Source organism: Nocardioides nematodiphilus (assembly GCF_020216525.1).
GTDB lineage: Bacteria > Actinomycetota > Actinomycetes > Propionibacteriales > Nocardioidaceae > Nocardioides > Nocardioides nematodiphilus.
This window is the reverse complement of record NZ_JAIWOY010000002.1, coordinates 1-55,838: the sequence shown is the minus strand read 5'-3', so window position 1 is coordinate 55,838 and position 55,838 is coordinate 1. Positions and strand designations below refer to the sequence as shown.

Genomic DNA, 55,838 nt, shown 5'->3' with positions numbered 1-55,838 from the left:
AACGCCTACGCCGAGGCGAAGACCGACGTCATCGCGGCGATCAAGGACCGTGCTCGCTTAGAGCGCTGAGGCCGGTCGGTACGCCGGCCTCGCGTAGAGACGGTGCGTGCCGCTCAGCTGCTCCCGGGCGACGTCGGCATGCCCAGGGGATGGCTCAGGCGTCGGTGCCGTGCTTGCTTCTCTCGACGCTGGAGCCGAACGCCTTCGTACGGTTGACGTCGTCGGCCTCGCGAGCCTTGGCATAGGCCGCGGCGAGGGCCTGCTTGCGCGCGTTCTTCTCGCGCTGCCTGGCCTTGCGGGCGTCCGAGGCGGCGGCGCGGACCGCGGCCACCTGCTCCGCAGCCGGAGCAGCGGGCGCCGCGTCGTCCTCGTCTGCTGCGACCGTTGCCGGCGGGTGCAGATACAGCCGGCGCTCGTCGTACATCAGGTAGAAGAACCCTCCGACGGCGAGCAGCCCGAAGAACCACCACTGCAGCGCGTAGAAGAAGTGCGGGCCGCTGCCGAGGTCGGGCAGGTCGTTGGGCGCCAGCGCGGTCGCCGGGGCGGGGGACTCCGACTCCAGCTCCACCCAGCCGCCGAGCAGGTTGCGCCCGATCGCGGGTCCGATCGCGGTGCTCGAGATGGCGCGGGTGCCGAGCCCGCTGACCCGGGTGCTGTCGCCGGTCGCGTCGCTGCGCACCCAGCCGGTCACCGTGACCTCGCCGGCGGGCGGGGGCGGCACCGCAACGGGGTGGTTGTCCTGGTCCTGCGACTTGAGGAAGCCGCGATCGACCAGCACGCCGGTGCCGTCGGCGGTGATCAGCGGGACGACGATGTCGACGCCGGCCTCGCTGTGGTCGTTGGTGCGATAGCGCCACGTGATCGTGTGCGCGGGGTCGTACGTGCCGGTGGCGCTCACGCGGGTCCACTCGGTGTCCTTGCCGACCTCGCCACCGGAGGTCAGCACGTCGGTGACCGGCTCGGGGTCCTGCTTCAGGTGAGCGGTGATGATCGCGTTGCTGTGGTGTTTGCTCTCGAGGCGACCCCACTGCCAGTCGCCGAGCCACCAGGTGCCGTACGCCAGGATCGCGACCGCGACGGTGAACAGCGCCCAGCGGCGGCTGAGCAGGAAGCGGAACGAGCGCACCGCACGAGGCTAACCGCTGATCCTGAGTCCCCGATGATCGGCACCGGGCTCACCGCAGCGCACCGCCCGCCGGCTCGCTGGCCGGGCTCGCACGGGCAGGCTCGGCGGCCTCGCCCCCTACGCCTAGACTGGGGTGGTGGAGACGACACCGCTCACCGATCGCTACGGCCGCGTGGCATCCGACCTGCGGATCTCCCTGACGGACAAGTGCAATCTCCGGTGCAGCTACTGCATGCCGGCCGAGGGCCTGGACTGGCTGCCCAACGAGCGGCTGCTGAGCGACGACGAGATCGTCCGGCTCGCCGCCATCGCGGTGCAGCGGCTGGGCGTCCGCGAGATCCGGTTCACCGGTGGTGAGCCGCTGGTACGACGTGGGCTGGTCGACATCGTCGCCCGGACCCGCGCCGTCGACCCCTCCGTGGAGCTGTCCGTGACCACCAACGGCCTCGGGCTCGCCAAGCTGGCGCGGCCGCTCGCCGACGCCGGCCTGAGCCGGGTCAACGTCTCACTCGACACCGTCCGGCCCGAGACGTTCGCGACCATCACGCGCCGCGACCGGCTGCACGACGTCGTCGAGGGCCTCGAGGCCGCCGCCGAGGCGGGCCTGGGGCCGATCAAGATCAACGCGGTCCTGCTGCGCGACGTCAACGACGACCAGGCCGCCGAGCTGCTCGAGTGGTGCGTCACGCGCGGCTACCAGCTGCGCTTCATCGAGCAGATGCCGCTCGACGCCCAGCACGGCTGGTCGCGCGAGGGCATGGTGACCGCCGACGAGACGTTCGAGCGGCTGGAGAAGGAGTTCACCCTCACCCCGGCCCACGAGCCTCGGGGGAGCGCCCCGGCGGAGCTCTTCCATGTCGACGGCGGCGCCGGCGTGGTCGGCACGGTGGGCGTGATCGCCTCGGTGACCCGCCCGTTCTGCGGCGACTGCGACCGGGTGCGGCTCACCGCCGACGGCCAGGTCCGCAACTGCCTCTTCGCCCGCGAGGAGTCCGACCTCCGTACGGCCTTGCGCAACGGCGCCTCCGACGAGGAGCTCGCGTCGCGCTGGGTCACCGCGATGGCCGGCAAGCTCCCCGGCCACGGCATCGACGATCCGACGTTCCTGCAGCCCGACCGCCCGATGTCGGCGATCGGCGGCTGACGAGCCGTCAGCGGGGCTGCAGCGTCCCGTCGTGCGGGCCGGTCTCCTGCAGGAACCCGCGCGCGCTGAGGAACGCGCTCAGCGAGTCCTTGTGCTCGTCGCAGGCGAGCCAGATCTTGCGGCGGTCCGGCGTGTGGATCTTCGGGTTGTTCCACGACAGCGCCCAGGTGGCGGGCGCGCGGCATCCCTTCGAGGAGCAGACGTCCGGCTCCATCAGTCGAGCTCGTTGTGGTGGTAGTGCGTGTCCAGGAGGTCCATCTCGGTCTGGCCCTTGGTGTTGGCGGCGTTGGCCATCACCACGCCCACGTACGGCAGGAAGATCGCGCCGACCATGAAGAACGGCCAGACCCAGTTCCAGCCCTGTACGCCCGTGAAGACCGCGCCGAGGAAGCAGGCCGTACGGATCGCCATCGCGATCAGGTAGCGCTTCTGCCGCTTCGCGATGTCCACCTCGCGACTCTCCGCCGCCGTGGTGATGCGGATCGGCTGTTCATGCGCCCTTGCCATACCGATGATCCTACGTCCGCCCGCGCCCGCAGACGTGGCCGGCACCGACGCTAGTCTCAGGACATGACCAACCGCACCTACCGCGTCACCGAAGTCGTCGGCACCTCTCCCGAGGGCATCGACGCCGCCATCCGCAACGCCGTCGAGCGTGCCTCCAAGACCCTGCGCCACATCGACTGGTTCGAGATGACCCAGGTCCGTGGCCAGGTCAAGGACGGCGCCGTCGAGCACTTCCAGGTCGGGCTCAAGCTCGGTTTCCGGCTCGAGGACGAGGCCTGAGAGACTCCTCACACGAGCGATTACCCGCAGGTAGGTAGGCGTACCTGCGGGTAATCGTTAGCGTCGCCAGTCGTGAGTGATTCCCCGCAGGTTTCCGTGCCCGCCCCCCGCTCGGTGCTCGTCACCGGCGGCAACCGCGGCATCGGCCGCGCCATCGCCGAGGCGTTCATCGCCCAGGGCGACAAGGTCGCAGTGACCACGCGCAACGGCGGCGCGCCCGACGGCGCGCTCGGCGTGCGCTGCGACATCACCGACCCCGAGCAGGTCGACGCGGCCTTCGCGCAGATCGAGGAGGCCCACGGACCCGTCGAGGTGCTGGTCGCCAATGCCGGCATCACCAACGACACCCTCATCCTGCGGATGGGCGAGGACGACTGGTCCTCGGTCATCGACACCAACCTGACCGGCTCGTACCGCCTCGCGAAGCGCGCCGCCAAGGGCATGCTGCGCCTCAAGCGCGGTCGCCTCATCTTCATCTCCTCGGTCGTCGGTCTGCTCGGCAGCGCGGGCCAGGCCAACTACGCCGCCTCCAAGTCCGGCCTCGTCGGTCTCGCGCGCTCGCTGGCCCGCGAGCTCGGCTCCCGCTCGATCACCGCGAACGTCGTCGCACCCGGCTTCATCAGCACCGACATGACCGACGTGCTCAGCGACGAGCAGAAGGGCGCGATCAAGCAGCAGGTCCCGCTGGGCCGCTACGGCGACGCCGCCGAGATCGCCAACGCGGTCACCTGGCTCGCCAGCCCGAACGCCGGCTACGTCACCGGGGCCGTCATCCCGGTCGACGGCGGCCTCGGCATGGGCCACTGAGCTTCTTCCTCCTCTGAAAGGCACGTGAAATGGGACTTCTCGACGGCAAGACGATCCTGGTCGCCGGCGTCACGATGGACAGCTCGATCGGCTTCGCGGTCGCGAAGGTCGCCCAGGAGCAGGGCGCGACCGTCCTGATCTCCAACTTCGGCCGGGCACTCTCGATCACCAAGCGGATCGCCAAGCGCCTTCCGGTCGAGCCGCCCGTGCTCGACCTCGACGTCACCAACCAGGAGCACCTGGACGGCCTCGCCGACCAGATCCGTGAGCACCTCGGCGCCGAGGCCAAGCTCGACGGCGTCGTGCACTCGATCGCGTACGGCAACCCCGAGACCCTGCTCGGCGGCAAGTTCCTGACCGGTCCGTGGGAGGACGTCGCGCAGGCCGTGCAGGTGTCCGCGTACTCCCTCAAGAGCCTCGCCATCGCGGTCCAGCCGCTGATGACGCAGGGCGCCGGCATCGTCGGCCTCACCTTCGACGCCACGGTCGCCTGGCCCGCGTACGACTGGATGGGCGTGGCCAAGGCCGCGCTCGAGTCCACCAACCGCTACCTGGCCCGCGACCTCGGCCCGCAGGGCATCCGGGTCAACCTGGTCTCCGCCGGTCCGCTCAAGACGCTCGCCGCCAAGGCGATCCCCGGCTTCGAGGAGATCGACGAGGCGTGGGGTACGCGCGCGCCGCTCGGCTGGGACAACACCGACCAGATCCCGACCGCCAAGACCGTCTGCGCGCTGCTGAGCGACTTCTTCCCGGCCACCACGGGCGAGATCGTGCACGTCGACGGCGGCTACCACGCGATGGGTGCCTGACCCGGAGGCCCACAGGCCTTAGGGTCGACCGCATGCGGACCCTCGTCATCATGCGGCACGCCAAGGCCGAGGCCTCGGCGCCCACCGACTTCGAGCGACGGCTCACCGATCGCGGCCACGCCGATGCCCTCGAGGCCGGCGGCTGGCTGGCGGAGCGCGTGGCCGCGCCGGATGACGCGCTCGTCTCCGGCGCGGCCCGCACCTCCGAGACCTGGGAGGACGTCGCGACCGGTGCGGGCTGGGACCTCGACGTCGCCCAGCACGTCGACGCCCTCTACAGCGCGGGCAGTGACGCCACGCTCGACCTGATCCGCGATACCGACGACACGACCCAGACGCTGGTGGTGATCGGGCACAACCCGACGGTCGGCATGCTCGCCCAGCTCCTCGACGACGGCAACGGCGACGAGGAGGCCAGCATCGACCTGGTCAGCGGCTTCCCGACCTCCGCCGTCGCGGTCTTCGAGGTGGACGGCGATTGGGACGAGCTCGAGGAGGCCGGCGGCACGCTGGTCGCCTACCACGTCGGTCGAGGCTGATCCGGGACGCTATCGTTGCGGCCGTAAGGCGAGAGGTGCCCCAACGGCCCACCCATCGGAGACGGTGGCGACGGTGGCTGGGGAGAATCTGGGAAGCCGGTGAGACTCCGGCACAGGCCCGCTGCGGTAATCCCGGCTCTGATCCGTCAGAGACCGGGTGAGTCCGAAGACCGGCCTCCCGCCAGTTCACGCGGTCAGGCCCGTCCGCGTGGCGAATCCGAGCGGGAGCCTCACCGACCTCACAGCGATCCCTCGTCTGCTGTCCGCGGCCGGGTGCCTTCCGCGCCACCCGCACCGAAGGACATCCGCATGACACTCCCGACCTCGATCGCCGCCCCTTCCGCCGCCGTCCGTGCGGAGGCCGCCGAGCGTCTCGCCGGACTCGCCACCCCGCCCGGGGCCCTCGGCCGACTCGGAGAGCTCGGCGTCTGGGTCGCCGCGACCCAGGGCCAGGTCCCGCCGGCACCGGTCGAGGACGTACGGATGGTGATCTTCGCCGGCGACCACGGCGTCGCCGCCCACGGCGTCTCGGCCTTCCCGGCCGAGATCACCGGCGCGATGGTCCGCACCTTCCTCGTCGGCCGCTCCGGCGCGTGCGCGATCGCACGCGCCCACGGCGTGAGCGTACGGGTGCTCGACCTCGGCGTCGACGAGGAGTTCGCCGACCTCGCCGACGACGTACGAGCCGCGCTGCAGGCGCACAAGGTGCGCCGCGGCTCGGGGGCGATCCACCTCGAGGACGCGCTCAGCGCAGAGGAGACGCAGGCGGCGCTGGCGGCCGGCGCGGCGGTCGCGCGTGAGGAGATCGCCGCAGGCGCACAGCTGCTGATCAGCGGCGACATGGGCATCGGCAACACCACGCCGGCAGCGACGATGATCGCCGCCGCGCTCGGCCTGCCCGCCGCGGAGGTCGTCGGTCGCGGGACCGGTGTCGACGACGCCGGTCTGAGCCGCAAGACCGAGATCGTCGACGCGGCGATCCAGCGTGCGGGGGAGCGCCTCGAGGACCCGATCCAGACCCTCCAGGCGGTCAGCAGCGCCGACCTCGCCGCCACCGTCGGCTTCATGCTCGAGGCCGCGAACGCCGGCGTACCCGTGCTCCTCGACGGGCTGATGAGTGTCGCGTGCGCCCTCACCGCCGACCGGATCGCGCCCGGCGCGGCCGCCTGGTTCGCCGCCGGGCATCGCTCCACCGAGCCGGCGCAGTCGCTCGCGCTGTCGACGATGGGTCTGGAGCCGCTGCTCGACCTCGGGCTGCGCCTCGGGGAGGGCTCCGGAGCGGTGGCGGCCGTACCCGTCGTCCGCAGTGCCGCCGCGCTGCTGCGTGACGTCGCGCTGCTCTCGGAGCTGATGCCCTGATCCCCGCCTCGATCGCGCGAGGTGTCCGCCGCTTTCTCTTCTTTACTCGCTGGCTGTAGGTTGTCGCGGTCAACCAATTGGGAAGGCCCTTCATGCAGCACCAGCCGACCGGCGTCAACGACGCCGAGATCGCCTCGCACACCTCGCCGGGTCGCGCCCGGCTCGAGCTCCTCGTCGTCGGCCTGGGTGCCCTCGTCGTCTCGCTCGCCCAGTCGCTGCTGATCCCGGTGCTCGGTGAGCTGCCTGCCGATCTGCACACCAGCTCGAGCAACGTGAGCTGGCTGCTGACCTCGACCCTGCTCGTGGGCGCCGTCTCGGTGCCGGTGATGGGTCGCCTGGGCGACATGTTCGGCAAGCGGCTCCTGCTCCTCGTCGCGATCGGCGCGCTCGTCGCCGGCTCGCTGCTGACCGCGCTGACCTCCAACGTCCCGCTCCTGATCGCCGGCCGCGCCGTCCAGGGCATGTCGTCGGCGGCGATCCCGCTCGGCATCTCGCTGCTCGCAGGCCTGCTGCCCAAGGAGCGCGTCGGCAGCGCCGTCGCGCTGATCAGCGCCATGCTCGGTGTCGGCGGCGCGCTCGGCCTGCCGCTGGCCGGCCTGGTCGCGGAGCACGCCGACTTCCATGCCCTCTTCTGGATCACGTCGGGCGTGGGCCTGCTCGCGTTCATCGGCATCCTCACCATCGTCCCCGAGTCGCCGAACCGCGCCGGCGGCAAGGTCGACATCCTCGGCACCGTGATCCTCGCCGGAGGACTCGTGTGCCTGCTGCTGCCGCTGAGCCAGGGCTCGCAGTGGGGCTGGGGCTCGGGCCGCGTGTGGACGCTGCTGGGCTCGTCCGTCGTACTGCTCGTCGTGTTCGTGTGGTCGCAGACCCGGATCAAGCAGCCGCTGGTCGACCTGGTCGCGCTGCGCCGCAAGCCGATCATCCTGGCGAACCTGGCCTCGATCCTGTTCGGCTTCGCGCTCTTCGCCTCCTTCATCGGCACGGCGGCGTACGTCGAGGCGCCGGAGGCGACCGGCTACGGCTTCGGCTCCTCCCTGGTCGTCGGCGGACTGGCGATGCTGCCCAGTGGTCTGATGATGCTGCTCTTCGCGCCGGTCGCGGCCAAGCTGATCGGCTCGCGAGGCGGGCCGCAGACGCTGTCCCTCGGCGCGATCATCGTCGCGGCGGGCTTCGTCTTCCGGATGACGGTCCACGCCGAGCTGTGGCACATCATCGTCGGCTCGACGATCATCGGCATCGGGACCGGCATCGGCTACGCCGCGCTGCCGTCGATCATCAACGCGAACACCCCCGTCCACGAGCTCGCGGCGGCCAACGGGCTCAACTCGCTGGCGCGGTCCCTCGGCAGCTCGCTGGCCAGCGCCATCGGCAGCAGCATCCTGGCCGGCAGCGTGATCATGGTGGGCGACTTCGCGCTGCCGTCACTCGACGCGTACCGCGAGCTGTTCCTGATGTGCGCGATCGCCGCAGCGCTCGCCGCCGCGGTCGCGGTCGGCATCCCGCACCGTCGTACGGCTTGAGGCTCACCCCCAGCCGCAAAAGGTCACCGTGACCGTTGGCGACGAGAGTGACCGTTCTGAAGGGTCACTCTCGGGCCAAAGGGTCACGGTGACCTTTTGGCGTCCGGGTCTTATCCACAGATCCCGACTCCGGGCTACCGAACCGGCGGGCGATGGCAGAGCCTCGATGCATGACCACCGTGCCCACGCCGCGAGAGCTGCTCGTCTCGAGTCGGGTCCGCCGGCTTGAGGGCGGGGAGCCGCCGCATCTCGACCGCGACCTGAAGCGGGTGCGACGTGGCTACTACCGCCCGGCCGCGATGCCGCTGACGCCTCAGGACGACTACCTGCTGCGCATCCAGGCGGCCGTCGAGGCGCGGACGGAGCCGATGGTGATCTGCGACGAGTCAGCCGCGGCGCTGTGGGGTGCACCCCTTCTCAAGATCGATGGCGCCCTGGTCCATACGAACCGGGCGGGCAAGGCGCGCCGTACGGCTGCCGGTGTGCTCGTCCATCGCCGGGCCCTCGCCGAGGAGGACGTCGCCGAGGTCGCCGGCCTCCGGGTGGTGTCCCGCGAATGGACCGCCATCCACCTGGCCGCGAAGCTGCCACTTCCCCGGGTCCTGCTGCCGCTCGATCACCTGGTTGCCGCGCTGAACCCGGAGCCTGCGAGCGATCCATCGGCCAGAGGCACCGTGGAGCGCCTGGTCGCGATGATCCCGAAGGGGATGCGCGGCGGGGACAAGGCCCGCAAGCATCTGCTGGCTGCCGACGCGCGTTCCGGTTCGGCCGGCGAGAGCCTGAGCCGAGGGCAGATGCATCTGCTCGGCGTCCCACTGCCCGACCTCCAGGTCGCATTCCCGCGCGGCGGGGACGTCGGTGGGTCCGACATCGTCGACTTCGACTGGCCGGAGCTGGGCGTCTTCGGAGAGTTCGACGGCAGGGGCAAGTACTTCCGCAGCGAGATCAACGGCGGTCGCTCGCCAGAGGACGTGCTCTGGGACGAGAAGCAACGTGAGGACCGCGTACGGCACCATCGCCCACGTGCCGTGCGCTGGGGCTGGGACGTCGCGCTGCGTCGAGACCTGCTCGCGACTGTCCTCGGCGAGGCCGGGATCCGCGCGCGGGGCTGACGTGGCTGCGCGCCCTCCAAAAGGTCACGGTGACCTTTTGGGCCGAGGGTGACCGTTGCGAAGGGTCACGTTCGCCTCAAACGGTCACGGTGACCTCTTGGGCCGAGGGTGACCATTGCGAAGGGTCACGTTCGCCTCAAACGGTCACGGTGACCTTTTGGCCGAGGGTGACCGTTGCGAAGGGTCACGTTCGCCTCAAACGGTCACGGTGACCTCTTGGGCCGAGGGTGACCATTGCGAAGGGTCACGTTCGCCTCAAACGGTCACGGTGACCTTTTGGCCGAGGGTGACCGTTGCGAAGGGTCACGTTCGCCTCAAACGGTCACGGTGACCTCTTGGGCCGAGGGTGACCGTTGCGAGGGGTCACGTTCGCCTCAAACGGTCACGGTGACCTCTTGGGCCGAGGGTGACCGTTGCGAAAGGTCACTCCCACCTCAAACAGTCACGGTGACCTTTTGGCGAGGCGCAAGCACCTCAGAGCACAGGTGCCGGAGTGACGATGCCGGCCTCGGCGTCGGCGGCCTCGATCTCCTCGCGGGTGATGCCCAGCAGGTACATGATCGTGTCCAGGTACGGCACGTTGACGGCCGTGTGCGCCGCGGCCCGTACGGCCGGCTTGGCGTTGTAGGCCACGCCCAGGCCGGCGGCGGCCAGCATGTCGAGATCGTTGGCGCCGTCGCCGATGGCGATGGTGGCCGACTGGGGCAGGCCCAGCTCGGTGGCGTACTCGCGCAGCGCCTCGGCCTTGGCGGCGCGGTCGACGACCTTGCCGACGACGTTGCCGGTCAGCACGCCGTCCACGATCTCGAGCTCGTTGGCGCGGGCGTAGTGGATGCCGAGGTCCTCGGCGAGGCGGTCGGTGATCTGCGAGAAGCCGCCGGAGACGATCGCGAAGCGGTAGCCGAGCCGACGCAGCGTCCGGACCATCGTGCGTGCGCCCGGGTTGAGCTGGATCGACTCGTAGACCTGGTCCAGCGCGGAGGCGGGCACGCCCTTCAGCAGCGCCACGCGGGCGCGCAGCGACTCCTCGAAGTCCAGCTCGCCGCGCATGGCGGCCTCGGTGACCCGGGCGACCTCGTCCTCGCAGCCGGCGTGGGCGGCGATCATCTCGATCACCTCGCCGTCGATGAGGGTCGAGTCGACGTCCATCACGATCAGCTTCTGGCCGCGGCGCTGGATGTTCTCCGGTTGGACGGCGATGTCGATGCCCTGCGCGGCGGCCTCGACGGCCAGCTCGGTGCGCAGCACCTCCTGCGAGGCGCCCGAGACGTGCAGGTCGAACGCGGTGACCGGGTAGCGCGCCATCCGGACGATCTGGTCGATGTTGGCGCCAGCGGAGGCGATCCGGCGGGTGACCGCGGCCATCGCGGCGGCCTTGAGCGGCATGCCGAGCACGGTGACGTGGGCACGCTCACGGGAGCGGCGCGGGGTGTCGCCGGTCCCGGGCTCGATCTCGACCGACATCTCGAGCGCGTGGGCGGTCTCCTCGATCGCGGTGCGCAGCGCGTCGGCGGAGGCGGCGTCGGCGGGAGCGGTGACCAGCAGGCCGAGCACGAGCCGCCCGCGGAGCACGATCTGCTCCAGGTCGACCACGTCGACTCCGGCGAGCGCCAGGGTGGCGAGGGTCGAGGACGTCACGCCGGGCCGGTCACGGCCGGTGAGCGTGATCAGCAGGGTGTCGGGTGCTTCAGCCATGGCGCGGCCAAGACTATCGGCAGAACTAGCCAGGCCAGACTTCCGGAGACCCCGAGGCGGTGAGCGCGCGGCGGGCCGCCCGGTCGAGGGGGAGCAGCGCGTCGCGCCGGGCGTTCATCTCGTACGCGGACAGCGCGGCGCCGTCGTCCTCGAGCGCCAGCTCGACGATCTCGGCGGCCTGCAGGCCGCGCTCGGCGAGGTCGACGCAACGCTCGGGCGCGCCGGGCGGGGCGGCGAGATGGGTGCGATGACGCAGGTTCATCAGCCGGTCGGCGACCTCGGGGCGCCACTTGGCCACATCGAGGTCGGCGAGGGTCTGGGTCGTCTCGACGAGCGCGGCCCGCAGACCGCGATCGGCCTCGCCCACGTCCGGCAGCTGCCGGCGCTGAGCCGCGTACGCGTGCCAGGTGAGCACCGCGCCGACCCGCACGGGCACGAGCCCGATGCCCGCATCGGTCACGACCGCCTCGCCGGCCTCGAGGGCGGCGTGGTTGAAGGCGGGCGGACCGCCGAGACCGACCGCGTCGCCTTCGGCCGGATACGCGACGCCCAGCGTGGAGGCGCCCTCCGCGCGCAGTCGCCCGAGCCCGCCGACGAGCGTCTCGGCGGCCTCGGAGTCGGTGAGCCCGAGGGTGGCGAGACCGGCGATGGTGTGGGTCGCGTCGTCGTCGATCACCGCGTCGAGCATCAGGTCGGTGACGACCTGGCCGCGCAGCCAGGCCGTACCCCACCAGGCGAGGCGGAGTGCGGGCGGGGCGGGAGTCACGGCCCGGACCCTAGCGCGCTGCGCGCGCTGGCTCCATCGCTCGCCGGCTCGATCGCTCGCGGCAACCGGGCGCAAGTGCCCGATGCGCTCGCTCCGTCGCCCAGTCGATACCTTTACGCCATGGCCGCTGTCCTCGATCTCGTCGACGTCACCGTCCGCCGCGGGCAGAGCCTGCTGCTCGACACCGTGAGCTGGCGGGTCGAGGAGGACGAGCGCTGGGTCATCCTCGGCCCCAACGGCGCAGGCAAGACCACCCTGATGCAGATCGCGGCCGCGCAGATGCACCCGACCTCCGGCACCGTCGACATCCTCGAGGAGCGCCTGGGCCGCGTCGACCTCAGCGAGATCCGACCGCGCATCGGCGTCACCAGTGCCGCCCTCGCCGGGCGCATCCCCAACGACGAGACCGTGCGCGACGTCATCGTCACCGCGTCGTACGGCATCTACGGCCGCTGGCGCGAGCAGTACGACGAGATCGACCACGAGCGCGCTGAGTCGCTGCTCGTGGAGGTCGGCATCGCGCACCTCGCCGAGCGCCAGTTCGGCACCTTGTCCGAGGGGGAGCGCAAGCGTGTCCAGATCGCCCGCGCGCTGATGGTCGACCCGGAGCTGCTGCTGCTCGACGAGCCTGCCGCGGGCCTCGACCTCGGTGGCCGCGAGGACCTGGTCTCGACGCTCTCGACGCTGGCCTACGACCCCGACTCGCCGGCCACGGTCCTGGTCAGCCATCACGTCGAGGAGATCCCGCCGGGCTTCACCCACGTGCTCATGCTGCGCCGCGGTCAGCTGATCGCCGCCGGCCTGATCGACACCGAGCTCACCGAGGCCAACCTGTCGCGTACGTTCGGCATGCCGCTGGTCCTCGACCGGGCCGACGGACGCTACTCGGCCCGTCGACGAGCACCTCGTCGCGCTGTCTGACCCCACCGCGTGGTCCGCCGGTCTAGTGTCGGATCATGGAGTGGCTGGGCGACAACCAATGGGCGGGGTGGCTCGGGCTCTCGATCATCCTCACGATCTGTGAGCTGGCGAGTCTCGACCTGATCCTGGAGATGTTCGCGGTCGGCGCGCTGGCGGCGATGTTGACCTCGTTCGCCACCGACAGCCTGGCCGTCCAGGTCGTCGTCTTCGCGATCGCCTCGGTCGCCATGCTCGCGGTGGTCCGACCCGGCGTGGTCGCGATGCTGCACGCCGGCCCGGACCTCGTCCTCGGCGCCGCCGGCCTGCTCGGCAAGCAGGTCGTGATCTCCGAGCGTTTGAGTGCCGCCACGCCGGGGCAGATCAAGATCGACGGCTCGTACTGGACGGCGCTCCCGTACGACGACACGCTCGTCATCCCTGCCGGGAGCACCGTCGAAGTGCTGCGGATCAAGGGCGCCACCGCATACGTTCATCCTGTTGCGACGTTGGAGAGCTGAGGAGCAATCGTGGAGATCCTGATCCTGCTCGCACTGATCGTGCTGTTTGCGATGGTGCTGCTGGCCAAGACGGTCAAGATCGTGCCGCAGGCACGTGCCGGGATCGTCGAGCGGTTCGGCAAGTACAAGGCGACGCTCAACCCCGGCCTCAACGTGATCGTGCCGTTCATCGACAACCTTCGCTACAAGGCCGACCTGCGCGAGCAGGTCGTCACCTTCCCGCCGCAGCCGGTCATCACCGAGGACAACCTGACCGTCTCGATCGACACGGTCATCTACTTCCAGATCATCGACCCGGTCGCCGCGACGTACGAGATCGCGAACTACATCACCGCGGTCGAGCAGCTCACCATGACCACCCTGCGCAACATCGCCGGCGGGATGGACCTCGAGCAGACGCTGACCAGCCGTGAGCGCATCAACAGCGGGCTCGCGACCGTCCTCGACGAGGCCACCGGCCGCTGGGGCATCAAGGTCAAGCGCGTCGAGGTGAAGAGCATCGACCCGCCGGCCTCCATCAAGGACGCGATGGAGAAGCAGATGCGCGCTGACCGCGACAAGCGCGCGCTCATCCTCACCGCGGAGGGTCAGCGTCAGTCCGCGATCCTCACCGCAGAGGGCAACAAGCAGTCCGCCATCCTCAACGCCGAGGGTGCGCGCGAGTCGCAGATCCTGTCGGCGCAGGGTGACCGTGAGGCCGCGATCCTGCGTGCCCAGGGTGAGGGTCAGGCCATCCAGACCGTGTTCCAGGCGATCCACGACGGGCAGCCGGACCAGTCGCTGCTGGCCTACCAGTACCTCCAGCTGCTCCCGCAGATCGCCCAGGGCGACGCCAACAAGCTCTGGATCCTGCCCAGCGAGTTCACCAAGACGATCGAGGGTCTCGGGTCGACGCTCAACGCGACGCTCGGCGTGCCTCGCAAGGCCGCCGGTGACTTCAAGCGCGTCGACCTGGGCCCGGGTGCCGGGGAGGCCCAGCTCAGCAGCAGTGGCGAGGCCGACGCCGCCGTCCAGCAGGCGATCGCCGAGGCCTCCGCTGTCGCCCAGCCCGTGGCCCCGCCGGTCGCGCCGGCGGAGCCGGATCAGCCCTCCACGTAGGCCGTCAGCCAGCGGCCGATCTCCTCGTACGCCTTCGCGCGCACCGGGGGCGCCGAGAGCACGACGTCGTGCTTGGCGCCCTCGATGGCCGCGTACGTGACGTGCGGGCCGATCGCGGTCGACCAGCGCCGGATCTGGGCGACGTCGAGGACGATGTCGGAGCCGTGCACGATCTCGTCCACGGTCCCGTCGGGCGCCGGGTGGGCCGAGGTGCCCGAGGAGAGCACCAACACGGGGGCGCGCACGTCGAGGCCGGCATGCACCGCGGCGTGGCCGGCGCGGATCGCGCGCAGCCAGCCGGCGTGCACGGTGAAGGACTCGACCGGCTTCCAGACCAGGTTGAAGTCCCACTCGCCCTCGTGGTCGCGGTGCAACGAGCGGGTGTAGAAGCCCGAGACGGAGCGCGGGATGACCCGCATGGGCTGCAGCTTGCCGAGCCGGTTGATCACGGGGGTGCCGAGCAGCCGGACGGCCGCGGGACCCTGCATGTCGAGCCACGGCGAGTTGAGGAACATGCCGGCCAGGCCGTCGGGCTGGCGGTCGTCGACCCACAGCGGCGTGGTCAGGCCACCGGTGGAGTGGCCGGTGACGATGACGGCGTCGTGGTCGGCACGGATCCGCTGCCAGACCTCGTCGAGAACGGGGTAGTAGTCGCGCAGGTCGGTGGTGAAGTTCGGGGTCTGGTGCGGCAGCATCGAGCGGCCGTACTTCGGCAGGTCGACGGCGTAGAAGTCGTAGCCGTGGTCGGTCCACCACTGGGCGTACTCGGTCTGGAAGAAGTAGTCGGCGAAGCCGTGCACGTGCAGCACGGCCTTGCGCGTCGGGGAGTCCGCGGCGCGGCGTACGAGGGTCGCGACGACCGGGCCCTCGTGATCGTCGGGGAGAGGGATCGTCTCGGCGGTGTAGGGCGCACCCAGTACGTCGATGGTCACGACGGCATCCTCTCAGGCGCCCGGACGTCGAGGGCCCGAGCGGGGTGGTTCGTGGTCACCATCCAGGCCCGGCCGGGCCGCAGCCACCAGCGCAGCAGCCGGGTGTCGTCGACGGTCCACACGAGGAGGTCGAGTCCGCGACGGGCCGCGAGACGGCGCAGGGTGATCGCGGCGAGGACGTGGTGCGCGCACAGCACGTCGGCGCGTGCGGCGGCATAGCGCCGCCACGGGAAGAGCTGGCGGCGCAGCGAGACGAGCGCGCGCAGCGGCGGCAGCCCGCTCAGGGAGGTGCCGGTGGACAGCCCGACGCGGATCGGGTGGCCGTGCAGGTCGGCCCAGTCCCGCAGCCGGCGCGCGCCGATGACCGACCCGGTGGTCACGACGATCCGGTCGGCGGGGATGACGCGCAACGCGCCCTCCGTCGCCTCGATCTCGTAGCCCTCGGCCTTGAGGTCGATGTGCGCGCCGGCCCGCCCGGCCAGGCGCTCGAGGACGCTGGCGTACGGGAGCAGCTCCACCCCGTCGCCGGGCTCGTCGTGGGTGACGACCAGGGTGCCGTCGGTCAGGCGGCGCACATCGAACTCGACGTAGTCGACGCCACCCGCGGCGGATCTCAAGGACAGCGAGTGCTCGAGGGCGTGGAGCCCGTTCTGGCTCGCAGGGTCATCGCCGGCGCCGCACCGGTGTGCGCTGATCAGGACCACATCCGGAACCTAGCAACTGCCTCCGTGCGGACGTGATCGGCGTCACCCGTTTGCGTTAGATCCTTTCGGGCAACTGCACGCCCGGGGAGGTCGGCTTCGACCTTGAGGATGAGAAATGAAGCCGCACTCGGACGGCCCGCGCGAGGCACCCTCGCAACGGCATCCGTCCTTCTTGCAGCAGTGATCGGGGCCGGCAGCGCGACCGCGGCACCGGGCGGGAACAACGGGCGTCACCTCGGGCAGAACCCGACGGCTGCGCCTGCGCCGCACGGCTCCGTCGTACGGAGCCAGCAGGCTACAGCGGCCCAGGACAAGGCCCCGGGGAAGGCCAAGGCCCAGGCCGCGAAGAGCGCGAAGGCCACCGCGCAGGCGGCCAAGAAGAACGACAAGCCCAGCAAGCCCGCAGGGAAGGGCCAGGGCAACACGAACCCGGCGTCGAGCGTCCGCGGGGGCGGGGGAGACCCGCCCGGAAACAACGGGACCGTGAAGATCGCCGCGCTCGGCGATCTCGACCGGATCCCGAACAACACCCCGCACCCGGGCTGCTCGTTCGAGGTCCAGTGGTACGGCTTCGATGGTGGCTCGGACGTGGTCTCGACCGTCTCGTTCACGCCGCAGGCCCCTACCCGCGACGTGACGATCAACGTCGACGGCCCGACGAGCGTGCCGGTGGGCGGGGACGCCGCGAGCGGTGCGGGCACCGCGACCGGCCTGGATGCCGTCCAGGCCTACACGCTGAGCTTCTCCGGCGGCGCGCCGGCCAAGCAGGGCTATCACGTGCGCCTCACCGTCGCGACGCCGCGCTCGCTGGGCAACGACACCAAGACGAAGGTGTTCTGGGTCGAGCCGTGCGATGCCGCCCCGGCTGCACCGCAGGCCACGCCGGCATCCATCGTGGGACCGGGTCCCCGTCCGGACGCGCCCGGCACGCCTGGCGCGACGCCGGCCGCAGCACCGGCCGCGATCGCGGGTCCGCTTGCCGACGTCGGCTCGTCCGCCGACGCCGCCACGCCGGTGCCGGGACGGGTGGGCACGCCTTCCGCGGGTGTGCCGACGGCCATCGACGCCGGGGAGCGACGCAACGCGCTCGCCCGGGCGGTGAGCTCGCCGTGGGGCATCGGACTCATCGCCGGTGGCGGTGTGCTGGTCGCCCTGGGCGCAGTGGTGGCACGGCGCCGTGTCTGAGCGGGCCCCCGGTCGCCACGGCAGGCTGATCCTCAGCCTGGGCCTCGTGGTGGCCGGGGCCCTCGCGGTGATCGCCGGCCTGGTCCTGCACGGACGGGAGCACGAACAGGACCGGTCGGCGTCGCCGTCGAGGAGCATCTCGCCCAGTCCGGAGATCGGGACGAGCGCCACGCCGCACCTGGCGCGCCCGGTGCCCGGTGCGCCGGCCCGGATCCGGATCCCGGCGCTGCACGTCGACGCCCCGGTCCTCCCGGTGCACGCCCCCGACAGCACCCTGATCCCGCCGAGCGACCCGATGAAGCTCGGCTGGTGGGCCGATGGGGCCGAGCCGGGATCGCGCCACGGGGCGGTGCTGGTCGCCGGGCACACGGTCCACAACGGCGACGGCGCCCTCGACCCGCTCGGCACCCTGCGCGCCGGTTCCTCGGTCGTCGTCCGCACCGCGAACGGGGAGCGCCTGCGCTACCGGGCCCGCTCGGTGCGCACGTACTCCAAGGGCAGCATCGCCGACCAGGCGCAGCGGCTCTTCGCCCAGCACGGCCCCGAGCGCCTCGTCCTCGTGACGTGCACGGACTGGGACGGCACCCGGTACCTGAGCAACACGGTCGTGGTCGCCGTGCCCGCCTAACGCACGCCGCTCACCGGGGGGTCTGCGGGAGGTAGGGAATAGCCTGGCATCGCCGTCGGTTCTGGCGGATAGTTCACGATTCAACTAACGTGAGCGTCACCTAGATACGGAGACAGCGATGGGCATGCAGTTCGGCATCTTCACCGTCGGTGATGTCACCACCGACCCCACCACGGGCATCACCCCCACGGAGCACGAGCGGATCAAGGCGACCGTCGCGATCGCGAAGAAGGCCGAGGAGGTCGGGCTCGACGTCTTCGCCACCGGGGAGCACCACAACCCGCCGTTCATCGCCTCCAACCCGACGGCGACGCTCGCCTACATCGGCGCGCAGACCGAGAAGATCATCCTCAGCACCTCCACCACGCTGATCACCACCACCGACCCGGTGCTGATCGCGGAGGACTACGCCAAGATCCAGCATCTTCTCGACGGTCGCGTCGACCTGATGATGGGGCGCGGAAACACCGGCCCGGTCTACCCGTGGTTCGGCAAGGACATCCGCCAGGGCATCAACCTCGCGGTGGAGAACTACGCCCTGCTGCGCCAGCTGTGGACCGAGACCAACGTGGACTGGAAGGGTCGCTTCCGCACCCCGCTGCAGGGCTACACCTCGACCCCGCGTCCGCTGGACGGCGTCGCGCCGTTCGTATGGCACGGCTCGATCCGCAGCCCTGAGATCGCGGAGCAGGCCGCCTATTACGGCGACGGCTTCTTCCACAACCACATCTTCTGGCCGTCCTCGCACGCGGCGCAGATGATCAACCTCTACCGCCAGCGCTTCGAGCACTACGGGCACGGCGCCGCCGACCAGGCGATCGTCGGCCTCGGTGGGCAGTTCTTCATGCGGAAGAACAGCCAGGACGCGATCAACGAGTTCCGGCCGTACTTCGACAACGCGCCGGTCTACGGACACGGCCCCTCGCTCGAGGACTTCATGGAGGCGACCCCGCTGACCGTCGGATCGCCGCAGCAGGTGATCGAGAGGACGCTGCAGTTCCACGAGTACGTGGGTGACTACCAGCGCCAGCTCTTCCTCATCGATCACGCGGGCCTGCCCCTCAAGACGGTGCTCGAGCAGCTCGACCTGTACGGCGAGATCCTGCCGACCCTGCGCGAGGAGTTCGCCAAGCTCCGCAAGCCGGGCGTCCCGGACGCGCCGACCCACGCCGCCCTGGTGGCCAAGGCCGGCGGCCCGACCGACACGGCCCTCTACGGCGCCGGTGACGACGCCACCGGCACCACCGACCGCGACCTCGACGACCCCGAGGTCGCCGAGATCCTGGACGGAGCGCTCTGATGAGCACCAAGCGGATCGTCGTGGTCTCGGCGGGACTCAGCGTCCCGTCGAGCACCCGGCTCCTCGCCGACATGCTGGCCGACGCCGCCTCGCGGGCGGTCAACGCCCGCGGGGTGGAGGTCGAGGTCGAGCACATCGATCTGCGCGGCCTGGCGCACGCGCTGACCGACAACCTCCTCACCGGCTTCCCGTCGGCGGAGTTGAAGAAGGCGATCGACGCGGTCCACCGCGCCGACGGCGTCATCGCGGTGACGCCGGTCTTCTCGGCCTCGTACTCCGGCCTCTTCAAGACGTTCTTCGACGTCCTCGAGACCGGTGTCCTGGACGGCAAGCCGGTGCTCGCGGCGGCGACCGCCGGCACCGCCCGACACAGCCTGGTCATCGAGCACGCCCTGCGTCCGCTCTTCGCCTACCTGCACGCGATCGTGGTCCCGACCGGCGTCTTCGCCGCCACCGAGGACTTCGCCGCGGCGGGCACCGGCGCCGAGGGTGACCTGCAGAAGCGCGTGGAGCGCGCCGCTGCCGAGCTCGCCGCCCTGCTCGGCAGCCCTACCGGCGCGACCGGCGCCGCACCGGCCGTGGCCCAGCGCCGCCTGGTCGAGGACGAGTTCGAGAGCCCGACCGACTTCGCCACGTTGCTCAAGCGCGCCAGCGACGGCCCGCCCGAGTACTGATCGACCACTCGAGCGGAACCGACCCATCACTCCGGCGTGACAGACCCATCGGTCGCGCTGCGGGCGACGAGTGCCACGGAGTAGAGGGGTCGGTCGAGGACCTCGACGTACGTCCGGCCGACGTAGCTGCCGATGACTCCGAGCACGATGAGCTGGACGCCGCCGAGGAAGAACATCGCGACGGCGAGGAAGGCCCAGCCGGGGACGGCGGCGTCGGGGTCGAAGAGCCGGACGCCGACGACGTAGAGGATGCCGAGCACCGCCAGCCCGGAGATGAACGTGCCGAGGTGGCTGATGAAGCGCAGCGGCCGGGTGGAGAAGCCCATGATCCCGTCGGCCGCGAGCTTCAGCATCTTCTTCAACGGGTAGTGCGACTCACCGGCGAAGCGGTCGTCGCGATCGAAGAGATGGGCCTCCTGCCGGTAGCCGACCTGGGCGACGATCCCGCGCAGGAAGCGGTTGTGCTCGCGGTACTTGACGACCTCGTTGAGCACGCGCCGGTCCATCAGCCGGAAGTCCCCGACATTGCGCGGGATCTCCGTCTCGGCCATCTTGTCGAGCACCCAGTAGAAGCCGGCCGCCGTGCCACGCTTGAACCGGGTGTCCTGGCGGGTCCGGCGCTGGGCGTACACCACGTCGACGCCGGCCTCCCAGCGCGCGATGAGCTCGAGGCTGACCGGCGGCGGGTCCTGGAGGTCGGTGTCCATCACGATGACGGCGTCCGCGCCGCTGGCGTGGGCGGCGTCGAGGCCGGCGGTGACGGCGACCTGGTGGCCGAAGTTGCGCGCCAGCGCCAGCACCGTGACGCGCGGATCCGACTCCCGCATCGCGAGGAGCTGCTCGAGCGAGGAGTCGCGCGAGCCGTCGTCGACGTAGACGAACTCGAAGGTCAGGTCGGGGCGCTGGGCAGCGGCGGCCACCAGCGCCTGGTGGAAGGTCGCCAGGCCACGGGCCTCGTCGAAGACGGGCAGGACGTAGGCGATGCGGCGACCGGTGCTCATTTGCTCCGCATGCTAGCCGCAGCAGGTCGCCGCAGCGCGCCACGGCCCAGCAGGGCGAGCAGGTCGGCGCCGCCCATCGCCGCGCCGTACCCGTTGCCCTGGCCGTAGCGAACGCCCAGGTCACGCGCGATCTGCTCCTGCTCGGCGGTCTCGATGCCCTCGAGGAGCGTGTTGCCGAGCTGGTACACGTCGAGGATGCCCATCAGGTGACGCAGCACGATCGGGCCCTGGCCGCGATGGTTCTCCAGCAGCAGGTCGCGATCCAGCTTGACCAGGTCCCAGTGCCGGGCGCCGATCAACGTCAGGCGGGACTCCCCGGAGCCGAGGTCGTCCAGGCCGACCCCGATGCCGTGCGTGGCGAGCTCGTCGGCGAGCCGGTCGCGCTCGCGCGTCCACGGCATCGGCTCGCGCTCGGCGAGCTCGAGCAGGACCGGGACGCCGGTGGCGTCGACGCGTGCGACGAGCCGGTCGAGCAGCTCGCTGGCGTCGTGGAACTGCTCGACCTCCAGGTTGAGGGTGAGCGTGATGGGGCGCCCGCAGACCGTACGGGCCTGCTCGGCGACGGTGATCGCCTGCTGCATCACCTCACCCGTCACCGCGTCGAGGAGGCGAGCCTGCGAGGCGGACTCGACCAGGACCGGCGGCGGGATCAGGCCGAGGGAGGCGGTATGGCCGCGCAGCAGCGCCTCGCACCCCCAGACCTCGCGGTCGGCCAGCGTGATCAGTGGCTGGTAGGCGACCGCGATCTCCCCGGCGGCGAGCATCCGCTGCACGACGTCGCGGTCGGAGTGCTGGGTCAGGATCGCGCCGGGCTTGCGCAGCTTGCGCCGGCGCATGTCGATCTCGGCGCTCTCGACCAGGTCCTCCACGGTGTCGCGCGCGACCCCGGCGCCCGGACGGCGCGCGAGCGCCCGCCCGATGCTCGCGGTGACCGTGACGCTGTGCTGCCCGACAGTGATCGGCTCCGCGAGTACGTCGGCGAGCTCCTCGCAGCGCTTCTCGAAGGCGGCCGCGTCGCCCTCCGCGCGCATCCAGCCGGTGAACTCGTCACCGCCGAATCGGGCGAAGCACCAGCCGATCTCCGCACCGAGCGCGCGCAGCCGGTCGCCGATGGTGGCGAGGATCAGATCGGCCTCGAGGTGGCCGTACCGGTTGTTGATCTGCTTGAAGCCGTCGCAGTCGAGGAAGACGAGCCCGACCTGGTGGGCCTCGTCGGCGCCGCCGGAGGTGGCGGTGAGCAGCATCTCGAGCCAGTGCTGGTAGCTCCACAGGCCGGTGAGCGGGTCGGTCAGCGCCTGGTGTCGCAGCTGACGCTCGCGGTCCGCGTACACGAGCGAGCCGCGCGCCATCGAGGCGAGCCCGGCGATGAGGTGGGCGTCGCTGCGGGTGAACCCGAAGTCGCCGGCCAGCCGCTCGACGACGAGGTACCGCTCGTGGTCGAGCGGCGCCCATAGGCTCCCGTCGGTCGGCGCGTCCAGGATCGCGACCCGGGAGGACCGTACGTGCGCTCCGACCAGGCCGACGAGGGTCTCGAGCACGGCGCCGGAGGGCCACGGCGTGGTGACCGCCGCCTCGGTCAGCGCCCGTGAGGCGCGTCGCAGCGTCACCATCCGCAGGGTCTGCCAGCACGCGGCGCCGGCCAGGATCGGGAGCAGCGCCGCGACCGTGGTCGGGACGGTGTGTGCCTCAGCGTGGGTGAAGGCGAGCAGGCCGACGGCGATGCCGGCGTAGGTCGCGCCCCGCGCCAGCCAGCCCAGGTTGCGCCGCACCACCGCGCCACGGTCGGCCCAGCCGCGGGTCAGCAGCCCGACCGGCAGCGCGAGCACCGAGAGCGTGACGAGGTAGAGCGCGAGCCCGATGAGCATCTGGCCCACGGGGCGCACCCCGAGATCGATGCGGAACTCGGTGATCAGGAGCAGGGAGCCGGCGATGATCGCGGTCGCCGCGGAGGCCAGACCGGCGCGGATGGGCCGCAGGAAGAGCGCGTGCGCGGCGATCACGACCATCGACCACAGCAGGAGCAGCGTCGGATCGGCGGTCGCGTCCCGCGCTGCGGCGTCTGCGAGTGCGACACCTGACAGCACCGAGTAGACACCGGGAACGCGGGGCGCGACCAGGCGGCCCGCGACCGGGGCCGCCACGATCAGCACCAGGGAGAAGACGCCGGGCAGGTCATCGGGGGAGGCATGTGCGCCCGCTCCGATCAGGACGCCGACGGCGACGATGACGAGCAGCAGCCGGTAGCGATCGAGCGTGGTGGGCTGTGCCACCGCGTGCTCGCGCCAGGTCTGCATTGGCTCAGCGTAGGGCGCGACGCGGCCCCGGCGACCCCACTCGCCGGGGTGTGGCCCGGGTCAGTGCCGGGTTCAGTGCCCGGTTCAGTGCCCGGGTCAGTGACGGTAGGTGCCGTGGATGATCGCGCGCGCGGCGGTCTTGAAGGCCAGGTTGAAGCTGACCACGGCCGGGGTGGCGTCGCTGTCGACACCGAGCGCGGGCTCGGTGACGGCATGGACGACGAAGAAGTATCGGTGCACCTGGTCGCCGGACGGGGGAGCGGCGCCGAGGAAGCCCTTCTCACCCATGTCGTTGCGGCACATGAACGCATCGCCGGGCAGGTCGGCGCCGACTGCCCCGGCACCCGTCTCCAGGGAGGTCACCTCGGCGGGCAGGTCGACCAGGACCCAGTGCCAGAAGCCGCTGGGCGTCGGCGCGTCCGGGTCGAAGCAGGTCACGGTGTAGCTCTGCGCACCCTCGACCGCCTCCCAGGCGAGCTGCGGCGAGGTGTTCCCGAACTCCGCGACCTGATCGTCCTTCAGCGGCTGGCCGTCGGTGACGTCCGCGCTGGTGACGGTGAAGCTCGCGGCGGCCGGGAGCAGCGGGTACGGGTCCGGGGTGACCGGGCGGTCGAGCGACATCTGTTCCTCCTGGGGTAGGGCCGGGGACGGGCGCCGGATCGGGTGTCGCCTCCGAACGTAGTCCGTCCCTCGGAACCGCGTCATCGGCCCGGTGACGCGGCACGCGAGAATGTGCCCCGTGGATGAGAACCTCATGCCGTACCCGGTCGGACTGATGCTGCATGGACGGCGTGTGGTCGTCGTCGGAGGCGGTCAGGTCGCCCAGCGCCGCATCCCCACATTGATCGCGGCCGGTGCCCGGGTCCTCGTGGTGGCGCCGGACGTCACCCCTGCGATCGAGGGTCTCGGCGCGGAGATCACCTGGGAGCAGCGCGTGTTCGAGCCCGGTGATCTCGACGGCGCCTGGTATGCGATGGCGGCCACCGACTCCGCGGCCGTCAACGAGGCTGTCGTCGTCGCCGCCGAGGAGCGCCGGATCTTCTGCGTACGCTCCGACGACGCCACCCACGCGTCGGCCTGGACCCCCGCGGTCGGCCGCCACGACGGTGTCACCGTCGCGGTGCTGAGCAACCGCGAGCCGCTGCGCTCCGCCGCCCTGCGCGACGCGGTCGTCGAGGGCATGCGCGAGGGCCGGATCGCCGCCCGCGCCACCCGGGTCCCGAACCCCGGCGTGACCCTCGTCGGCGGTGGCCCGGGCAACCCCGAGCTGATCACGGTCGCGGGTCGCAAGGCGCTGATGGAGGCCGAGGTCGTCGTCGCGGACCGGCTCGCCCCCCGCGAGCTGCTCGCCGAGCTGCCGGCCGACGTCGAGGTCATCGACGTCGCCAAGCTCCCGCGCGGACGGTCGGCCAGCCAGGAGTTCATCAACCAGGTCATCGTCGAGAAGGCGCTCGAGGGCAAGCGGGTCGCGCGCTTCAAGGGCGGCGACAACTTCGTCTTCGGCCGTGGCTACGAGGAGATCATCGCGTGCCGTGAGGCGGGTGTCCCGGTCACCGTCATCCCCGGGCTGACCTCGCCCGTCACGGTGCCCGGCCTGGCCGGCATCCCGGTCACGCACCGCGGGGTCACTCATGAGTTCACGGTCATCTCCGGCCATCTGCCGCCGGGCCACCCGGAGTCGTTGACCGACTGGGCAGCTGCCGCCCGGATGCGCGGGACGCTCGTGCTCATGATGGCCGTCGAGAACGCGCCGGCCATCGCCGCGGCGCTGCTCGAGGGCGGGCGCGAGGCGTCGACGCCGGTGGCCGTCGTGTGCGACGGGTCGATGCCGACCGAGCGCACCGTGCTGGCCACGCTCGGCACCGTGGCCTCGGTGCTCGAGGCCGAGGCCGTACGGCCGCCGGCGATCATCGTGATCGGCGAGGTCGTCCGGGTCGCGCACCCGGACAGGTTCTGATCAGCGGCGGGCGGTGACGTAGCAGGCGACGGCGGTGGCCGCGGCGACGTTGAGGGAGTCGACCCCGGCGGACATCGGGATGATGGCGCGGCGGTCGGCGGCCTTCTCCCAGCGGGGGGAGAGGCCGTGCCCCTCGGAGCCGAGGACGAGGGCGACCTTGCCCAGACCGGCGACGGCCTCCTCGATCGGCACCGAGTCGTCGGCGAGGGTGAGGGCGACGGTGGTGAAGCCGGCCGCGGAGAGCTGCGGCAGCGCGTCGTACCAGTCCGTGATCCGGGTCCACGGGACCGCGAAGACCGTCCCCATGGAGACCTTGATCGCGCGGCGATAGAGCGGATCGGCGCATCGTGGCGCGAGCAGGACGGCGTCGAAGCCGAGCGCTGCGCCGTTGCGGAAGATGCTGCCCACGTTGGCGTGGTCCATCAGGTCCTCGAGGACGAGCACGGACCGCGCGCCCTGCAGGACGTCGCCGACCGTCCGCAGCGGCCGGCGCTCCATCGAGGCGAGAGCGCCGCGGTGCACGTGGAAGCCGGTGACCTCCTCGATCAGCTGCTCGGAGAGCACGTAGCAGGGTGACTCTGAGGCGTCGAGGACGTCCTTGAGCCCGTCGACCCATCGTGGCGCCAGGAGGAACGAGCGCGCGGTGAAGCGACCGGCGGCGGCCCGTCGTACGACCTTCTCGCCCTCGGCGAGGAAGAGGCCCTCGGTGGCCTCGACCGACTTTCGCAGCTCGACGTCGCGCAGGTCGCGATAGTCGGAGAGCCGCGGGTCGTCGGCCGACGTGATCTCGATCAGCTCAGCCATCGGCGTGGTCGGCGCTCAGAGCGACTCGGCCGGCCACTCCGGCGGGTACTCCCGGCGCAGCTTGTCGTGCTGCTTCTGCAGCTTCTTGCGCGACTTGTCGGCGAGTCGATCCCCGAAGACGGTGCCGACGGTGTGGTCGGTCTCGTGCTGAAGACAGCGTGCCAGCAGGCCGTCCCCCTCGAAGTGCACCGGCTCGCCGTCGAGGCCGACGCCGTCGACCGCGGCCCAGTCGGGCCGGGCCAGGTCGACGAAGGCGCCGGGGAAGGACAGGCAGCCCTCCTGGTCCTCGTCGAGCACCCGCTTGTCGGCCTCCGGCAGGGTCAGCACGGGGTTGCACACGATGCCGACGGTGCGCTCGCCGGACGCGTCGGGGCAGTCGAAGACGAACATCGCGACGTCCTCGCCGATCTGGCAGGCCGCCAGGCCGACGCCGTCCGCGGCGTACATCGTGGCGACCATGTCGGCGGCCAGCGCACGCAGCGCCTCGTCGAAGGCCTCGACCTTCGCCTGCGGGCGGTGCATCACCGGCGTGCCCCAACGCGTCATCGGGCGGACGGTGCCGCCCTCGGGAAGGGGGCCGTACGGGGCGTGGACCTGCTCGGGACTGCTCTCGCTCACAGGGGGCAGCGTACCGGCCCCCGGCGCTGTGACCTGCCGCACCGCAACTTGTGTAGACGTTATTGTAACTCGCAGTTACATTGACACCATGTCCCTCATCAACAACCTCAAGGGCGGCGGCCGGCACGGCATCCCGTCCGCTGAGAGTCGCGACCCCATGGGGTATCTCATCGCCGGGTTGAGCAGGTTCGCCCAAAGCGACCTGCTCGACCGGATCGGACTGCGCAAGCAGACCGAGCAGGCGGTCTTCACCACGACGAGCAACGGCTTCAAGGTGGTGGCCGCTGCCGGCCGCCAGTTCAAGAAGACCGGCAGCAAGGGCAAGCAGGGCAAGCGCGCCCCGGGTGCCTCGAGCGACGGCGTCTTCGACCTGACCCCGACCGAGGACGAGCAGATGCTTGTGGACGTGGTCAGCGAGTACGCCGACGAGGCGCTGCGACCCGCCGCCGCGGAGGCCAACGAGGCCTGCGCCGCGCCGCAGGAGGTCCTTGCCGCGAGCCTCGAGATCGGCATCCCGATCCTGGGCGTCCCCGACGAGCTCGGCGGCATCGCCGAGAGCCGCTCCGCCATCGCCGGCACGTTGGTCGCCGAGGCGCTCGCGCACGGCGACATGGGCCTGGCCGTCGCGGTGCTCTCGCCCGGCGCCGTAGCGACCGCCATCGGCCTGTGGGGGACCGATGAGCAGCAGCAGACCTACCTCCCGGCCTTCACCGAGCCGACCGACGCCGGTGTGCCCGCCGCGGCGCTCGCACTGGCCGAGCCGGCCGTTCTCTTCGACGTCCTCACCCCGGCCACGACCGGCGTCCGTACGGGCGACGAGATCGTCCTCAACGGCACGAAGGCCCTGGTCGCCCGCGGTGCCGACGCCGAGCTCTTCATCGTCGGCGCCTCGCTCGAGGGCAAGCCCGTCCTGTTCCTGGTCGAGTCCTCGACGCCCGGCCTGACCATCGAGGGCGACCCGGCGATGGGCGTGCGGGCCGCCGGCCTGACCACGCTGCGCCTCGAGGACGTGCGCGTCCCGGCCGACGCGATCCTCGGGGACACCGACGGCTCCACCTACACCGAGTGCGTGCGGCTCTCCCGGCTCGCCTGGTGCGCGCTGGCCATCGGCACCGCCCAGGCTGTGCTCGACTACGTGACCCCGTACGTCAAGGAGCGGCAGGCGTTCGGTGAGCCGATCGCCCACCGCCAGTCGGTGGCGTTCATGGTCGCCGACATGGCGATCGAGCTCCAGGCGATGCGCCTGATCACCTACAAGGCCGCCTCGCGCGTCGCGCGCGGCAAGGACGCCACCCGTGAGATCGCGCTGGCCCGCAAGATCTGTGCCGACAAGGGCATGAGGATCGGCAACGACGGCGTGCAGCTGCTCGGCGGCCACGGCTTCGTCAAGGAACACCCCGTCGAGCGCTGGTACCGCGACCTCCGCGCGGTCGGCGTCATGGAAGGAACGGTGCTGGTCTGATGGCCATCAACCTGGATGACCCCAAGAAGTTCCGCCCGCTGCGCGACCAGGTCCACCAGGTCGCGATGAACATGCTGCGGCCGATCTCGCGAAAGTACGACCGGGCCGAGCACGCGTACCCCAAGGAGCTCGACATGCTCGCGGCCATGGCCGACGGGCTCAACGAGTCGGGCACGAGCGAGGGCGCCGGCGCCGCCGGCGTTCGTCGTACGGACGACGGCAACACCGGCAACAAGAACGGCTCCAACATGGCCTCGGTCATGACGGTGGCCGAGATGTGCTGGGGCGACACCGGCCTCCTGCTGTCGATGCCGCGCCAGGGCCTGGGCAACTCGGCGATCGCCTCGGTCGCCAACGACGAGCAGCTCAAGCGCTTCGAGGGCACCTGGGCCTCGATGGCGATCACCGAGCCGTCCTTCGGCTCCGATTCCGCGCAGGTGTCGACCACCGCGGTGCTCGACGGGGACGCGTACGTGCTCAACGGCGAGAAGATCTTCGTCACCTCCGGTGAGCGCTCCGACTCGATCGTCGTGTGGGCCACCCTCGACAAGTCCGCCGGTCGGGCGGCGATCAAGTCCTTCCTGGTGCCGAAGTCGACGCCGGGCGTGAAGGTGGAGCGGCTCGAGCACAAGCTCGGCATCCGCGCCTCCGACACCGCGGTGATCACCTTCACCGACGCGCGGGTCCCGGCCGAGAACCTCCTCGGGAACCCGGAGATCAACACCAAGGAGGGCTTCGCCGGTGCGATGGCGACCTTCGACAACACCCGTCCGCTGGTGGCGTCGATGGCCGTCGGATGCGCCCGGGCCTCGCTCGACCTGACCCGCGACCTGCTGGCGAAGGCCGGTGTCGTCGTGGACTACGACCGCCCGGCCCACCTCCAGCACGCCGCGGCCGCCAAGCTGCTCCAGATGGAGTCGGACTGGGAGGGCGCGTACCTGCTGATGCTCCAGGCCGCCTGGATGGCCGACAACCGCAAGCCCAACTCGCTCGAGGCCTCGATGTCGAAGGCCAAGGCGGGACGCGTCGGCTCCGACATCACGCTCTCGTGCGTGGAGCTGTGCTCGACGGTGGGCTACGAGGAGAACGAGTTGCTCGAGAAGTGGTCGCGCGACTCCAAGATCCTCGACATCTTCGAGGGCACCCAGCAGATCCAGCAGCTCATCGTGGCTCGCCGCGTGCTGGGGCTGTCGTCCGCCGAGCTCAAGTAGTGGCCTAGATAACTGAGCGAGTGGCGGCGCGAGCGAGGGACGAGCTCTGGCGCTGCCGCGAGCGAGGGCGACAGCCGCGGAGCGGCTACCCTCGGGCGTCGTGACGGTTCTCGTTGTCAGCGCGACGCCCGAGGAGGCGGCCCACGTCCCGGACCGGATGAAGGTCCTGATCACCGGCGTGGGCAAGGTCTTCGCAGCGACCGCCGTCGCGCGGGCGCTGGCCGAGGACCCCGCGGTCACCGAGGTCGTCAACGTCGGCTCGGCCGGCGCGCTGCACGACCACCTCGAGGGCCTGCACGAGGTCACCGCGGTCTGGAACCACGACCTGTCCGCTGCGGCGCTGCGCACCTTCGGGTACGAGCCGCACGACTGGCTCGATCTGCCGGGCGCCGGGGCCGGTGTGTCGCCTGTACGGCTGGCGACCGGCGATCTCTTCGTCTCCGACCCCCTCGTGCGCGCCCGGCTCGCGGCGCAGGCCGACCTGGTCGACATGGAGGGCTACGCGATCGCGTGGGCCTGTCGTCAGGCCGGCGTTCCCGTACGCCTCGTCAAGCACGTCTCGGACAAGGCCGACGAGGGGGCCTTGGACTGGCCCACCCTCGTCGACCTCAGCGCTCATGCGCTCGCCGAGTGGCTGGAGATCAATGTGTCCCGGGAGGCTCGTCCCCGTTCCTGAAGCCGGGCAGCTCGTCGCCGTACTCGCGCTCGATCTCGTCGGCGATGTCCTGCGGCATGTGGGGTGCGGGTCCGGTCGGCACGACGGGGAGGTCCGGCGGCGTCTCGACCTCGAAGGCCTCGACCGCCTCGGCCGCGCTCTGCGGCTCGCGGGTCGCCGCGGTGGCCTCGGTCCCATCGGCGTCGGTGCGGCTGTCCCTGGCCGGGCTGTCCGTGGCAGGGCTGCTCTGGCCCCGGTCGGCCTCGGGCTCGCTAGGCCGCGCGATCTTCGCGTCGGTGGGCGGCGGTGCCGGCTCGTCGTCCATCCGCGTCACGCTGCGCACGGTGCGAACGGGGTGGAAGCTCGCACCAAACAGCGTGGTGGCGGCGTGCGCGCCCTTGCGGGCGAGACCCGTCACCTGGCGGGCGGCGGCTGGCAGGTTGGGCAGTTCGGGCACGGGGGCTCCCTTCAGTAGGTGCTCTGCCCGTACCCGCTCCCGTCAGCGCTAAGCCGGGTCAGCCGCGCGAGCTGCGGGCGGTCCGGCCGCGGACGATGCCGATGAAGGTCTGCACCCGCGGGTCCTCGTCGTCGATCCTCCAGGCGATGCCGACCTTGGTGGGCTCGAGCTCCGGTACCGGGACGGCCACCACGTCCTTGCGGTGGAAGAGGCGTGCGATCGACGCGGGCACGATCACCACGCCGCCACCCGAGGCGGCCACCTCGATGGCGTCCTTCTCGCTCATCGCCGGCCACTCGAGCTGCTGGACGCTCGGGGTCCAGCCGGAGGCGTGGGGGAGGACCAGCTGCTCCTCGGCGAGCTCGGCGAGCGTGACCTCGGTGGCCAGGGAGAGGTAGTGCTCCTTGCCGACGACCACGACCTGCTGCTCCTCGTACAACGGTATGCAGTGCAGGCCGTCGCGGTCGATCGGCAGCCGGACAAGCGCCATCGAGTGCGCGCCGGAGCGTAGGCCGTCCAGCTGCTCGTCCTCGCTGACGGGGACGACCTCGAGGCGCTCCTTCTCCCGGTCGCGCCAGGTGCGGGCCCACTTGTCCGGCGTCGCGCCGGTCACGAATGCGATGGAGAAGGTCACGGGGTGAAGTATCGCGGGTTCCGGTGGACTAGACGCGTTCCCGGTGCTCGCGTTCGGTGCCGTAGCCCCGGGCCTGGGGCGTCCGTTAGTCGGGCATGACCACGATGACGGACAGGATCATCCCGCAGGCCACGCTGAGCGAGCAGTGGCGCGTCGCCTCCGTCCAGCAGTTCGCCTGGACGATGGGTCGCCCGGTCGTGCGGTACGCGAAGCTCCAGGACCCCACTCGCCGGGCACACCGCCGCGAGGCGCTGCGTCGCCTGGCGATGGACCCCGCCGCCACCGTCGCCGAGCGCGCGCTGGCCGCCCACCGGCTCCACGACATGGACGCCGTCAGTTTCCGTACGGCCTGCTGACGACCCCGATTCGTGTCCCGGGCGCCCCACTGCTAACGTTCTTCCTGTCAACGCGCGGGTGGCGGAATAGGCAGACGCGCTAGCTTGAGGTGCTAGTCCACGTATAGTGGGTGGGGGTTCAAGTCCCCCCTCGCGCACGCGTTGAATGGTGGCCCTGACCAGGGGAAACTCGGTCAGGGCCACTTCGCATTTCCCGCCATGGCACCTCGACCGATGACGCGCGTACAGCGGCGGGCCACGCGCTTTCAGCGCAAGACCCCCACGAGCAGGAGGACCGTTCCCGCGATCATCGCGGGCGCGAGGGTGACGAGCAGCGCGTCCACCGCCAACTCCTTCGCTCGGGTCGCCTGGTGGCTGCCGGTCGCGCCGGGGGCGAACCGGCGGCCGGCGCCCCAGAGCGCGCCGAGTTGCGTGGCGAGCCAGTTCGCGTAGGCACCGTAGGCGAGCAGGGCGACTGTCGCGGGGCCGTTGGTCACGCCCTCCAGGTGGCTGGCGATGCCCATCCGTGGATTCTTGAACGCGGGCACCGCAAGGCCGGTCAGGAGGCCGAGGAGGAACAAGATCAGACCCAGGCTGACCACGAGATCCTGCATGAACAGACACCAAGTCCTCCCGGGGCGCGTGAACCCGACCGACGACACGCCGATCCCGCGGCCCGCGCCCTTTCGGCACGCTGAAGATGACGCGTCGTCAGCACCGTGCGCCGCCACGGGTACCGCCTTGGCACGTCCACGTCCGTGGCGACAGTCAGGTAGTTACCCGCTTCGTCCCCCGACCATGGGGCCATGGCTGAGATGACGACGACCCGCGGCGCTGCCACCGGCCGCACGATGCTCAACAAGGTCCCCGAGGTCACGATCTGGTTCTGGATCATCAAGATCCTGTGCACGACCGTCGGTGAGAGCTTCGCGGACTACATCAACGAGACCCTCGGCTTCGGCCTGACGAACACGATGCTGCTGTTCACGGCCATCTTCGTCGCAGTGCTCACGTGGCAGATGCGAACGAGGCGCTACGTCCCGTTGCCCTACTGGTTGACCGTGGTGGTCGTCAGTGTCGCGGGCACGCTGTACACCGACATGGGCACCGACCAGATCGGCATTCCCCTGTGGATCAGCAGCACCGTCTTCGCCGCCCTGCTGGCACTCGTGTTCGGCATCTGGTACGTCCGGGAGAGGTCACTGTCGATCCACAGCATCAACACCACGCCTCGCGAGGCCTTCTACTGGCTGACGGTCCTGGTCACCTTCGCTCTCGGTACGGCCACGGGTGACTGGACCCTCGAGCTCACGAACTGGGCGCCCGCGCAGTCGGTGTTCCTGCCGCTGGCGTTGATCGCCTCGATCGGCCTGCTCTGGAGGTTCGGCGCCAATCCCGTGCTCTCCTTCTGGCTGTCCTACATCCTCACCCGTCCGCTCGGCGCGAACATCGGTGACTGGCTCGCCTCGCCGAAGGTCGCGGCGAACGCCGGCGAACCGGTCGGCCTCGGACTGGGGACCCTGGTCACATCGTTGATCTTCCTCGGCGCGATCGCGGCCACCGTCGTCTACCTGACGATCAGCCGCACCGATGTCGTCGAGACCTACGAGGCCACGCACGAGCCGACCGTCACCACCAATCCGCGCCGCGAGCGCCTTGGCCTGGTCGGCTTCGTCATCGTCGCCATCGTCGCGGGTGGGGTGATGATCTGGGGTCACAACCAACCGCACGCCACCTGTGACCCGACCGGCGCCAGCGAGACCATGCCGGCCTGTCCGAAGCCGGCCTTCACCGCCGCCCAGACCAAGGCCGCCGTCGCGAAGTACCAGGCCCTCGCCCGCCAGGCGGTTGCCCAGGACAAGTCCGGAGACACCACCTCATCGCACGCCACGGTGCAGAAGATGCGCGATGTCTGGGATGCCGACTCGACCTCGCTCCAGGCCGTCAACAAGAAGACGTGGACGCTTCTGGACGGCCAGATGGACGCCGTGCTCAAGACCTACGCGATCGACCACAGCAGCATCCAGCCGGCGTCGAGCACCGAACAGGAGAAGCAGCTCACCGTCCTCCTCACCGACCTGGCCCAGCACCGGTTCTGAGCCATCCCCGGCGCCTCACCACATCGCCCTGGTCCGGCCGGTGCTTTCGCACCGACCGGACCAGGGCAGTTCTTTCAGGGCACCTCGATGAAGCACTCCACGCCCAGGAGACGGCGCGCGAGCCACCGTGGGAGCCGCAGCAGCACGCCGATGGTGCGTACGCCGCCGGTCGCCTGGGAGGCATGTGCTGCCAGTGCCGCACGCTTGGCGGGAAGGAACGGTCGCACGTCGACGCGCTGGGTGATCTCCGAGGGCGCCGCGTAGATGTCGGTGTCGGGAAGCGTGATCCCGGGAAGCAGTCCGGCGAGAGGACGCATCAGGCGGATCGCACGCACGAGCATCGTGCGGTCGCGTGTCGCCTCGAGTAGTTGCGGACGCCTGTGGGCGCGGGCTTGGGCGAGCCGTGCAACGCGGTGCACCTGGATGTGGTCAGGGTGTCCGTATCCTCCGCGGGCGTCATAACCGGTCAACACGTCTGCTCGCTCTTCATCGAGGATGGCGGCCAGGCGTCGGGCCGCGTGCTCGGGCTCAGCGTCGATGAAGCGACCCCCACGCGCGCTGGGGGAGCGGGCCATGCCGGAGTCGGCGTAGCCCAGGCGCACGACCCGCGTGATGCCGAGGCAGCGCGCGGCGTCGTCCAGCTCACCAACGCGGGCATCGCCGAGGTCATGGAAGTCTGGACTCGCCAGTCCGGCGCCGCCGTCGGTGGCGACGACCAGCACGATCCGATCGCCGACGGCGGCCCGCGCCGCCAGGTAGCCGCCGGTCAGCAGCGACTCGTCGTCGGGATGGGCGTGAAAGGAGACCACCGTCGCCATCAGGCGAGCGCCAGTCCCGCAACAGGAGTCGGCGGAACGATGACGCGCTCGCCTGCGACGCGGTAGAGCTCGGTGGTCTGGTCGAGCACGGTGGGCCAGTCGAACGGTGGTCGTACGCGGCGGTTGTGGGCACTGATCCGGCCACGCAGCTGCGCGTCGGTGATGAGCTCTGCGATCGCCACCGCCATCTCGCCGTCGCCATCGACCAGAAGGCCGTCGACGCGGTCGCGGATGAACTCGCCGACGCCGCTACGGCGGCTCGCGATCACGGGCACGCCGCTGCAGCGCGCCTCGAGCGCGGCGATGCCGAACGACTCCTTCGCCGCGGGTGCGACATACAGATCGGCGGCCGAGAGCTCGGAGAGCACGACGTCGCGAGGGATTCGTCCCGTCAGGCGTATGCGTTCGGTGAGGCCGTACCACTCGACGCGGCGCGCGAGGCGACGCGCAAGAGGACCGGAGCCCACGATCACGAGTCGCACATCTCGTTCCGGGACGAGCGCACACGCGTTCCGGAAGATGCGCAACAGCTGGAGAGGTCGCTTCCGCGGCGTCAACCGCATGACGCTGACGATCGTGAACGCCCCATCGTCGCGGTCGCGCGCCCGAGTGGCAGGCCTCCAATCAGAGACATCGAGAGCGTTCGGGAGGACCGCTACGTCGATGCCGCCCAGCGAGCGCCGGAACGTCTCGGCGGCTGCATGCGATACCGCGGACCAGGCAACTGGCCACCGGCGCAGCGCCGCGTGTGCAGCGAGTCGGATGATGCCCCCGAGGCCGGCCCACATGGAGTGCACGGTCAACAGCACGGGCACGCCCTGACTCATCGCGGCACGGGCCACCCCGAGGCCGAACGTCGAGAACATCGAGAGATGGACGTGAACGACGTCGAAGTCGGCGACGAGCTTTCGAGCTTCGAGGATGCTGATGCGCTGGATCCAGTCGGGCTCCGGTCCTTCACCGCGGGTCGGGGTCAAGACGACCGCGTCGAGGCCACGCGCGCGCTGGTGACGAACGAGATCGTTGACATGAGTCTCGATGCCTCCCAGCCGCGGCAGGAAGACATCGGTCACGTGGGCGATCCGACGAGGACCATCGTCCCCACATGAGCGAGCGTCATGCGGCCGCCCTCGCCGCACAGCGCGCCGCCGCCCAAGAAGCCACAAGCCGAGGGTGCCGCCGCCGACCGGAATCTCAACCGCGAACACAAAGACGCGATACAGCACCACGCCTGCGGCCACCCCCGTCGGGTCGCCGCCCAAGGCGAGCAGAACGCCGGCCAGGCCGACGTCGGCGACACCGAGACCGCCGGGCGTGATCGGCAGCACGGTGAGCAGGCGTTCTACGGCGAAGCCTGCGAGCACCTCAGGCACGGTCGCGCCGGCCCCTGACAGGTCCAGACACCACCACAACAGCACCCCCTGTAGCGCGAGGTAGGCCACCATGCCCAGCGTCATGCGCAACCATCCACGTGCCACCAGCTCGGCGCAGTCGTCGCGGACGGCGAGCAGCTGTTCGACGATCGCGATCCGCCGGCGCACCCGTAAGAGCGCAAGAGTGGCGTTGATCAGCTGCTCCACTGCCCCGCCGAGAACCACGCTCAGCCTTGGGCTCAGAAGCATGGTGCTCCCCAGCATCAGCACGACCACAAAGGCCGACAGACCCAGCAGCGCCGCAAGCCGGATCCGGAACGTCGCGGGCTCACCAGCGTTGTCGAGCACCACGAGCCCGACGACCGGCAACGCCAACTTCGCCAGGACGTCCCATAGGTTCGTGAGGAAGGTGAAACCGGCGAACGAACGTCCACTCACGCCCCAGGACCTCATCATCTGGTGATTGAGAGCGACGCCTGCGGCGCCGCCGAGAGGGACGACGTTGGAGACGGCGCTGCCCGTGACGTTCAGGGTGAGTGCGCGTCGATGGGTCAGGCTCGGAGCCGCAGCGGTGAGCACGAACGTGTGCACCCACAGCCCCAACCCCCACACCAGCGTGAGACCGATCAGCTCCGAGGCGTGCAGAGAAGCCAGCACCGGCACGACTCCGTGCCAGGAGACATTCACCGCCTTCGGAAGCCCGACGCCGAGCAGAGCCAGGGCGAACGCCCACGCGAGGGTGAAGCGAATCAGCGGCCAGGCTCGCACGCGGAGGGATGGAAGAGCCACCTTCGTAGGTTCGGTCCGCAATGCTGTTCAGCACCTGACCAGAAGTTCTCCGGTCGCAGGCGTCGGCCACACGCTACTCAGTTCGCGTGGTCACGTGGCAGTCAGGAGAACTGCAGCAGGCTGGTATCAGGACGGGAGGAGTGCCATCACGTGCGTCGCGTGACCTTCACCCTGACATGTCTGACGATGCTTTCCATCGGCTTGCTGGCGGGATGTGACAGCGGCGGGGAAAGCGCGCTCCCGACGTCCCCCGCTCCCTCGTCCGCGCTGGCCACCTCGACGGAGCCCTCGGCGGCTGCGCGTGAGGCACCGCCGCAGTACCGGCACCCGCTGCCAGGAATGCCTCCTATCCTGCCCGGCGGTGTGTACGCAGCAGACGGACCGGGCATGCTCCAGATCGCTCTTCGGCGCGAACCGGCCCTCATCTACGTGCCGGACAGCGAGCCCGATGGGCACACCACGGTGATATCCCAGCGGACACACCGCGTCATCCGGGTGCTCGCGACCGGCAGCCTCGATCAGCACATCACGCCGGCCTATGACCTGAAGAGGCTCTACGTCGAAGCCAGTGAGTCGAACCGTCTGGCGACGATCAACCCGCACACCGGACGCATGACGGGCAGCGTCGCTACCGATAGGCCGTACAACCTCTACTTCACCCCTGACGGCCGGCAGGCCATCGTGATGGACGAGCAACACGACCACATCGTCTTCAGCGATCCCCACACCTTCCGACCTGATCAGGTGGTGAGCGACCCGTCGTGCCAGGGGCCCAACCACGCCGATTTCTCCGCAAACGGGCGCTACTTCATCGTCAGCTGCGAGTTCTCCGGCTCGCTGCTCAAGATCTCCACGCTCCAGCACCGCGTGTTGCGGCGGCTCCACCTGCCGATGCCGGCCATGCCGCAGGACGTCCGCCTCGCACCCGACGGGAAGACCTTCTACGTCGCCGATATGGGTCGCGACAGGCTGTTGACGATCCCGTGGAACCGTTTCCGCATCGCCCACGCGTACCGGACGCTGCAGATGCCCCACGGCATCTACTTCAGCCGTGACCAGCAATCGCTCTACCTCACCGACCGCAAGTCCGGCGCCGTCCAGGTCTTCGACCTGGGGCGACGCACGTTCACCGCGACCTGGCGCATACCCGGCGGCGGGTCGCCCGATATGGGCGGGCTCTCCGCCGATGGGAGGACACTGTGGGTCTCGGGACGCTACGACGGCGTCGTCTACGCATTCGACACCACCAGCGGCCGGCTGATCGCCAAGATCCCGGTACCTGGCGCAAGCCCGCACGGGTTGCTCGTCTGGCCCCAACCGGGTCGCTATTCCCTCGGGCACACCGGGAACATGCGGTGAGCCGTTCGCCGCTCGCGATGGTGGCAATGGCGCTGGCGGGTGCTCTCGCGGCGTGCGGGGGCCCGTCATCATCGTCGCCGGCCGCCTCGAGCACGGCTGGCTCAAGCACCGGCACGCCCGGAGGCGAACCGTCACCCAGGACCGATCCGACCTCGTCGGTCGCCGTGCCGAAACTCCACGTTCGCGTGCTGCCGACACGGCTCCCCGCCGCGCTCGCCCGCGAAGCCGTCATCAGCAAGGGGCGATACGCGGTGATTGCGGGTGGCATGGTCGCCGGCGACGCCTCCACGGCGGCGAGCTTCCTCTTCGACACCGGCCGCCTGCGGACGGTGCCGCTCGGCTCGATGCACGTCGCGGTGCACGACACTGCCGGTGCCGCAGCCGGCAGCGTGCCGCTGGTCATCGGTGGTGGCAATGCCGTCGAACAGAGTGACGTCCAAGCACTGGCCGGCAACGAGTGGCACGTGATCGGCCATCTGCCGCAGGCCCGCTCCGACCTCGTGGCCGCCACCGTCGGCGGCCGGACGATCGTGCTCGGCGGGTACAACGGCTTCCGGGTGGCCGAGCCAGACATCCTGGCCTCTCGCGATGGCCGGTCGTGGAGCACGATCGGTACGCTGCCGGTCCCCGTCAGGTACGCCGCCAGCACCGTCGCCGACGGCGACATCTGGCTCTTCGGTGGCGAGCGCGGCGGCGTCATGCAACGCGAGATCCAGCGTGTCGATCCCGCCACGGGAGGGGCGACGGTGGTGGGCCGCCTGCCGGCTCCGATCGGGCACGCCGTTGCGATGACGATCGGCGACCGCGTGCTGTTGGCCGGGGGTCGCGCCGGTGCTGGCACCGCCACCGACCGGATGTGGTGGTTCGACCCCGCCTCTCATCGCGTCGCGCCCGCTGGCCGGTTGCCGATGGCGCTCACCGACTCTGCCGTCGTCCACGACGGTCACCGCTTTTTCCTCATCGGCGGCGAGAGCCCGGAGCTCAGCGCTCGGATCATCGAGATCACTGCCGGTTGACGATGCAGCTCCTTGGCGGTGTCGCTCCGATGGGTACCGGGTCCGGATGATGCACAGCGTGCTCGACGCGATTCGCTCGATGCCGCCGATGCTGGCCTACGGCATCATCGCGCTGCTGGTGTTCGGTGAGGCTGCCGTCTTCGTTGGCTTCGTCGTGCCCGGCGAGACGGCCGTCCTCCTCGGTGGCTTCCTGGCCCACGAGGGTCGTCTCGACCTCGTCACGCTGACGGCGATCGTCGTTATCAGTGCGATCGTGGGCGACACCGTCGGGTACGAGGTGGGCCGGCGCCTGGGGCCACGGCTCCTGCGGCTGCGACTCTTCGACCGGCATCGCAATGGCCTCGACAGCGCGCGCGAGAGATTGCGACGACGCGGCGGCCCGGCGATCTTCCTCGGAAGGTGGACCGCCTTCTTCCGGGCTGTGATGCCGGGCCTCGCTGGAGTGAGCCGGATGCGCTATCCGACGTTCCTGATGTGGAACGCGATCGGTGGGATCAGCTGGGGCGTCACCTTCTGCCTCGTCGGCTATTACGCGGGCGCGTCCTACGCGAGGGTCGCGTCTCGTATCGGCAGGGGCGGCGCGGTCGTGGTCGTGGTGCTCGTGATCGGCGCCATCGTTGTCTGGCGAGCGCGGCGACACCGGATTGAGCGGTCCGAGGCGGACGACGCCTGACCGGTGCGGGCGTCGACTCCTGGAGAGAGTGGTCATTGGCGCCAGGACAGGTCTGGACGGTCGCCAGGGGCGTCGTGCGGCAGGGCCGCGCCTGGTGGCAGACGTGACCGAGGCGGGTCAGCGGATCCGCTCAGGCTAATGGCACGCAGCATTGTCGATCCTTACCCCTGTGAGCGTCCTGATCGAGTCCCAGGGAGCTGCGCCGGTAGCCCTCCCTCGCGTGTCCCAGACGGTGCCCCACACATGGCGCGGCGGCCTGCCGTTCGTCGCCGTCACGGTAGTCGCGCGGTTGCTGATCGCGCGCCTCCCGCTCAGGCCGGGTCGGTGATCACGCCCGCGGGGGCTGCGGCGGGCGGCACCGCACGAGAGGTCCGCCCGGACCGCGCGGTGCTCCGCCCGCGAATCCTGCGAGCACTGCACCTGCCTGTCGCCATTGCCGACCCGCGGCGAAGACCACGCCGACGCTCGCAGCGGCCACGAACACGTCGACCATGTCCTGCTTGACCAGGAAGGCTGCCATTGCCAGCACGCCGGCAGCTGCCGCGACTCGCGAAGGACGCTCCGTCGTCGGGGCGAAGGCAACGAGCAGCGCATACAGTCCGCCGAGGACCAAAGGCAGTGCCAACAGCTCCCCGTCGACGTTGGTGGTCCCGAACGATGGCGTGATCACCAGGAGGGCGGCAGCAGCCGCGGCGTAGCGTCCGCCGATCCGGCCGGCGATCGCTACCGCGAGCGCTGCGGCCAACAGTCCGATCATGCGCAGCGCCAGGCCGCCGCCCAGCAAGTCGGCCAGCGCGAAGACGGCCATGAGCAGCGGAGGGCGGTCGACGAAGTAGGCACCGTACGTCGACGTGCCGTGGTGCCACTGCGACGCTGCGAGGAGGTGCCCCGCATCCAGGCAGCTCTTCCTCGACGGCACCGTCGACGGGGGTAGTGCGTGGTTGCGGGCGCCCGACTGCCACGGAGAGTCCACGCGCGCGCACACCTCAAGGCCAGCTTCCCCGACATCACGGTCACCGTCGAGGTGAAGCCCGGGCATCCCACCACTGTCCTCCGCGATCTGTCCGCGCAGGCGAGCGTCCTGGTCATCGCGCGGAGGGCGCATGCCTTCCCGGTAGGACACTTCGGCCACGTCGGGCGCAGCCTGCTGCACACATCGCGGTGCCCCGTCGAAGTGCTGCCGGTCGCTGAGGTCGCGACGCCGGCGGACGAGCCGACCTCTCTGGCATCCGGGACCGCCCGCTGACGAACCCACGTCGGCAAGAAGGTCGCTCCTAGGTGCCGGAAGAGGGGACCCCGGGCGGAGTGCGCGGCCGTGAGTGTGACTACTCGTTCGTCTCGCCGGCGACCGCATGACCTGGAGACGCGTGCGGCGGCGCCTCCCACCAGGTCGGAGCGCGACGGCTCACGCCCCGCGCGTCAGCGTGCCCGACGAACCGCGTCCCGGGCGAAGGGACGAGTGGAGAGCCGGCCGCAACGCCGGGCTCAAACACCATCTGGCCCCACGAACGGCGGCGACTACGTCGCCCAGGCCCGCGCCCCAGGATTGAGCGAGCAGGACCTGGTCCTGCACGGGCAGCCCGCTCTCGTCGCTGACCCGGAAGTGGGCAGGACGGGCGGCAAGTCGGAAGCCACGCGCCGTCAGGAGACGTGACGCGCTGTGGGCCGTCCCCGCGCGAGCTGCAGGGCTGAGGGCGCCGACTCTGACGTCGAAGGCGGCGGCGAGCTGTCCTGCCGTCTCGGGCAGGACATGGGCCAGCCAGCTGCGGACGAGGTCTCCGTCGGCGGCGCGGCACGCGCTTGCCCGCGTCCCAAGCACCACCAGGTCCGCGCCGGTCGAGAACGCCGTCGTCATCGAGTCGAGAATCCGCACCCGCGTCGCAACGCCCGCGGACTCGAGACCGGCCGCGACCGCACTGCCCAGCACAGCCGTGGTGGCCTCGACGACGACCAGGGCGGTGCGAGGCATGCCGATGCGCATGGCCCCGATGCCGCTGTTGCGGGGTGTCGTTCTGCTCGATGCCGTCTTCACGAACCACGTCCCTTCCCTCGGTGCAGTGTGTCCACTCTCGGTGGAGACGAGGTCGATCCTGAGGGTCGAAAGTCCCAAGCTCGGCGTACCTAGGACTGCTTTCGCAGGGGACGAAGCGGCAAGAGCCGGTCGCGCGGAGTCGTACGGCGTCATCCGAGGCCGGGCACACCCTTGCGCGGCACCGCTCGGGCGGCCGCCATTGGTCCCGCCCGTTTCACGGCCGTTCGGCCCTCGTCCTGGACGTCGTCTCGTATCAGCCTGAAGGGGTCGTTTCGAGAAGGAGGTTGTCATGAACGGTCCGCAGAGCGAGGTGCCCGCATCCCCGGTGAGCACGGATCGCGGGTGGAGCGAGCCACGGCGAGTTCAGCCCGACGCCACCAGCGGTGGAGAGCTGCCCCTCGCCGTCCAGGAGTTGCCGTGCCGCGGGGTCGAATGAAGCGGTCGTTCGTCCTGACGTTCTTGGGCGCCACCGGCACGGTGACCGGCAGCCGTTTCCACCTTGAGTCGCCCGCGACCCAGCTGCTCGTCGACGCGGGCCTGTACCAAGGACGCAAGGATCTCCGCGCGCGCAACTGGGACCCGTTCCCACGCGATCCCGCGGCGCTTGAGGCGATCGTCCTGACGCACGCCCACCTCGACCACTGCGGCTACATCCCCCGCCTGGTCAAGGAGGGTTTCCGTGGCCGGATCCTCTGCACGCCCGAGACTGCCGAACTGGCCGCGATCGTCCTGCGTGACAGCGCCCACCTCCTTGAGGAGGAGGCGTCGTACACGAACGATCACGGCTACGGTCTGCATCGCCCGGCGCTACCTCTCTATGACGTCGGCGACGTCGAGAACGCACTTGTCCACATGGCACCTGTCCCACTGGGTTCCACGGTGAGAGTCGGGCAAGACGTCACGGCCTCAGTTGAGTCCCCGATAGTGGTGTAGCGCGGTCGCCGAGTCGTCTCTGGCTTGGACGTAGACGCGGCCACCGCGTGATCCTTCGAGTTCACCTCTCACAGATCTCTCGAACGGAACATCACGATGACCGCTCCACACATTGTCGACCCCGCAGGTCTGCTCGGCGAAGCCCTTGCTGAGGCATCGCCTGATCTGATGCGCAGCCTGCTTCAGTCGATCATCAACGCCCTGCTGTCTGCCGACGCCGACGCTGTCGTCGGTGCCGAGTACGGGCGACCCACGCCGGGCCGCTCGAGCCAGCGCAACGGCTACCGCCACCGCGACCTCGACACCCGGGTCGGCACCATTGACGTCGCGATCCCCAAGCTGCGCAAGGGCACCTACTTCCCCGACTGGCTCCTCGAGCGCCGCAAGCGCTCCGAGTCCGCCCTGATCACGGTCGTCGCGGACTGCTACCTCGCCGGCGTGTCCACCCGTCGGATGGACAAGCTCGTGAAGACCCTGGGCATCGACGGCCTGTCGAAGTCCCAGGTCTCACGGATGGCTGCCGAGCTGGACTCCATCGTTGAGGACTTCCGCCACCGCCCGCTCGGCGATGCCGGACCGTTCACGTTCGTCACCGCCGACGCGCTCACGATGAAGGTCCGCGAAGGAGGCCGCGTCATCAACGCCGTGGTCCTGCTGGCCACGGGCGTCAACAACGACGGCCACCGCGAGGTCCTCGGCATGCGGGTGGCCACCGCTGAAACCGGGGCCGCGTGGAACGAGTTCTTCGCCGACCTGGTCGCCCGCGGCCTGACCGGCGTCCGGCTGGTCACCAGCGACGCCCACGCCGGACTACGCGACGCGATCGCAGCGAACCTGCCCGGCGCCTCCTGGCAGCGCTGCCGCACCCATTACGCATTCAACCTGATGGGCGTCACGCCCAAGTCGATGTGGCCGGCCGTGAAGGCGATGCTGCACAGCGTCTACGACCAGCCCGACGCGGCCGCGGTCGACGCCCAGTTCGACCGGCTGCTCGACTACGTCGAAGAGAAACTCCCAGCCGTGTTCGAGCACCTCGACCGCGCCCGAGCCGACCTGCTGTCGTTCACCGCGTTCCCGAAGGAGATCTGGACCCAGATTTGGTCCAACAACCCCACCGAACGGCTCAACAAGGAGATTCGACGCCGCACCGACGCGGTCGGGATCTTCCCCAACCGTGACGCCATCGTCCGCCTCGTCGGAGCCGTCCTGGCCGAGCAGACCGACGAATGGGCCGAAGGCCGCCGCTACCTCGGACTCGACGTCCTGGCCCGCTCCCGCATGAACCTCGTGCCCACCACCGACACCGAGATCGGAGCTGATGAACTGCCCGCTCTGACTGCCTGATCACCTCAACGAGGAGAACGCAGCGCTACACCACTACCCGGGGCTTGACCACGGCCTCACTCCGTTCAGCCGGCCACATCCTCGGGTCAGCCACCGCTCTCGTCGAGGCAGGTGGTGCGAGCGTGCTGTTCAGTGGTGATCTCGGCCGAGGCACGCATCCGCTGCTGCCGCCGCGCGAGGATCCGCCGGCGGCGGACGTCATGGTGCTCGAGTCGACGTACGGCGATCGCTCCCATCCGGTGGCGAGCACCGCCCTGCGCGACGCCGTGCTCCGCGCGACCGCGCGCGGCGGATCGGTGCTCATCCCGGCCTTCGCCGTCGACCGCACCGAACTGGTCCTCCTGGAGATCGGGCGGCTGATGGGCTCGGGGCAGATACCGGACCTGCCGGTCCTGGTCGACAGCCCCATGGCACTCGCCGCGCTCGGCGTCTACCGCCGAGCACTGCACCACGCGGGCCAACCGCAGGACTTCGGCATCCCCCACCTGCGCGCGGTCAGCCAGGCGGCCGACTCGATGGCGCTCAATCGACCGAGCAAGCCGGTCATCGTCGTCTCGGCGTCCGGGATGGCGACAGGGGGCCGCGTCGTCCATCACCTGGCCGCTCAGCTGCCCGACCCGCGCAACGTGGTCGTGCTGACCGGCTACCAGGCCGAGGGAACCCGAGGACGCTCGCTCGCAGAAGGCGCTCGCGCAGTCAAGATCCAAGGGCGCTACGTGCCGGTGAACGCCGAGATCGTCCTTGATGACAGCTTCTCCGCCCACGCCGACGCCGAGGAGATGCTGACCTGGCTGTCGAGAGCGCCCCGACCACCGCACACCGTGTTCGTCGTCCATGGCGAGGCTGCCCCCGCGGGCCGGCTCGCGCACCGGATCCAAGACGAGCTCGGCTGGACGGCCGTGGTTCCGCGATACGGCGAGCGGGTGCTGATCGACTGATGGTGGATCGACGACGTGGTGGCCCTGGCGGATACTCGACCCATCAGCGGATCAGCGGATCAGTGGACGAGGGCGACCGGGCACTGCGCATGGGCCAGGACGTGCTGAGGGACGGAGCCGAGAACCTGGTCGGGGAAGGATCGCGACCGCGTCCCCACCACGACCAACGACGCTGCACGACTGCAGTCCACCAACAGCTGCCCGGGGGAGACAGTGATCGCCTCGACCTCGACGGCGCCGATGGGCAGCCCATCCAGCACCTCGCGCACCCACCGGTGCGCTTCGCGCTCGGCCTCGTCGATGCGCTGAGCCGTGGCGGGGGTGCTGATGTCCTGCAGGTTGCCCTTCGCCTTCGGATAGGGCTTGTAGCCGTGCACCGCGACGAGGTCATGGTGCATGCGCTCGGCATGCGACCAGGCGAAGCGCAGGGCGCGAGCGCTCGCCGCTGAGCCGTTCACCCCGACGAAGACGCGGTGGGGATTCGGCAGACGTGGGGGCCGAACGACGACCACCGGGACCGGGGCGTAGCGCGCCAGGCGCTGGCTCACGGACCCGACAAGCTCGCCCTCGATCGCGCCGTGGCCGCGGCTGCCGACGACGAGCAATGCGCTGCCTTCGGCAGTCGCCGAGAGCTCGTCGGGTACGGACCCGTGCTGGACCTGGACAGTGACGTGCCCGCGGCCGAGCTGTGCGGCGAGGAGCTCGGCTCGCTCACGAATCGCCTCGATGCTCGTCTCCTGCGCCGGGCGATGGGCGTGGAGCGGGCCGTGGGACGTGCCTGCGACGACCACGATCGTGATCCGGGTGCGGCCGTTGGCTGGCACCGCATCCACCGCCCAGCGAACGGCGAGCTCCGCGTCATGGGATCCGTCGTAGCCGACGACGACACGCATCGGGTTCATGGTCATGACGCCAGCGTCGCGGAGAGCCGACGCTCGCCACACGGGCCGATGGTCACATCCGCGGGGTCCCTTCGACCCCACCGACGCTGTGGCCCGGCGAGGCCAGCCACCGTGTTCGCGGATCGCGGGACGTTCCGCCCGGCGACGGGGGGACAACGGCCCTCTGCTCAAGGCCCCCGGTGCGCTGTGCTGGACATGTCGCTGCACACGATGGCGCCCGCGCGAGAGCACCGGGCGCCCGGAAACCCGCCGGAGGAGACATGGTGACGGCGGAACGCAAGGCTGTCCCGGCCAGGACCCGGTGAGGAGCGGACGATGCCTACACTGCCACCCCGAGACGATGCCGGGATCAGCCAGCCCCCTCGCCGCATGGTCGACATGAGCGAGGACGAGTGCTGGCGCCTCCTGCAATCCTGTGATGTCGGCCGGCTGGCCTGGGTCAGCGCCGGGCGACCCGTCGTGGTGCCCGTGAACTTCCGCGTCGTGAACCGGCAGATCGTCATCCGGATCTCGCCGTACAGCCTCCAGGGACGCGAGATCGAGGACTCGCGCATCGCCTTCGAGGCCGACCAGATCGACTCGCACCAGCGGACCGGGTGGAGTGTGCTCCTCCGGGGCCACGCCGCGTTCGACTACCGCCGCGACACGGGCGTGGGCCCCGAGCCCTGGCCGGAGGGGCACCGTCCGCTCCACGTGCTCCTCAGCCCCAGCTCGGTGACGGGACGCCGGCTGCTCTAGTCGTGCGGATCCGGAGGCGTCCCGCGTCCGGAGGCGCTGCAGGCTGCAGAGTGTGCGGACGACAGATCACTCGGTCGCGATCGCCTGCAGCACGTCCAACCGCGACGCGCGGACAGCGGGCACCGTCGCAGCGAGGACCCCGGCCGCCACGGACCCAGCGAGGAAGACCAGCAACTGCCACACCGGGACATCCAGGCTGGTGATGTCGTCGGAGAGTGCCTGCCGCAACAGCACGCCGGTAGCCAGACCGACAACCACACCCAGCGCGGCACCGAGCAGGGCCGTGGCAACCGACTCCAAGGTGATCATCGCCCGCAGCTGTACCCGGCTCACCCCGACCGCACGAAGGAGCCCGAGCTCGCGCGTACGCTCGACGACGCTGAGTCCGAGCGTGTTGACGATCCCCAGCACAGCGATGATCACCGCCAGCGCGAGCAGGCCGTAGATCAGGTAGAGCAGCTGGTTGACCTGGCCGTGGATGGCTGCAGCGTATTGCGCCTTGTCCTGGACCGAGACGACCGGCACGTCGGCGATCGCGGCGTCAAGCCGCTGGTGTACGGCGTGGGCGTCGGCACCGGGTGCGAGCAGGATGCTGACGGCGCTGTCCTGCCGTGCCACGCCGGCCGCAGCCAGGTCATCGATGGGCACGCTGATCGGCGCGGTGACCTGGGAGGTCCTGGCGATCCCGGCAACGTGTAGTCGGAGCACGTGCAGACCGGGGAATTGCACCGTGAACCCGCTGCCGACGCGCCAGCCGTGGGCCCTGGCCGTGTCGGAGTCGACCAGCGCCTGCCCGGCGTCCAGACGTGGGGTCCCAGCGAGGATGTCGAGTCGGTAGATCCGGTCGAAGGAGGCGTCGTTCCCGTCGATCATGACCGAGCGCCCGTCCAACGTCGCCTGCGCCACCTGCTGACGCACCACGAGACCGACGCCTTCCACCGTCGCCAGCCTGTCGCCGATGCTGGTGGGGAAGGGGGTGTAGGCCGGGCTCGTGACGATGAAGTCGGCGGCGAAGTTCTGGTCGACCAGGTCGTCCACCGACCGGTTGAGTGAGGCCGCAAGGATGCTGATCGTGGAGACGACCGCCATCCCGATCATCAGGGCCGAGGCAGTGGCGCCGGTACGCCGCGAATCGCGCAGGGCGTTCTGGCCGCCCAGCTGGCCGGTGACGCCGAACAGCCGCGTGAAGGCTTCACGCAGCAGTGCCAACAGGGGCCGGCCGACGGTGCCGCAGCTGGTGGCGAGTGCCACGATCCAGACGACGCCGGCGCCGCCCACCCACAGACTGCGGTGTCCCCAGACGCCGGTCAGCCCGGCGGTGGCGGCCAGGACACCAACGGCGAGAAGGGCGCCGGCGATCAGGAGCCGCTGTCGGGTGCCCGCCCCTGTGGGGGCGGTCACCTGCATCGCTGCCACCGGCGGAACACGTCCTGCCCGGCGGGCTGGGACGTAGGCCGCGACGACGGTGCCGGTGATGCCGACGACCGCACAGAGGACCACCGTCGACGTGGTCAGGGTCAGCGCGGAGCCTGCGATCTCCAGGCCGAGGGCGGCGAAGGCCGCGGCCAATCCGCGGGCCAGGCCCCAACCGCCGACGACGCCGAGCATCGTGGCGACACACGCAAGGACGCTCGCCTCGATGAGCACAGAGCGTGACACCTGCGCGCGTGACGCCCCGAGCGCGCGGAGCACCGCCAGCTCCCGGGTGCGTTGGGCGACCAGGATCGTGAAGGTGTTCAGGATCAGCAGCCCACACACGATCACCGCGATGCCCGCGAAGACGAGGAAGAACGTCGTGACCGCGCCGAGGACGGCGCCGATCGAGTCCTGAGCCTCATCGACGGCCTGCTTGCCGGTGACCGCCTCGAAGCCGCTCGGCAGGACGCGGCGGGCGGCGGTGACCAATTGGTCGGGCGAGGTACCGGCAGCCGCCGCAAGGTCCACGCTGCTGTAGGCGTCGCGGCCACCGAGGAAGAGCTGTTGCGCTCCCTGGGTGCTCACCAGCAGCAGGATCGCGCCGGCCGTACCACCACCGGTGAATGTGGCCGTACCGACCAGGCGCAGGTGAGCCACCAGCGCGGACGTCGGAACCACGAGCGTGACCTCGTCCCCGATCCGGTAGCCTGCGCGATCGGCAGCCCGGGCGTCCATCGTCAGGTCTCGCGGCCCCTGCGGCCAGTGGCCCTGCTGCAGCTGCATGATCGGTTCGCCGAGCAGGTTGCGCGACGCTGTGCGGTTGAAGGCCAGAGTCGGTGCACCGTTGCCTCCGACCAGCCTTCCGTCATGACCGACCAGGCTCACGCCATGGCCGACGACGTTGCCGTAGGCGGCAGCGGCCTCGGGCAGGGCCGCCAGCCTGGCGACGTCTTCGGGTGTCAGCGTCGCCGTCGTGGCCTGCCCGCTCGTCTGGTCAGCGCCGGCGACACGCACCACGGCGTCGGGCGTCGATCCGTCCAAGATGTTGTCGAAGGTGTGCCGTAGCCCGTGGTCGAAGGTGAGCACACCGGCGAGGAACGCGACACCCAGGGCAATGGAGAGCAGGCTCATGCCCAGCCGCGCCTTGCGTGCGAGGAGGTTGCGCAGCGCGTAGCGCAGCATCACGAACCGCCCGTCTCGGCGGTCGCCGGCTGGAGCCTGGCGAGGCGGGACAAGATGTCGGCCACCGTCACGTCCGTGGCGTCCTCGACGATGCGGCCGTCTGCGAGGAACACGACCCGGTCGCTGTAGGACGCGCCGACCGGGTCGTGGGTGACCATCACCACGGTCTGACCGAAGTCGTCGACGCTGCTGCGCAGCAGCGTCATGATCTCGCCGGACGACCTGCTGTCGAGGTTGCCGGTCGGCTCGTCAGCGAAGATGATGGTCGGTCGCCCCAACAGCGCGCGAGCGCACGCGACCCGTTGCTGCTGGCCCCCGGAGAGCTGGCCGGGCCGATGATCCAACCTGTCCTCGAGGCGCAGCCGGCCGATGATCAGATCCCACCAGGCAGGATCCGGGCGTCGACCCGCGAGCGACAGTGGCAGCAAGATGTTCTCCCGTGCCGTGAGCGTGGGAATGAGGTTGAACGCCTGGAACACGAAGCCGACCCGGTCACGGCGCAGCATCGTCAGTCGCTTATCGGACAGGGATCCGAGCGACTCGCCGGCTACGGTCACGGTGCCGGCCGTCGGTTTCTCCAAGCCGGCCAGGCAATGCATCAAGGTCGACTTCCCCGATCCCGAGGCACCCATGACGACGGTGAATCGCCCGGCCTCGACGGCCAGGTCGACACCGTCGAGCGCCCGTACGGAGGCAGCGCCGTTGCCGTAGACCTTCACCAGGCCCTGGGCCTGCGCGGCGATCTGCCTGGCGGTCTGGCCGGCGGTCTGCTCGGAATCTCGATCGATCATCCCTCGACTCTGCGCGGGCGGCATCGTGGCGGCGAGGGCAGAGAGACCCTGATCTTCGGGACCCTTGCCACGTGCCGCGCAGCCGAACTCCAGGTCAGATGAAGTCATGTCACCCGAACCGACGGTCGCCGCGTCCGCCTCCGATACCACCGGCCATCCGACCGGCGAGGCCACGCGCGCGCCCGGCGTGTACGGCCTGGGACGGGTCGATGTGCTGCTGCATGACGGCTCCATCGCGACGCTCCGCCCGATGACGCGCGACGACCGCGAGGCGGTCCGCGACCTTCACACCCGACTCGGCGAGGACGGCTACCGCAGCCGCTTCTTCGGCTCCGGCCCTCGGCTTGCCGAGGACTATGTCCGCCATCTTGCGACCAGCGATGGGACCATCGCACTGCTCGCCGAGCGCGACGGCGGCGCCGTCGCGCTCGGTACTGCGGAGCCGCTGGGCCCGGACACCGCAGAGGTGGCGTTCGTCGTCGCATTGCCCGCGCGTGGCCTCGGCCTGGGCAGCCTCCTGCTCGAGCACCTGGCGGCCGCGGCCCGCAGACGCGGCATCACGCGGTTCACTGCTGATGTCTTGAGCACCAACACCGAGATGCTCGCGGTCCTCGCCGACGCCGGATTCGCGGAGACCTCACGCAATGAGCGCGGGACCGTCGTGTTGAGTCTCGACATCGACCTGGTCCTGGAGGCGCTCGCGGCCGCCGACGCGAAGGAGCGCACGGCGCAGGCCGAGTCGTTGCGCCCGCTCCTGCGGCCGCGTTCGGTCGCAGTCGCCGGCGTCCGGTCCGACGGCACCGGCGTGGGCGCCGCCATCCTGCGCTCGATCGTCGCGGGGAGCTTCGACGGCGCCGCGACGGTCATCGACCCGAGCCGAACGACGATTGCCGGAGTGCCGGTGTGGCGGACCTTCGCTGATGCTCCAGACCCCGTCGACCTCGCTGTCGTGGCAGTGCCCGCCGCGGCCGTCCTCGGTGTGCTCACCGACGCGGCAGCTGCCGGGATCCGGGCAGCGGTCGTCGTGTCATCGGGGTTCGAGGAGCTCGGCCCGGACGGGCGCCACCTCCAACGCGAGATCCTCGACCTGGCCCGGCGCGCCAGCATGCGGATCGTCGGGCCGAACTGCCTGGGGCTGTTGTCACAGGGGCCGGACGTCCATCTGGATGCCACCTTCGGCGACGAGGTCCCGCGAGGCGGGGGCATCGCCGTGGCGTCCCAGTCCGGGGGTGTCGGGATCACGCTGCTCGACGTCGCCCACGACCTCGACCTCGGGCTCCGCTACTTCGTCTCCCTGGGCGACAAGGTCGACGTCTCCAGCAACGACCTGCTCGCGGCCTGGACCGACGAGGAGGACGTGAGTGCCGCGCTGCTCTACCTCGAGTCGTTCGGCAACCCGCTGAAGTTCGCGCGGGTGGCACGCACCTTCGCTCGGCGTAAGCCGCTGCTGGCAGTCGTGGGCGGACGATCGACCTCGGGTGCCAGAGGCGGTGCGTCGCACACGGCGGCAGCCACGACGCCGGCGGCCTACGTCGGGGCCCTCTTCGCTGCGGCCGGGGTGATCCCCTGCTCGTCCGCGGAGGAGATGGCTGGTGCCGCGCTGGTGCTCACCGGTCAGCCACGCCCTGTTGGTCGACGTCTCGGCATCCTGACCAATGCCGGTGGAACAGGGGTCCTGGCAGCCGACACGGCCGAACAGCTCGGTCTTCACGTCCCCCCACTGAGCCGCGAGCTGGGCCGGCGGCTCGCGTCCGTGTGCCCGGCCCTCGCCGGTGCCGGGAACCCCGTCGACGCGGGCGCGGCGGCGACCCCCGAGCATCTCGAGGCGCTCGCCGCGGCCTTGGTGACCAGCGGTGAGGTCGACGCTCTCCTCGCCGTGGTCGTCCCGACCCGCATCAGCGACGGTGCTGCTGCCGTGACCCGTCTGCTGCGGCTCGCCGGCCAGTCCACGCCACGGCCGCTGATCGTGGTGGCGATGGGCAGCCTGTGGCAGAGCCCGCGTGCCTCTGGCAGCGTCGCCTACCCCTCGGTCGAGATGGCCCTGCGCTCCATCGCGCACGCGGCCGCCTATGCGGCCTGGCGGGAGGCTCCGGAGGAGATCACGCCACCCGTCGAACGCGACCGCATGCACCGAGGAGCCGAGCTCGTACGAACCTTCTCACCCCTCGGCGCGGACGGGTCCGGTCGGTGGCTGTCGGCAGGCGAGGTGGGCGAGCTGCTCGCGCCGTACGGCCTCGCGCCCGTCGGCAAGGTGGTCACAGGAGCCGACGACGCGGTGAGGGCGGCCGAGGAGGTGGGGTGGCCGGTCGCGGTGAAGGCTGCCAACGCTCAGGTCGTGCACAAGACGGAGCGGGGACTGGTGCGACTCCGGCTGACGGATGCCGCGCAGGTCCGCACCGCCGTGGCCCAGATCGATGAGCTGCTCGCTCGCGACGACTCCTCCGTGCTGGTGCAACCGATGAGCGAGGGCACCGAGATCGCCCTCGGGCTGGTCCGCGACGACCGGTTCGGCCCGTTGGTGATGGTCGCGGCGGGTGGCGTGCACACCGACGTCTGGGCCGACCGCACCTTCCTCCTCCCACCGATCACCCGCGCGGCCGCAGAGCGAGCGCTGCGCGCGCTTCGGATCTTTCCCCTGCTCGCCGGACACCGCGACACACCGCCTGCCGACGTGGACGCGCTGACCGACCTGATCGTCGCTCTCGGACTCCTGGGGACCGAGGTGCCGGAGGTGGCCGAGCTCGACGTGAACCCAGTCCACGTCGACGCCTCCGGCTGCCGGGTTGTCGACGTGAAGCTGCAGCTCGCACCCGCGCGTGCGGTTGATGCCGGTGTTCCTCGCCGCCTGCGTGATCGTCCCTGATGGACGTCGAAGGTCCCGGCCGACTCGGGCCTCACGACCCTCTTGCGACGGCAGGACGTCTCCGATGCTGGAGTCATGAACAAGAACACGACGATCGTGGCGGGCATCAACGAGTCCGTTTCCGCTCCGGCCGCGCTGCGCTACGCGACGCACCTGGCCCAGAGCAGGGGAGCGCGGCTGATGCTCGCCCACGTGGTGCCGCAAGTGGTCCGCGCGGGTGCCGTCTACGAGGTCAGCCTTGAACACCTCGAGAGCTCCGGTCGGCAGCTGCTCAGCGACGCGGCTCGCCTGGCCGAGCAGACCCTCGGCACCGAACGCGTGAGCACCGGGCTCCTGCACGGGACGGCCGTCAACAGCCTGGTACGAGCGGCTGAGCTCGGCGACGCGATCGTGCTCGGCACCGACGAGCGCTCCTCGATGGAGCGCCTCGGCAGCGGCTCCACCCTCATCGGCGTGAGCACCCACTGCGCCGTGCCGGTCTTCGTCGTACCGGCCACCTGGTCCACCGAGCCGGCCGAGCGCCCGATCATCACCGTCGGTGTTCGCGACATCAGCTCATGCCACGGCCTCATCGCAACCGCGTTCGAGATCGCTGAGCAGCATCATGGGGACGTGCGGGTGGTTCACGCCTCCGGGCTGCCGCCCGCCGAGGGGCTGATGACCTCGGCGGAGGCCGACCTGCCATCGGTGCATCTGCGGGATCTGCTGGCGGAGGCGACCGCTGCGGTGCAGGCCGAGCACCCACAGGTCGCGTCCGAGGTCCGTTTCGTCCACGGTCGACCCAGCGCGGTCCTCGGCGAGGAGTCGGCCACCAGTGACCTGTTGGTCCTGGAACGTCGTCCGCACGTCCTCCACGCGCACCTCGGCCGGACCGGGAGGGCCCTCATCAAGGCCGGCCGGTGTCCCATCGTCGTCGTGCCGCCGGCCGGCGTCACCGTCCCGGAACGGGCCGTGGCGGCCGGGAATCCCGGGTCAGAACGCCTCACCGACACCTACCCCTGAGAGGACGCGCCATGAACGCTGTCATCGGAATCCTTGTCGTCCTGGTCCTGCTCGCCCTGCTCGCGCTGGCGCTTGCCGTCCGAGTCGTTAAACAGTACGAGCGAGGCGTGCTGTTCCGGTTCGGGCGGCTGCGCGACACGCGCCAACCGGGGCTGCGGCTGATCATTCCGGTCGTCGATGTCTTGCACCGGGTGTCGCTGCGGGTGGTGACGATGCCGATCCAGTCGCAGGGCATCATCACTCGCGACAACGTCAGCGTCGACGTCTCGGCCGTCGCCTACTTTCGTATCGTCGACGCAGTGAAGTCCGTCGTCGCGATCGAGAACGTGCGGGCGGCCATCGATCAGATCGCGCAGACGACACTGCGCAAGGTCGTCGGGCAGCACAGCCTGGACGAGACGCTCGCGGAGACCGACAAGATCAACGACGACATCCGCCACATCCTCGACGTCACGACGGTCGACTGGGGTGTCGAGGTGACCCTAGTCGAGCTCAAGGACATCCAGCTGCCCGACTCGATGAAGCGGGCGATGGCCAAGCAGGCTGAGGCCGAGCGGGAGAAGCGCGCCAAGATCATCAATGCCGAGGGCGAGGCCCTGGCGGCCAATGCGCTCGGTGAGGCTTCGGACGTGATGATGAAGCACCCGGTCGCGCTGCAGCTGCGCAATCTGCAGAGCATCGTCGAGATCGGTATGGACAAGAACACCACTGTCGTCTTTCCCGCGCCGTTGATGAGCACCATCGAGGAGCTCACTCACTTCATGGCACGGGAGGCGGCGAGCGCCGTCGAGACCGGCCGCGCCGAGGGTGGTGGGGGTCGCCTGCACACCGACGATGCCGACGGAATGGCCCTCACCCCTCGTGAGACTGCTTCGGCGAGTACGCACCCGGCTTGACGGTGCAGACCCGCCGGGGTCGAGGTGCTTGCCGCCGCTGAGCCGGAGCATCTGCCCCGGCCTGTGTGGCCAGCAGGCGGTCCTGGCAACCCGTGCGGCCGGGCGTCACAGCTCCTCGTGGCTGAAACGGCGCAGCTCGCCGATGGTGAAGAGCGCCGTGCCGGCTGTCTCGGTCATCGCCGCGCTGCACGCGACCCCGAAGCGTGTCGCCCGGGGCAGATCCCAGTCCCTGCACAGGCCGGCGACGATGCCCGCGACCAGGGCATCACCTGCCCCCACGGTGCTGATCACCTCCGCCGAGTGGGCAGCGATGGTCTCGGCGTAGGTGTCGGTCACCAGGACGACGCCCTGTTGACCACGGGAGAGCACGACCGCGGTCGAGCCTGAATGGCACAGGAACTCGCGGGCGGCCCGCACCTGCTCGGTGACCTGCTCGAGCTGGTGGCCGACGAGTTCCTCCAGCTCGCGCACGCTCGGTTTGACCAGGTAGGCGTTGCGCACCCGCGCGAGGGCCTCACCTGAGGTGTCGAGGACGAGGCGCGCACCTACGTCACGAGCGAGCGCCGCGACCTCGAGGACGAAGTCAGGAGCGACTCCGGCGGGGAAGCTGCCGCTGAGGACGACGTAGTCGGCGTTGGCGGCCTGCTCCCGCAGCGCCCGGAGACACCGTCGCTGGTCCTCCACGGGCAGCGGTGCGCCGGGAAGCACGAATCGGTACTCGAGTCCGGTCTCTTGGTCGACCACGTGGTGCGACTGCCGGGTCTCGCCGTGCACCGGGACGCCAGCGGTCGCGATCCCCTCCAAACCGAGGAGGTGTTGCACGTACTGGCCGAGGTAGCCGCCCACCGGGAAGACGGCTGTCGATGGCTCGCCCAGCACGTGGAGGACCCGGGCGACGTTGATGCCGCCTCCTCCGGGATCGAACCGCGCTGGTCCGCACCGCGTCTTGCTGGCGGGAGTGAGGCGGGGGACGGTGAAGGAGTCGTCGAGTGTCGGGCTCATCGTCAAGGTCAGCACCCGCGGTGGCGCACCGCGGCGACGACCGGGAACGGCGGGCGCGGGCCCCTCGGGGCGCACGATGCGTCGGTCTGGAGGCGCCACCTCAGCCGACTCCCATGGCGCAGTCGGATGCGGCCGGGCCCGGCGCAGCGTAGCCGCGTCGCTGAGCATTCACCGGTCTAGGCCTTGCCGTCGACATCGACGTGGTCGACGTAGGCGTCCGGGCCCGGGAAGAAGAGCGATTCGTGGCCGTCGTCGGACCAGCGCACGCGGTACGGCGGAGAGCCGTCGGCGTGCCTGACTTCGAGGATCTCGCCGTCGCGCTCGGGCGTGCCGACGTGGTGGCTGCGGATCACGATCCGTTCGCCTGCATGTGCGTACATGAGCCTCTCCCTAGGTGTGGGCCCGCTCTGACGGGATCTTCCTGACACGTTCCTGCCTACGTTCTCGCGTCGGGTCGGGTCTCGGCGAGGGCCGTGAGGATCGTTTCCGGTGGGACCTTGGACTCGCACCTGCGGGGACTCGGCCTCCTCCCAAGGCAATCGCGGGCAGCCACGCTGAGGGAGGCGGCGGTCCGACTGTCGACGACGCTTGAAAACGAGGCCATAGCGACGGTCGAAAACGAGGCCACCCAGACAGATT

General features: G+C 70.4%; 56 protein-coding genes, 1 tRNA gene and 1 riboswitch (1 of these 58 running past the window's edge). Of the genes, 33 read left to right on the top strand and 24 right to left on the bottom strand.

From position 1 onward, the window contains the following. Positions 1-69, top strand: partial view of a GrpB family protein gene (locus tag KSO98_RS03385; RefSeq protein ID WP_225283495.1) — the 3' portion only. It extends 492 nt beyond the left edge of the window; the window shows 69 of its 561 coding nt (coding positions 493-561); its start codon lies off the left edge, out of view; it ends in the stop codon at positions 67-69. An 85-nt stretch (positions 70-154) separates the two neighbouring features. Here the strand turns inward: KSO98_RS03385 and KSO98_RS03380 are convergent, their stop codons facing one another. Beyond that, positions 155-1,126 carry an SURF1 family cytochrome oxidase biogenesis protein gene (locus tag KSO98_RS03380; protein WP_225283494.1) on the bottom strand — a complete coding sequence of 324 codons (972 nt, stop codon included), beginning with the start codon at positions 1,124-1,126 and terminating at the stop codon, positions 155-157. Positions 1,127-1,259: 133 nt separating this feature from the next. On the opposite strand from KSO98_RS03380, the gene moaA reads away from it, so the two are divergent. Continuing rightward, positions 1,260-2,270 (top strand): GTP 3',8-cyclase MoaA, encoded by a 1,011-nt coding sequence (moaA, locus tag KSO98_RS03375; protein WP_225283493.1) that lies wholly within the window; start codon positions 1,260-1,262, stop codon positions 2,268-2,270. Between the two features lie 7 nt (positions 2,271-2,277). Here moaA and KSO98_RS03370 read toward each other — a convergent pair whose 3' ends face one another. Both KSO98_RS03370 and KSO98_RS03365 read right to left on the bottom strand, forming a co-directional pair. After that, entirely contained in the window at positions 2,278-2,484 is a 207-nt protein-coding gene (locus KSO98_RS03370; protein WP_225283492.1) for an acetone carboxylase, read from the bottom strand. Further along, the gene (locus KSO98_RS03365) at positions 2,484-2,777 is read right to left on the bottom strand and encodes a DUF3099 domain-containing protein (RefSeq protein ID WP_225283491.1); all 294 of its coding nucleotides are present in this window, start codon (positions 2,775-2,777) and stop codon (positions 2,484-2,486) included. Before KSO98_RS03365 ends, KSO98_RS03370 begins: the two co-directional genes overlap by 1 nt. 63 nt (positions 2,778-2,840) lie before the next feature. Between KSO98_RS03365 and KSO98_RS03360 the strand changes: the two genes are divergently transcribed. From KSO98_RS03360 to KSO98_RS03330, 7 genes are all read left to right on the top strand, one after another. Then, positions 2,841-3,056 (top strand): dodecin, encoded by a 216-nt coding sequence (locus KSO98_RS03360; RefSeq protein ID WP_225283490.1) that lies wholly within the window; start codon positions 2,841-2,843, stop codon positions 3,054-3,056. Positions 3,057-3,128: 72 nt separating this feature from the next. Continuing rightward, positions 3,129-3,863: a beta-ketoacyl-ACP reductase gene (locus tag KSO98_RS03355; protein WP_225283488.1), complete on the top strand. Its 735-nt coding sequence runs from the start codon at positions 3,129-3,131 to the stop codon at positions 3,861-3,863. A gap of 29 nt (positions 3,864-3,892) precedes the next feature. Further along, a complete protein-coding gene (fabI, locus tag KSO98_RS03350) occupies positions 3,893-4,672 on the top strand; it encodes an enoyl-ACP reductase FabI (protein ID WP_225283486.1) in 780 nt (259 codons plus the stop codon). 32 nt (positions 4,673-4,704) lie between these two features. Further along, entirely contained in the window at positions 4,705-5,211 is a 507-nt protein-coding gene (locus tag KSO98_RS03345; protein ID WP_225283485.1) for a SixA phosphatase family protein, read from the top strand. 54 nt (positions 5,212-5,265) lie between these two features. Continuing rightward, a riboswitch (cobalamin riboswitch) is annotated at positions 5,266-5,403 on the top strand. A 117-nt stretch (positions 5,404-5,520) separates the two neighbouring features. Beyond that, positions 5,521-6,570, top strand: coding sequence for a nicotinate-nucleotide--dimethylbenzimidazole phosphoribosyltransferase (gene cobT / locus KSO98_RS03340; protein WP_225283484.1), 1,050 nt, complete (start codon positions 5,521-5,523; stop codon positions 6,568-6,570). Positions 6,571-6,662: 92 nt separating this feature from the next. Then, positions 6,663-8,093 carry an MFS transporter gene (locus KSO98_RS03335; protein WP_225283483.1) on the top strand — a complete coding sequence of 477 codons (1,431 nt, stop codon included), beginning with the start codon at positions 6,663-6,665 and terminating at the stop codon, positions 8,091-8,093. Between the two features lie 170 nt (positions 8,094-8,263). Further along, positions 8,264-9,205, top strand: a complete 942-nt coding sequence (locus tag KSO98_RS03330; RefSeq protein ID WP_225283482.1) for a hypothetical protein — start codon at positions 8,264-8,266, stop codon at positions 9,203-9,205. A gap of 474 nt (positions 9,206-9,679) precedes the next feature. On the opposite strand, the gene serB is transcribed toward KSO98_RS03330, so the two are convergent. Together serB and KSO98_RS03320 are read right to left on the bottom strand one after the other, a co-directional pair. Continuing rightward, complete coding sequence (serB, locus tag KSO98_RS03325; RefSeq protein WP_225283481.1) at positions 9,680-10,900, bottom strand: phosphoserine phosphatase SerB; 1,221 nt, start codon at positions 10,898-10,900, stop codon at positions 9,680-9,682. A gap of 25 nt (positions 10,901-10,925) precedes the next feature. Continuing rightward, positions 10,926-11,666 carry an Rv1486c family protein gene (locus KSO98_RS03320; RefSeq protein ID WP_225283480.1) on the bottom strand — a complete coding sequence of 247 codons (741 nt, stop codon included), beginning with the start codon at positions 11,664-11,666 and terminating at the stop codon, positions 10,926-10,928. A gap of 120 nt (positions 11,667-11,786) precedes the next feature. Between KSO98_RS03320 and KSO98_RS03315 the strand changes: the two genes are divergently transcribed. Genes KSO98_RS03315 through KSO98_RS03305 form a run of 3 tightly spaced genes read left to right on the top strand, consistent with a single transcriptional unit; the run spans position 11,787 to position 14,182 of the window. After that, the gene (locus KSO98_RS03315) at positions 11,787-12,587 is read left to right on the top strand and encodes an ABC transporter ATP-binding protein (protein ID WP_225283479.1); all 801 of its coding nucleotides are present in this window, start codon (positions 11,787-11,789) and stop codon (positions 12,585-12,587) included. 35 nt (positions 12,588-12,622) lie between these two features. Next, positions 12,623-13,084, top strand: coding sequence for an NfeD family protein (locus tag KSO98_RS03310; protein WP_225283478.1), 462 nt, complete (start codon positions 12,623-12,625; stop codon positions 13,082-13,084). Between the two features lie 51 nt (positions 13,085-13,135). Then, positions 13,136-14,182 (top strand): SPFH domain-containing protein, encoded by a 1,047-nt coding sequence (locus KSO98_RS03305; protein ID WP_263642348.1) that lies wholly within the window; start codon positions 13,136-13,138, stop codon positions 14,180-14,182. On the opposite strand, the gene KSO98_RS03300 is transcribed toward KSO98_RS03305, so the two are convergent. Beyond that, on the bottom strand, positions 14,167-15,114 hold the full coding sequence (locus KSO98_RS03300) for an alpha/beta hydrolase (protein WP_225283477.1): 948 nt from the start codon (positions 15,112-15,114) through the stop codon (positions 14,167-14,169). The genes KSO98_RS03305 and KSO98_RS03300 overlap by 16 nt on opposite strands. Next, positions 15,111-15,818, bottom strand: coding sequence for a glycerophosphodiester phosphodiesterase (locus tag KSO98_RS03295; RefSeq protein WP_225283476.1), 708 nt, complete (start codon positions 15,816-15,818; stop codon positions 15,111-15,113). Before KSO98_RS03295 ends, KSO98_RS03300 begins: the two co-directional genes overlap by 4 nt. A gap of 180 nt (positions 15,819-15,998) precedes the next feature. Between KSO98_RS03295 and KSO98_RS03290 the strand changes: the two genes are divergently transcribed. The 4 genes from KSO98_RS03290 (at position 15,999) to KSO98_RS03275 (ending at position 19,605) form a co-directional block, all read left to right on the top strand. Then, on the top strand, positions 15,999-17,003 hold the full coding sequence (locus tag KSO98_RS03290; protein WP_225283473.1) for a hypothetical protein: 1,005 nt from the start codon (positions 15,999-16,001) through the stop codon (positions 17,001-17,003). Next, complete coding sequence (locus tag KSO98_RS03285; RefSeq protein ID WP_225283471.1) at positions 16,996-17,631, top strand: class F sortase; 636 nt, start codon at positions 16,996-16,998, stop codon at positions 17,629-17,631. The genes KSO98_RS03290 and KSO98_RS03285 overlap by 8 nt, the downstream gene beginning before the upstream one ends. Before the next feature lie 124 nt (positions 17,632-17,755). After that, a complete protein-coding gene (locus tag KSO98_RS03280) occupies positions 17,756-18,931 on the top strand; it encodes an LLM class flavin-dependent oxidoreductase (RefSeq protein ID WP_225284133.1) in 1,176 nt (391 codons plus the stop codon). After that, positions 18,931-19,605: an FMN reductase gene (locus KSO98_RS03275; protein WP_225283469.1), complete on the top strand. Its 675-nt coding sequence runs from the start codon at positions 18,931-18,933 to the stop codon at positions 19,603-19,605. The genes KSO98_RS03280 and KSO98_RS03275 overlap by 1 nt, the downstream gene beginning before the upstream one ends. Before the next feature lie 26 nt (positions 19,606-19,631). On the opposite strand, the gene KSO98_RS03270 is transcribed toward KSO98_RS03275, so the two are convergent. The 3 genes from KSO98_RS03270 to KSO98_RS03260 form a co-directional block, all read right to left on the bottom strand. Beyond that, positions 19,632-20,606, bottom strand: coding sequence for a glycosyltransferase family 2 protein (locus KSO98_RS03270; protein ID WP_225283468.1), 975 nt, complete (start codon positions 20,604-20,606; stop codon positions 19,632-19,634). After that, positions 20,603-22,900 (bottom strand): bifunctional diguanylate cyclase/phosphodiesterase, encoded by a 2,298-nt coding sequence (locus KSO98_RS03265; RefSeq protein WP_225283467.1) that lies wholly within the window; start codon positions 22,898-22,900, stop codon positions 20,603-20,605. Before KSO98_RS03265 ends, KSO98_RS03270 begins: the two co-directional genes overlap by 4 nt. 96 nt (positions 22,901-22,996) lie before the next feature. Next, the gene (locus tag KSO98_RS03260; protein WP_225283466.1) at positions 22,997-23,521 is read right to left on the bottom strand and encodes a YbhB/YbcL family Raf kinase inhibitor-like protein; all 525 of its coding nucleotides are present in this window, start codon (positions 23,519-23,521) and stop codon (positions 22,997-22,999) included. Positions 23,522-23,639: 118 nt separating this feature from the next. Here KSO98_RS03260 and cobA point away from each other — a divergent pair, with 118 nt between their 5' ends. Beyond that, positions 23,640-24,857 (top strand): uroporphyrinogen-III C-methyltransferase, encoded by a 1,218-nt coding sequence (gene cobA / locus KSO98_RS03255; protein ID WP_308012723.1) that lies wholly within the window; start codon positions 23,640-23,642, stop codon positions 24,855-24,857. Here cobA and KSO98_RS03250 read toward each other — a convergent pair whose 3' ends face one another. Further along, positions 24,858-25,661: a TrmH family RNA methyltransferase gene (locus tag KSO98_RS03250; protein WP_225283465.1), complete on the bottom strand. Its 804-nt coding sequence runs from the start codon at positions 25,659-25,661 to the stop codon at positions 24,858-24,860. It abuts the gene before it with no gap. Positions 25,662-25,676: 15 nt separating this feature from the next. Further along, positions 25,677-26,279 (bottom strand): peptide deformylase, encoded by a 603-nt coding sequence (def, locus tag KSO98_RS03245; protein ID WP_225283464.1) that lies wholly within the window; start codon positions 26,277-26,279, stop codon positions 25,677-25,679. 88 nt (positions 26,280-26,367) lie between these two features. On the opposite strand from def, the gene KSO98_RS03240 reads away from it, so the two are divergent. The 3 genes from KSO98_RS03240 to KSO98_RS03230 all read left to right on the top strand — a co-directional run bounded on the left by KSO98_RS03240 (position 26,368) and on the right by KSO98_RS03230 (position 29,628). Beyond that, on the top strand, positions 26,368-27,741 hold the full coding sequence (locus KSO98_RS03240; RefSeq protein WP_225283463.1) for an acyl-CoA dehydrogenase family protein: 1,374 nt from the start codon (positions 26,368-26,370) through the stop codon (positions 27,739-27,741). Beyond that, positions 27,741-28,952, top strand: a complete 1,212-nt coding sequence (locus tag KSO98_RS03235) for an acyl-CoA dehydrogenase family protein (RefSeq protein WP_225283462.1) — start codon at positions 27,741-27,743, stop codon at positions 28,950-28,952. Before KSO98_RS03240 ends, KSO98_RS03235 begins: the two co-directional genes overlap by 1 nt. A 100-nt stretch (positions 28,953-29,052) precedes the next feature. Continuing rightward, complete coding sequence (locus KSO98_RS03230; RefSeq protein ID WP_225283461.1) at positions 29,053-29,628, top strand: nucleosidase; 576 nt, start codon at positions 29,053-29,055, stop codon at positions 29,626-29,628. On the opposite strand, the gene KSO98_RS03225 is transcribed toward KSO98_RS03230, so the two are convergent. Next, positions 29,594-30,064, bottom strand: a complete 471-nt coding sequence (locus KSO98_RS03225) for a hypothetical protein (RefSeq protein ID WP_225283459.1) — start codon at positions 30,062-30,064, stop codon at positions 29,594-29,596. The genes KSO98_RS03230 and KSO98_RS03225 overlap by 35 nt on opposite strands. A gap of 58 nt (positions 30,065-30,122) precedes the next feature. Then, a complete protein-coding gene (locus tag KSO98_RS03220; protein WP_225283456.1) occupies positions 30,123-30,698 on the bottom strand; it encodes a LysR family substrate-binding domain-containing protein in 576 nt (191 codons plus the stop codon). Positions 30,699-30,793: 95 nt separating this feature from the next. Between KSO98_RS03220 and KSO98_RS03215 the strand changes: the two genes are divergently transcribed. Together KSO98_RS03215 and KSO98_RS03210 are read left to right on the top strand one after the other, a co-directional pair. Next, positions 30,794-31,054 (top strand): hypothetical protein, encoded by a 261-nt coding sequence (locus KSO98_RS03215; RefSeq protein WP_225283455.1) that lies wholly within the window; start codon positions 30,794-30,796, stop codon positions 31,052-31,054. Between the two features lie 52 nt (positions 31,055-31,106). Continuing rightward, positions 31,107-31,191, top strand: a tRNA-Leu gene (locus tag KSO98_RS03210). Between the two features lie 108 nt (positions 31,192-31,299). On the opposite strand, the gene KSO98_RS03205 is transcribed toward KSO98_RS03210, so the two are convergent. Next, entirely contained in the window at positions 31,300-31,647 is a 348-nt protein-coding gene (locus tag KSO98_RS03205) for a hypothetical protein (RefSeq protein ID WP_225283454.1), read from the bottom strand. A gap of 192 nt (positions 31,648-31,839) precedes the next feature. Here KSO98_RS03205 and KSO98_RS03200 point away from each other — a divergent pair, with 192 nt between their 5' ends. After that, complete coding sequence (locus KSO98_RS03200; RefSeq protein ID WP_225283453.1) at positions 31,840-33,132, top strand: COG4705 family protein; 1,293 nt, start codon at positions 31,840-31,842, stop codon at positions 33,130-33,132. 74 nt (positions 33,133-33,206) lie between these two features. Here the strand turns inward: KSO98_RS03200 and KSO98_RS03195 are convergent, their stop codons facing one another. Both KSO98_RS03195 and KSO98_RS03190 read right to left on the bottom strand, forming a co-directional pair. Further along, a complete protein-coding gene (locus KSO98_RS03195) occupies positions 33,207-33,950 on the bottom strand; it encodes a PIG-L family deacetylase (RefSeq protein WP_225283452.1) in 744 nt (247 codons plus the stop codon). After that, complete coding sequence (locus KSO98_RS03190; RefSeq protein ID WP_225283451.1) at positions 33,950-36,091, bottom strand: glycosyltransferase; 2,142 nt, start codon at positions 36,089-36,091, stop codon at positions 33,950-33,952. The genes KSO98_RS03195 and KSO98_RS03190 overlap by 1 nt, the downstream gene beginning before the upstream one ends. 180 nt (positions 36,092-36,271) lie before the next feature. On the opposite strand from KSO98_RS03190, the gene KSO98_RS18775 reads away from it, so the two are divergent. From KSO98_RS18775 to KSO98_RS03175, 3 genes are read left to right on the top strand one after another with little or no spacing between them, the layout of a single operon-like run. Beyond that, positions 36,272-37,471, top strand: coding sequence for a YncE family protein (locus KSO98_RS18775; protein ID WP_225283450.1), 1,200 nt, complete (start codon positions 36,272-36,274; stop codon positions 37,469-37,471). After that, positions 37,468-38,487 (top strand): Kelch repeat-containing protein, encoded by a 1,020-nt coding sequence (locus KSO98_RS03180; protein ID WP_225283449.1) that lies wholly within the window; start codon positions 37,468-37,470, stop codon positions 38,485-38,487. Before KSO98_RS18775 ends, KSO98_RS03180 begins: the two co-directional genes overlap by 4 nt. A 49-nt stretch (positions 38,488-38,536) precedes the next feature. Next, positions 38,537-39,160, top strand: coding sequence for a DedA family protein (locus KSO98_RS03175; RefSeq protein WP_225283448.1), 624 nt, complete (start codon positions 38,537-38,539; stop codon positions 39,158-39,160). Between the two features lie 328 nt (positions 39,161-39,488). Here the strand turns inward: KSO98_RS03175 and KSO98_RS03170 are convergent, their stop codons facing one another. Both KSO98_RS03170 and KSO98_RS03165 read right to left on the bottom strand, forming a co-directional pair. Then, on the bottom strand, positions 39,489-40,292 hold the full coding sequence (locus tag KSO98_RS03170) for a hypothetical protein (protein ID WP_225283447.1): 804 nt from the start codon (positions 40,290-40,292) through the stop codon (positions 39,489-39,491). Positions 40,293-40,565: 273 nt separating this feature from the next. Further along, positions 40,566-41,192 carry a hypothetical protein gene (locus KSO98_RS03165; protein WP_225283446.1) on the bottom strand — a complete coding sequence of 209 codons (627 nt, stop codon included), beginning with the start codon at positions 41,190-41,192 and terminating at the stop codon, positions 40,566-40,568. A gap of 432 nt (positions 41,193-41,624) precedes the next feature. On the opposite strand from KSO98_RS03165, the gene KSO98_RS03160 reads away from it, so the two are divergent. The 3 genes from KSO98_RS03160 to KSO98_RS03150 all read left to right on the top strand — a co-directional run bounded on the left by KSO98_RS03160 (position 41,625) and on the right by KSO98_RS03150 (position 44,407). Next, entirely contained in the window at positions 41,625-42,125 is a 501-nt protein-coding gene (locus KSO98_RS03160; protein WP_225283445.1) for an MBL fold metallo-hydrolase, read from the top strand. Positions 42,126-42,221: 96 nt separating this feature from the next. Continuing rightward, entirely contained in the window at positions 42,222-43,469 is a 1,248-nt protein-coding gene (locus KSO98_RS03155; RefSeq protein WP_225283444.1) for an IS256 family transposase, read from the top strand. Positions 43,470-43,591: 122 nt separating this feature from the next. Next, positions 43,592-44,407 carry an MBL fold metallo-hydrolase gene (locus tag KSO98_RS03150; RefSeq protein WP_225283443.1) on the top strand — a complete coding sequence of 272 codons (816 nt, stop codon included), beginning with the start codon at positions 43,592-43,594 and terminating at the stop codon, positions 44,405-44,407. A 59-nt stretch (positions 44,408-44,466) separates the two neighbouring features. Here the strand turns inward: KSO98_RS03150 and KSO98_RS03145 are convergent, their stop codons facing one another. Further along, complete coding sequence (locus KSO98_RS03145) at positions 44,467-45,315, bottom strand: universal stress protein (RefSeq protein WP_225283442.1); 849 nt, start codon at positions 45,313-45,315, stop codon at positions 44,467-44,469. Between the two features lie 363 nt (positions 45,316-45,678). Between KSO98_RS03145 and KSO98_RS03140 the strand changes: the two genes are divergently transcribed. Beyond that, a complete protein-coding gene (locus tag KSO98_RS03140) occupies positions 45,679-46,047 on the top strand; it encodes a pyridoxamine 5'-phosphate oxidase family protein (RefSeq protein ID WP_225283441.1) in 369 nt (122 codons plus the stop codon). Positions 46,048-46,113: 66 nt separating this feature from the next. Here KSO98_RS03140 and KSO98_RS03135 read toward each other — a convergent pair whose 3' ends face one another. Together KSO98_RS03135 and KSO98_RS03130 are read right to left on the bottom strand one after the other, a co-directional pair. Continuing rightward, the gene (locus tag KSO98_RS03135; RefSeq protein ID WP_225284131.1) at positions 46,114-48,645 is read right to left on the bottom strand and encodes an ABC transporter permease; all 2,532 of its coding nucleotides are present in this window, start codon (positions 48,643-48,645) and stop codon (positions 46,114-46,116) included. Beyond that, a complete protein-coding gene (locus tag KSO98_RS03130; protein WP_372457762.1) occupies positions 48,645-49,670 on the bottom strand; it encodes an ABC transporter ATP-binding protein in 1,026 nt (341 codons plus the stop codon). The genes KSO98_RS03135 and KSO98_RS03130 overlap by 1 nt, the downstream gene beginning before the upstream one ends. A 16-nt stretch (positions 49,671-49,686) precedes the next feature. On the opposite strand from KSO98_RS03130, the gene KSO98_RS03125 reads away from it, so the two are divergent. From KSO98_RS03125 to KSO98_RS03115, 3 genes are all read left to right on the top strand, one after another. Next, positions 49,687-52,299: a GNAT family N-acetyltransferase gene (locus KSO98_RS03125; RefSeq protein ID WP_225283440.1), complete on the top strand. Its 2,613-nt coding sequence runs from the start codon at positions 49,687-49,689 to the stop codon at positions 52,297-52,299. A 75-nt stretch (positions 52,300-52,374) separates the two neighbouring features. Beyond that, positions 52,375-53,301, top strand: coding sequence for a universal stress protein (locus KSO98_RS03120; protein ID WP_225283438.1), 927 nt, complete (start codon positions 52,375-52,377; stop codon positions 53,299-53,301). An 11-nt stretch (positions 53,302-53,312) separates the two neighbouring features. After that, positions 53,313-54,197, top strand: a complete 885-nt coding sequence (locus tag KSO98_RS03115; RefSeq protein ID WP_225283436.1) for a slipin family protein — start codon at positions 53,313-53,315, stop codon at positions 54,195-54,197. Positions 54,198-54,302: 105 nt separating this feature from the next. Here KSO98_RS03115 and KSO98_RS03110 read toward each other — a convergent pair whose 3' ends face one another. Both KSO98_RS03110 and KSO98_RS03105 read right to left on the bottom strand, forming a co-directional pair. Continuing rightward, positions 54,303-55,367 (bottom strand): 1-phosphofructokinase family hexose kinase, encoded by a 1,065-nt coding sequence (locus KSO98_RS03110; RefSeq protein ID WP_263642323.1) that lies wholly within the window; start codon positions 55,365-55,367, stop codon positions 54,303-54,305. Positions 55,368-55,375: 8 nt separating this feature from the next. Beyond that, on the bottom strand, positions 55,376-55,579 hold the full coding sequence (locus KSO98_RS03105) for a DUF1918 domain-containing protein (protein ID WP_225283433.1): 204 nt from the start codon (positions 55,577-55,579) through the stop codon (positions 55,376-55,378). Positions 55,580-55,838 lie beyond the last annotated feature (259 nt).

Excerpts from the sequence above, each read along its gene's own strand:
- KSO98_RS03370 (WP_225283492.1), bottom strand. The coding sequence starts at position 2,484 with ATGGAGCCGGACGTCTGCTCCTCGAAGGGATGCCGCGCGCCCGCCACC.
- KSO98_RS03365 (WP_225283491.1), bottom strand. The coding sequence starts at position 2,777 with ATGGCAAGGGCGCATGAACAGCCGATCCGCATCACCACGGCGGCGGAG.
- KSO98_RS03360 (WP_225283490.1), top strand. The coding sequence starts at position 2,841 with ATGACCAACCGCACCTACCGCGTCACCGAAGTCGTCGGCACCTCTCCC.
- fabI (WP_225283486.1), top strand. The coding sequence starts at position 3,893 with ATGGGACTTCTCGACGGCAAGACGATCCTGGTCGCCGGCGTCACGATG.
- KSO98_RS03345 (WP_225283485.1), top strand. The coding sequence starts at position 4,705 with ATGCGGACCCTCGTCATCATGCGGCACGCCAAGGCCGAGGCCTCGGCG.
- cobT (WP_225283484.1), top strand. The coding sequence starts at position 5,521 with ATGACACTCCCGACCTCGATCGCCGCCCCTTCCGCCGCCGTCCGTGCG.
- KSO98_RS03335 (WP_225283483.1), top strand. The coding sequence starts at position 6,663 with ATGCAGCACCAGCCGACCGGCGTCAACGACGCCGAGATCGCCTCGCAC.
- KSO98_RS03330 (WP_225283482.1), top strand. The coding sequence starts at position 8,264 with ATGACCACCGTGCCCACGCCGCGAGAGCTGCTCGTCTCGAGTCGGGTC.
- serB (WP_225283481.1), bottom strand. The coding sequence starts at position 10,900 with ATGGCTGAAGCACCCGACACCCTGCTGATCACGCTCACCGGCCGTGAC.
- KSO98_RS03315 (WP_225283479.1), top strand. The coding sequence starts at position 11,787 with ATGGCCGCTGTCCTCGATCTCGTCGACGTCACCGTCCGCCGCGGGCAG.
- KSO98_RS03310 (WP_225283478.1), top strand. The coding sequence starts at position 12,623 with ATGGAGTGGCTGGGCGACAACCAATGGGCGGGGTGGCTCGGGCTCTCG.
- KSO98_RS03305 (WP_263642348.1), top strand. The coding sequence starts at position 13,136 with ATGGTGCTGCTGGCCAAGACGGTCAAGATCGTGCCGCAGGCACGTGCC.
- KSO98_RS03280 (WP_225284133.1), top strand. The coding sequence starts at position 17,756 with ATGCAGTTCGGCATCTTCACCGTCGGTGATGTCACCACCGACCCCACC.
- KSO98_RS03275 (WP_225283469.1), top strand. The coding sequence starts at position 18,931 with ATGAGCACCAAGCGGATCGTCGTGGTCTCGGCGGGACTCAGCGTCCCG.
- KSO98_RS03270 (WP_225283468.1), bottom strand. The coding sequence starts at position 20,606 with ATGAGCACCGGTCGCCGCATCGCCTACGTCCTGCCCGTCTTCGACGAG.
- KSO98_RS03265 (WP_225283467.1), bottom strand. The coding sequence starts at position 22,900 with ATGCAGACCTGGCGCGAGCACGCGGTGGCACAGCCCACCACGCTCGAT.
- KSO98_RS03260 (WP_225283466.1), bottom strand. The coding sequence starts at position 23,521 with ATGTCGCTCGACCGCCCGGTCACCCCGGACCCGTACCCGCTGCTCCCG.
- KSO98_RS03250 (WP_225283465.1), bottom strand. The coding sequence starts at position 25,661 with ATGGCTGAGCTGATCGAGATCACGTCGGCCGACGACCCGCGGCTCTCC.
- KSO98_RS03240 (WP_225283463.1), top strand. The coding sequence starts at position 26,368 with ATGTCCCTCATCAACAACCTCAAGGGCGGCGGCCGGCACGGCATCCCG.
- KSO98_RS03235 (WP_225283462.1), top strand. The coding sequence starts at position 27,741 with ATGGCCATCAACCTGGATGACCCCAAGAAGTTCCGCCCGCTGCGCGAC.
- KSO98_RS03215 (WP_225283455.1), top strand. The coding sequence starts at position 30,794 with ATGACCACGATGACGGACAGGATCATCCCGCAGGCCACGCTGAGCGAG.
- KSO98_RS03205 (WP_225283454.1), bottom strand. The coding sequence starts at position 31,647 with ATGCAGGATCTCGTGGTCAGCCTGGGTCTGATCTTGTTCCTCCTCGGC.
- KSO98_RS03200 (WP_225283453.1), top strand. The coding sequence starts at position 31,840 with ATGGCTGAGATGACGACGACCCGCGGCGCTGCCACCGGCCGCACGATG.
- KSO98_RS03195 (WP_225283452.1), bottom strand. The coding sequence starts at position 33,950 with ATGGCGACGGTGGTCTCCTTTCACGCCCATCCCGACGACGAGTCGCTG.
- KSO98_RS03175 (WP_225283448.1), top strand. The coding sequence starts at position 38,537 with ATGCACAGCGTGCTCGACGCGATTCGCTCGATGCCGCCGATGCTGGCC.
- KSO98_RS03160 (WP_225283445.1), top strand. The coding sequence starts at position 41,625 with ATGAAGCGGTCGTTCGTCCTGACGTTCTTGGGCGCCACCGGCACGGTG.
- KSO98_RS03155 (WP_225283444.1), top strand. The coding sequence starts at position 42,222 with ATGACCGCTCCACACATTGTCGACCCCGCAGGTCTGCTCGGCGAAGCC.
- KSO98_RS03145 (WP_225283442.1), bottom strand. The coding sequence starts at position 45,315 with ATGACCATGAACCCGATGCGTGTCGTCGTCGGCTACGACGGATCCCAT.
- KSO98_RS03140 (WP_225283441.1), top strand. The coding sequence starts at position 45,679 with ATGGTCGACATGAGCGAGGACGAGTGCTGGCGCCTCCTGCAATCCTGT.
- KSO98_RS03135 (WP_225284131.1), bottom strand. The coding sequence starts at position 48,645 with ATGCTGCGCTACGCGCTGCGCAACCTCCTCGCACGCAAGGCGCGGCTG.
- KSO98_RS03130 (WP_372457762.1), bottom strand. The coding sequence starts at position 49,670 with ATGGAGCCGTCATGCAGCAGCACATCGACCCGTCCCAGGCCGTACACG.
- KSO98_RS03125 (WP_225283440.1), top strand. The coding sequence starts at position 49,687 with ATGACGCGCGACGACCGCGAGGCGGTCCGCGACCTTCACACCCGACTC.
- KSO98_RS03120 (WP_225283438.1), top strand. The coding sequence starts at position 52,375 with ATGAACAAGAACACGACGATCGTGGCGGGCATCAACGAGTCCGTTTCC.
- KSO98_RS03115 (WP_225283436.1), top strand. The coding sequence starts at position 53,313 with ATGAACGCTGTCATCGGAATCCTTGTCGTCCTGGTCCTGCTCGCCCTG.
- KSO98_RS03110 (WP_263642323.1), bottom strand. The coding sequence starts at position 55,367 with ATGCTCAGCGACGCGGCTACGCTGCGCCGGGCCCGGCCGCATCCGACT.
- KSO98_RS03105 (WP_225283433.1), bottom strand. The coding sequence starts at position 55,579 with ATGTACGCACATGCAGGCGAACGGATCGTGATCCGCAGCCACCACGTC.